The sequence below is a fragment of the Paenibacillus sp. FSL L8-0494 genome (assembly GCF_038003695.1).
Lineage (GTDB): Bacteria > Bacillota > Bacilli > Paenibacillales > Paenibacillaceae > Paenibacillus_AQ > Paenibacillus_AQ odorifer.
Genome location: NZ_JBBOPQ010000001.1, coordinates 3,861,163 through 3,918,833, shown reverse-complemented (window position 1 = coordinate 3,918,833; position 57,671 = coordinate 3,861,163). Strand labels below are relative to the sequence as shown.

51 protein-coding genes and 1 other annotated feature (2 of these 52 only partly in view) are annotated in these 57,671 nt (G+C 43.7%); of the genes, 41 read left to right on the top strand and 10 right to left on the bottom strand.

The genetic code is table 11. The features are described from left to right. The 3 genes from NYE35_RS17850 to NYE35_RS17840 form a co-directional block, all read left to right on the top strand. On the top strand, window positions 1-680 hold the final stretch of the coding sequence (locus tag NYE35_RS17850) for an ABC-F family ATP-binding cassette domain-containing protein (protein WP_036687697.1). 874 nt of this gene lie to the left of the window's left edge; the window shows 680 of its 1,554 coding nt (coding positions 875-1,554); its start codon lies off the left edge, out of view; its stop codon occupies window positions 678-680. A 73-nt stretch (window positions 681-753) separates the two neighbouring features. Continuing rightward, window positions 754-1,794, top strand: a complete 1,041-nt coding sequence (locus tag NYE35_RS17845) for a ThiF family adenylyltransferase (protein ID WP_341121809.1) — start codon at window positions 754-756, stop codon at window positions 1,792-1,794. Between the two features lie 116 nt (window positions 1,795-1,910). Further along, window positions 1,911-2,630 (top strand): winged helix-turn-helix domain-containing protein, encoded by a 720-nt coding sequence (locus tag NYE35_RS17840; RefSeq protein WP_076296515.1) that lies wholly within the window; start codon window positions 1,911-1,913, stop codon window positions 2,628-2,630. A gap of 45 nt (window positions 2,631-2,675) precedes the next feature. Here the strand turns inward: NYE35_RS17840 and NYE35_RS17835 are convergent, their stop codons facing one another. Then, on the bottom strand, window positions 2,676-3,176 hold the full coding sequence (locus NYE35_RS17835) for a C40 family peptidase (RefSeq protein WP_036687694.1): 501 nt from the start codon (window positions 3,174-3,176) through the stop codon (window positions 2,676-2,678). Window positions 3,177-3,471: 295 nt separating this feature from the next. Then, window positions 3,472-4,113: a thiamine diphosphokinase gene (locus NYE35_RS17830; RefSeq protein WP_036687693.1), complete on the bottom strand. Its 642-nt coding sequence runs from the start codon at window positions 4,111-4,113 to the stop codon at window positions 3,472-3,474. 165 nt (window positions 4,114-4,278) lie between these two features. On the opposite strand from NYE35_RS17830, the gene NYE35_RS17825 reads away from it, so the two are divergent. Continuing rightward, a complete protein-coding gene (locus tag NYE35_RS17825) occupies window positions 4,279-4,743 on the top strand; it encodes a low molecular weight protein-tyrosine-phosphatase (RefSeq protein ID WP_036687823.1) in 465 nt (154 codons plus the stop codon). Window positions 4,744-4,881: 138 nt separating this feature from the next. On the opposite strand, the gene NYE35_RS17820 is transcribed toward NYE35_RS17825, so the two are convergent. After that, a complete protein-coding gene (locus NYE35_RS17820) occupies window positions 4,882-5,613 on the bottom strand; it encodes an alpha/beta hydrolase (protein WP_036687691.1) in 732 nt (243 codons plus the stop codon). Window positions 5,614-5,878: 265 nt separating this feature from the next. Here NYE35_RS17820 and pdhA point away from each other — a divergent pair, with 265 nt between their 5' ends. From pdhA to NYE35_RS17775, 9 genes are all read left to right on the top strand, one after another. Beyond that, the gene (pdhA, locus tag NYE35_RS17815) at window positions 5,879-6,946 is read left to right on the top strand and encodes a pyruvate dehydrogenase (acetyl-transferring) E1 component subunit alpha (RefSeq protein WP_036687689.1); all 1,068 of its coding nucleotides are present in this window, start codon (window positions 5,879-5,881) and stop codon (window positions 6,944-6,946) included. Between the two features lie 15 nt (window positions 6,947-6,961). Then, window positions 6,962-7,939, top strand: a complete 978-nt coding sequence (locus NYE35_RS17810) for an alpha-ketoacid dehydrogenase subunit beta (RefSeq protein ID WP_038571553.1) — start codon at window positions 6,962-6,964, stop codon at window positions 7,937-7,939. Between the two features lie 106 nt (window positions 7,940-8,045). Continuing rightward, entirely contained in the window at window positions 8,046-9,692 is a 1,647-nt protein-coding gene (locus NYE35_RS17805; RefSeq protein WP_076098770.1) for a 2-oxo acid dehydrogenase subunit E2, read from the top strand. A 2-nt stretch (window positions 9,693-9,694) separates the two neighbouring features. After that, entirely contained in the window at window positions 9,695-11,107 is a 1,413-nt protein-coding gene (gene lpdA / locus NYE35_RS17800; protein ID WP_036687684.1) for a dihydrolipoyl dehydrogenase, read from the top strand. Between the two features lie 151 nt (window positions 11,108-11,258). Further along, entirely contained in the window at window positions 11,259-12,233 is a 975-nt protein-coding gene (locus NYE35_RS17795) for an LD-carboxypeptidase (RefSeq protein ID WP_176462526.1), read from the top strand. A 141-nt stretch (window positions 12,234-12,374) separates the two neighbouring features. Continuing rightward, on the top strand, window positions 12,375-13,355 hold the full coding sequence (locus NYE35_RS17790) for a thymidylate synthase (RefSeq protein ID WP_036687680.1): 981 nt from the start codon (window positions 12,375-12,377) through the stop codon (window positions 13,353-13,355). A gap of 84 nt (window positions 13,356-13,439) precedes the next feature. Then, window positions 13,440-13,931 (top strand): dihydrofolate reductase, encoded by a 492-nt coding sequence (locus tag NYE35_RS17785; RefSeq protein WP_036687679.1) that lies wholly within the window; start codon window positions 13,440-13,442, stop codon window positions 13,929-13,931. A 235-nt stretch (window positions 13,932-14,166) separates the two neighbouring features. After that, window positions 14,167-15,654, top strand: coding sequence for a glutamate synthase subunit beta (locus tag NYE35_RS17780; protein WP_036687677.1), 1,488 nt, complete (start codon window positions 14,167-14,169; stop codon window positions 15,652-15,654). A 393-nt stretch (window positions 15,655-16,047) separates the two neighbouring features. After that, window positions 16,048-17,760 carry a proline--tRNA ligase gene (locus NYE35_RS17775; RefSeq protein ID WP_076273277.1) on the top strand — a complete coding sequence of 571 codons (1,713 nt, stop codon included), beginning with the start codon at window positions 16,048-16,050 and terminating at the stop codon, window positions 17,758-17,760. Between the two features lie 14 nt (window positions 17,761-17,774). Here NYE35_RS17775 and NYE35_RS17770 read toward each other — a convergent pair whose 3' ends face one another. Continuing rightward, the gene (locus tag NYE35_RS17770; protein WP_076098774.1) at window positions 17,775-18,638 is read right to left on the bottom strand and encodes a pentapeptide repeat-containing protein; all 864 of its coding nucleotides are present in this window, start codon (window positions 18,636-18,638) and stop codon (window positions 17,775-17,777) included. Window positions 18,639-18,802: 164 nt separating this feature from the next. Between NYE35_RS17770 and NYE35_RS17765 the strand changes: the two genes are divergently transcribed. From NYE35_RS17765 to NYE35_RS17700, 14 genes are all read left to right on the top strand, one after another. After that, window positions 18,803-21,058: a type IA DNA topoisomerase gene (locus NYE35_RS17765; RefSeq protein WP_341121806.1), complete on the top strand. Its 2,256-nt coding sequence runs from the start codon at window positions 18,803-18,805 to the stop codon at window positions 21,056-21,058. A gap of 506 nt (window positions 21,059-21,564) precedes the next feature. Then, window positions 21,565-22,053: a YfbM family protein gene (locus tag NYE35_RS17760; RefSeq protein WP_341121805.1), complete on the top strand. Its 489-nt coding sequence runs from the start codon at window positions 21,565-21,567 to the stop codon at window positions 22,051-22,053. 153 nt (window positions 22,054-22,206) lie between these two features. Next, window positions 22,207-22,662 (top strand): DinB family protein, encoded by a 456-nt coding sequence (locus tag NYE35_RS17755; protein WP_076274623.1) that lies wholly within the window; start codon window positions 22,207-22,209, stop codon window positions 22,660-22,662. A gap of 526 nt (window positions 22,663-23,188) precedes the next feature. Continuing rightward, window positions 23,189-24,181, top strand: coding sequence for a helix-turn-helix transcriptional regulator (locus NYE35_RS17750; protein ID WP_038571530.1), 993 nt, complete (start codon window positions 23,189-23,191; stop codon window positions 24,179-24,181). 181 nt (window positions 24,182-24,362) lie between these two features. Further along, window positions 24,363-24,597 (top strand) — a binding site (T-box leader). A gap of 130 nt (window positions 24,598-24,727) precedes the next feature. Further along, window positions 24,728-25,594, top strand: a complete 867-nt coding sequence (locus tag NYE35_RS17745; RefSeq protein ID WP_036687666.1) for a GNAT family N-acetyltransferase — start codon at window positions 24,728-24,730, stop codon at window positions 25,592-25,594. Window positions 25,595-25,644: 50 nt separating this feature from the next. Continuing rightward, on the top strand, window positions 25,645-25,827 hold the full coding sequence (locus NYE35_RS17740) for an HAD hydrolase-like protein (RefSeq protein WP_256715430.1): 183 nt from the start codon (window positions 25,645-25,647) through the stop codon (window positions 25,825-25,827). A gap of 134 nt (window positions 25,828-25,961) precedes the next feature. Then, entirely contained in the window at window positions 25,962-26,528 is a 567-nt protein-coding gene (locus tag NYE35_RS17735) for a MarR family winged helix-turn-helix transcriptional regulator (RefSeq protein ID WP_036687664.1), read from the top strand. 109 nt (window positions 26,529-26,637) lie between these two features. Further along, the gene (locus NYE35_RS17730; RefSeq protein WP_178420224.1) at window positions 26,638-27,141 is read left to right on the top strand and encodes a hypothetical protein; all 504 of its coding nucleotides are present in this window, start codon (window positions 26,638-26,640) and stop codon (window positions 27,139-27,141) included. Between the two features lie 2 nt (window positions 27,142-27,143). Next, window positions 27,144-28,010 (top strand): SDR family oxidoreductase, encoded by an 867-nt coding sequence (locus NYE35_RS17725; protein WP_341121804.1) that lies wholly within the window; start codon window positions 27,144-27,146, stop codon window positions 28,008-28,010. A gap of 541 nt (window positions 28,011-28,551) precedes the next feature. After that, window positions 28,552-30,693, top strand: coding sequence for a peptide ABC transporter substrate-binding protein (locus NYE35_RS17720; protein ID WP_052097081.1), 2,142 nt, complete (start codon window positions 28,552-28,554; stop codon window positions 30,691-30,693). Window positions 30,694-30,768: 75 nt separating this feature from the next. Then, window positions 30,769-31,731, top strand: a complete 963-nt coding sequence (locus tag NYE35_RS17715; protein ID WP_036687660.1) for an ABC transporter permease — start codon at window positions 30,769-30,771, stop codon at window positions 31,729-31,731. Window positions 31,732-31,767: 36 nt separating this feature from the next. Then, complete coding sequence (locus NYE35_RS17710; protein ID WP_080742512.1) at window positions 31,768-32,670, top strand: ABC transporter permease; 903 nt, start codon at window positions 31,768-31,770, stop codon at window positions 32,668-32,670. Window position 32,671: 1 nt separating this feature from the next. Beyond that, entirely contained in the window at window positions 32,672-33,658 is a 987-nt protein-coding gene (locus tag NYE35_RS17705; protein WP_036687658.1) for an ABC transporter ATP-binding protein, read from the top strand. Continuing rightward, entirely contained in the window at window positions 33,648-34,604 is a 957-nt protein-coding gene (locus NYE35_RS17700; RefSeq protein ID WP_076098781.1) for an ABC transporter ATP-binding protein, read from the top strand. Before NYE35_RS17705 ends, NYE35_RS17700 begins: the two co-directional genes overlap by 11 nt. 142 nt (window positions 34,605-34,746) lie before the next feature. On the opposite strand, the gene NYE35_RS17695 is transcribed toward NYE35_RS17700, so the two are convergent. The 3 genes from NYE35_RS17695 to NYE35_RS17685 all read right to left on the bottom strand — a co-directional run bounded on the left by NYE35_RS17695 (window position 34,747) and on the right by NYE35_RS17685 (window position 37,264). Continuing rightward, entirely contained in the window at window positions 34,747-35,454 is a 708-nt protein-coding gene (locus NYE35_RS17695; RefSeq protein WP_036687653.1) for a DsbA family protein, read from the bottom strand. Between the two features lie 109 nt (window positions 35,455-35,563). Continuing rightward, on the bottom strand, window positions 35,564-36,310 hold the full coding sequence (locus tag NYE35_RS17690; RefSeq protein WP_076296520.1) for an HAD family hydrolase: 747 nt from the start codon (window positions 36,308-36,310) through the stop codon (window positions 35,564-35,566). Window positions 36,311-36,346: 36 nt separating this feature from the next. Continuing rightward, the gene (locus NYE35_RS17685) at window positions 36,347-37,264 is read right to left on the bottom strand and encodes an ArsR/SmtB family transcription factor (protein ID WP_076213494.1); all 918 of its coding nucleotides are present in this window, start codon (window positions 37,262-37,264) and stop codon (window positions 36,347-36,349) included. A 178-nt stretch (window positions 37,265-37,442) separates the two neighbouring features. Here NYE35_RS17685 and NYE35_RS17680 point away from each other — a divergent pair, with 178 nt between their 5' ends. The 6 genes from NYE35_RS17680 to NYE35_RS17655 all read left to right on the top strand — a co-directional run bounded on the left by NYE35_RS17680 (window position 37,443) and on the right by NYE35_RS17655 (window position 43,929). Then, a complete protein-coding gene (locus NYE35_RS17680; RefSeq protein WP_370510606.1) occupies window positions 37,443-38,579 on the top strand; it encodes an MFS transporter in 1,137 nt (378 codons plus the stop codon). Between the two features lie 90 nt (window positions 38,580-38,669). Further along, window positions 38,670-39,395 (top strand): phosphonate ABC transporter ATP-binding protein, encoded by a 726-nt coding sequence (locus NYE35_RS17675; RefSeq protein ID WP_036687647.1) that lies wholly within the window; start codon window positions 38,670-38,672, stop codon window positions 39,393-39,395. Window positions 39,396-39,429: 34 nt separating this feature from the next. Beyond that, on the top strand, window positions 39,430-40,710 hold the full coding sequence (locus NYE35_RS17670) for a hypothetical protein (RefSeq protein WP_235219555.1): 1,281 nt from the start codon (window positions 39,430-39,432) through the stop codon (window positions 40,708-40,710). Further along, entirely contained in the window at window positions 40,703-41,401 is a 699-nt protein-coding gene (locus tag NYE35_RS17665; RefSeq protein WP_036687642.1) for a response regulator transcription factor, read from the top strand. Before NYE35_RS17670 ends, NYE35_RS17665 begins: the two co-directional genes overlap by 8 nt. After that, the gene (locus tag NYE35_RS17660) at window positions 41,398-42,864 is read left to right on the top strand and encodes a HAMP domain-containing sensor histidine kinase (protein ID WP_051491526.1); all 1,467 of its coding nucleotides are present in this window, start codon (window positions 41,398-41,400) and stop codon (window positions 42,862-42,864) included. Before NYE35_RS17665 ends, NYE35_RS17660 begins: the two co-directional genes overlap by 4 nt. A 6-nt stretch (window positions 42,865-42,870) precedes the next feature. Then, the gene (locus NYE35_RS17655) at window positions 42,871-43,929 is read left to right on the top strand and encodes a GNAT family N-acetyltransferase (protein WP_051491525.1); all 1,059 of its coding nucleotides are present in this window, start codon (window positions 42,871-42,873) and stop codon (window positions 43,927-43,929) included. A gap of 100 nt (window positions 43,930-44,029) precedes the next feature. Here NYE35_RS17655 and NYE35_RS17650 read toward each other — a convergent pair whose 3' ends face one another. Then, window positions 44,030-45,253 (bottom strand): glucose-1-phosphate adenylyltransferase, encoded by a 1,224-nt coding sequence (locus tag NYE35_RS17650; protein WP_036687640.1) that lies wholly within the window; start codon window positions 45,251-45,253, stop codon window positions 44,030-44,032. 216 nt (window positions 45,254-45,469) lie between these two features. Here NYE35_RS17650 and glgB point away from each other — a divergent pair, with 216 nt between their 5' ends. From glgB to NYE35_RS17625, 6 genes are all read left to right on the top strand, one after another. Continuing rightward, window positions 45,470-47,407: a 1,4-alpha-glucan branching protein GlgB gene (gene glgB, locus NYE35_RS17645; protein ID WP_341121803.1), complete on the top strand. Its 1,938-nt coding sequence runs from the start codon at window positions 45,470-45,472 to the stop codon at window positions 47,405-47,407. Between the two features lie 47 nt (window positions 47,408-47,454). Further along, window positions 47,455-48,879 (top strand): glycogen synthase GlgA, encoded by a 1,425-nt coding sequence (gene glgA / locus NYE35_RS17640; protein ID WP_036687636.1) that lies wholly within the window; start codon window positions 47,455-47,457, stop codon window positions 48,877-48,879. A gap of 327 nt (window positions 48,880-49,206) precedes the next feature. Continuing rightward, entirely contained in the window at window positions 49,207-50,025 is an 819-nt protein-coding gene (locus NYE35_RS31455; protein ID WP_036687634.1) for a transporter substrate-binding domain-containing protein, read from the top strand. Between the two features lie 105 nt (window positions 50,026-50,130). Next, window positions 50,131-50,796, top strand: coding sequence for an amino acid ABC transporter permease (locus tag NYE35_RS31450; RefSeq protein ID WP_235219554.1), 666 nt, complete (start codon window positions 50,131-50,133; stop codon window positions 50,794-50,796). Beyond that, the gene (locus NYE35_RS17630; protein ID WP_036687633.1) at window positions 50,783-51,505 is read left to right on the top strand and encodes an amino acid ABC transporter ATP-binding protein; all 723 of its coding nucleotides are present in this window, start codon (window positions 50,783-50,785) and stop codon (window positions 51,503-51,505) included. Before NYE35_RS31450 ends, NYE35_RS17630 begins: the two co-directional genes overlap by 14 nt. Window positions 51,506-51,666: 161 nt before the next feature. Continuing rightward, complete coding sequence (locus NYE35_RS17625; protein WP_341121802.1) at window positions 51,667-53,196, top strand: Ppx/GppA phosphatase family protein; 1,530 nt, start codon at window positions 51,667-51,669, stop codon at window positions 53,194-53,196. On the opposite strand, the gene ppk1 is transcribed toward NYE35_RS17625, so the two are convergent. Then, the gene (ppk1, locus tag NYE35_RS17620; RefSeq protein WP_036687629.1) at window positions 53,144-55,258 is read right to left on the bottom strand and encodes a polyphosphate kinase 1; all 2,115 of its coding nucleotides are present in this window, start codon (window positions 55,256-55,258) and stop codon (window positions 53,144-53,146) included. The genes NYE35_RS17625 and ppk1 overlap by 53 nt on opposite strands. Window positions 55,259-55,658: 400 nt before the next feature. On the opposite strand from ppk1, the gene NYE35_RS17615 reads away from it, so the two are divergent. Beyond that, window positions 55,659-56,315, top strand: coding sequence for a 3D domain-containing protein (locus tag NYE35_RS17615; protein ID WP_038571518.1), 657 nt, complete (start codon window positions 55,659-55,661; stop codon window positions 56,313-56,315). Between the two features lie 100 nt (window positions 56,316-56,415). Here the strand turns inward: NYE35_RS17615 and NYE35_RS17610 are convergent, their stop codons facing one another. Continuing rightward, a complete protein-coding gene (locus tag NYE35_RS17610; protein ID WP_036687626.1) occupies window positions 56,416-57,297 on the bottom strand; it encodes a polysaccharide deacetylase family protein in 882 nt (293 codons plus the stop codon). Window positions 57,298-57,484: 187 nt separating this feature from the next. Here NYE35_RS17610 and NYE35_RS17605 point away from each other — a divergent pair, with 187 nt between their 5' ends. After that, window positions 57,485-57,671: the beginning of an NADH:flavin oxidoreductase/NADH oxidase gene (locus NYE35_RS17605; protein WP_341121801.1), read on the top strand. It continues 848 nt past the right edge of the window; 187 of the gene's 1,035 nt are visible here — the first part of the coding sequence; it begins with the start codon at window positions 57,485-57,487; its stop codon lies off the right edge, out of view.

Below are 57,671 nucleotides of genomic sequence, written 5' to 3'. Positions count from 1 at the left end.
GTGAGAAGCAGCTTGATCGTATGGACCGAATTGATCGTCCTGAAGAAGCTGCTAAGCCGACCTTTAAGTTTAAAGAGAGCCGGGCAAGCGGCAAAACCGTCTTCGAAGGAATTGATTTTGAGATTGGTTATGATCGTCCGCTGCTGCCACAGCTAAATATGGTCATTGAACGTGGGGAGAAGATTGCTATTGTTGGCTGCAATGGTGTAGGTAAATCTACACTGCTGAAGACTATTCTGGGAGTGATCCCAACATACAGCGGCAAAACCTATCTTGGGGATTATCTGAACCCTGCATATTTCCAACAAGAAGTGAAAGCAGCTAGTCTTACGCCTATTGAGGATGTCTGGAATGAATTCTCCAGTTTAACTCAGAACGAAGTTCGTGGGCATCTGGCTCGCTGTGGTCTAAAAAATGAACATATTACACGTCCGCTTAGTATGCTGAGCGGTGGGGAGCAAGCGAAGGTGCGTCTTTGTAAGCTTTTGATGCGTGAAAGCAACTGGGTACTGTTCGATGAACCTACCAATCACCTTGACGTTATTGCTAAAGCAGAGCTGAAGCGCGCTTTGCAAGAATATAAAGGCACAGTCCTGCTTGTATCCCATGAACCTGATTTCTATGAAGATTGGGTTACGAAAATTTGGGATGTTGAGCAGTGGTCAGCTGTACAAGTATAGAATAATCATAAATCCGGAGAATAGCAGACATCCTGCTGTTCTCCGCTTTTTGGATATGGGGAGGAGATAATGTATGTTTCATTACGCCGGGCGAGAAGATCGATACTCACGACAGATACGTTTCGCGCCATTTGGTACTGAAGGACAGCAAGGGCTCGCAAAATCAAAAGTGCTTGTGGTTGGTGCGGGTGCGTTAGGTACAGGGATTGCAGAGACATTGGTCCGTTGTGGTGTTGGGCATGTCCTTATCGTTGATCGCGATTATGTAGAGTGGAGTAACCTGCAGCGGCAACAGCTGTATACCGAGATGGATGCACAGGAGCGAGCTCCGAAAGCCATAGCAGCCCAGAACAGACTGCAGCAGATTAATTCTGAGGTTGTCATAGAAGCGCATGTTATGGATGTGCGGAAGGAAGAACTGGAAGGACTCATCTCAGGGGTGGATCTGATTATGGATGGGACCGATAATTTCGATACACGTCTCATCATTAATGATATTGCCCAAAAGAATAATATCCCTTGGATTTATGGAGCTTGTGTAGGAAGCTATGGAATTACATATACGATTTTGCCTGGAGAAACGCCATGTCTTCATTGTCTTTTAGGTACAGTCCCACTAGGGGGAGATACCTGTGATACAGCGGGTATTCTTCCACAGGCCGTGCAATTGGTTACTGCAAATGCTACAGCTGAGGCGTTAAAGCTTCTCGGTAACCGTAAGGACCAATTAAGAAATAAACTGCTCACTTTCGATGTATGGCGTAATGAACATCAAGAAATTGGAGTGAAAAGTGCCAAAAAGGAGAATTGCCCTTCTTGTGGGACTCATCCGATCTACCCTTATCTAACAGCCTTGAATACGGAACGAAGTGATGTGCTTTGTGGTAGGGATACCGTACAAATCCGCCCTGCCCGGCCGCAGAACCTTAACCTGCAGGAAACAGCCAGCCGCTTGTCTCGTTTAGGAGACGGTGAGGTAGAGAGCAATCCTTATCTAATTTCCTTTAAAGAAGGTCCTTACCGGATGGTGATCTTCGCAGATGGCCGGGCATTGATTCATGGGACGAAGGATATTGCCGCCGCCCGTAGCTTTTATCATCGATATTTCGGTTAAAAAGCAAGATAAACTGATCTTCAGACCATTTCCTAGGAATGGTCTCTTTGCTTTCCGGGGATTCTATATCTATTAATGGGATGCTGATGCATGTCTGATGGATACGGGGGATCTTTGTGAGTGAGCAACTGATATGGTATATGTCTGAGGGAAACGAAAGAGGAGAAGAAGAGCGAATCGCTATAGAAAAAGTGTTTAATGATATCGGTCTGCAAATAACAAAAAGCGAAGATCCCGAAGATCTTCGCTTATCCATTTCTGAAGTAGAACCGGTATTGCTGCTTGCTGATTTAGGCGAGGTGGGAACATGGGAAGGATGGAAAATCATTTCCGCAGTAAGAGATGAGGGAATGATTCTTCCGGTCATGGTGATTTCCGAAGAGTTATCGGGTAACGGAGCGGTTGCGGCCTTTTTAGCCGGGGGGAATGATTTTATGTCAAAACCACTACATACCGGTGAATTCAAATGTAGAATTCTAAATTTATTAACCCTCACGGGTCGGCGTCGAAATTTAAAACATCTGTTAAAGGTGGATGGTTTAATGCTCGATCCCAGCCGCAGGCTGGTCACCCGTGAAGGGATCGAGCTTAAGATGACGCATAAAGAATTCGATCTTCTATATTATCTCGCTGCGAATCGAGGGATTATATGTTCCCGCGAGGAAATACTCAAACAAGTATGGGGATATCAATTCCATGCAGATACCAATGTTGTAGATGTATACATCAGGCATATCCGCTTAAAGATTGATAAAGGGTACCGGAACAAGTTAATTCACACTGTTCGCGGAACAGGATATGTAATGAGGGTGCCCGAAGGCAGCACCACATCCTGAGACTTATTCTCTTTTATAGAAAAGACTCTACTATAGAGCTGTTGTTTACAGTACGCGGCGAGCCTTTAGATAAGTCTTTTTCCATGTACCAGAATTAAGATCAGAAACCGTAACACCTGGTTTACCGTAAGTGTGCAGAATTTTACCGTTTCCGGCGTAAACAGCTACGTGAGTTACATTTTTACCAGTTGCTCTGCTGCCGCTAGAGAAGAATACAAGATCGCCCACACGAAGGTTTGCTTTGGAAACAGAAGTTCCTACTTTTGATTGAGCTGCAGCTGTACGGGGTAATGATACATTATACTTTTTAAAGATATGTTTCATAAATGAAGAGCAATCAAAAACCTTAGTAGTAGAAGTAGATGCTCCGAATTTGTATGGAGTTCCCATATAGTTTTTCCCGAAATTGACAACGCTTTGTCCTTTGGACACCGTAGCGGCTTCGACTTTAGTTGCGCCTACGCCTGTTGCCATCATTGTTCCTAAGCCCATCGTAGTAACCATTCCTATGACAATCGCTTTTTTTATCCATTGTTGTTTATTCATGTTGTAAGTACCTCCAAAGTTAGTATATCAATCTGTCTTGCTGTGTCTTGTCTTGCTTGCCTGATTCGTAGTATAGCAGGTTATCTATGTCATAAAATTTGGTAGAGCAGCAATAAAGTGAGGCTGGGCCTGGGTTGTAAACGTTTTATTAAAAATTCATTAAAAGTTACAAAAAATTAATAACTTGATATTTTGGACAATAAAATAAGCCGTAAACCCCTTGATATATAAGGGATTTATCGGCTTTTTGATTTTAAAACAAAAGTTACAAGGATGTTTCTATATCACTATGTATTTAGTCTTTGCTCTGGATAATCAGCAATAATCCACTACGTATTCTAACTGTTCCAGTGGAGGAAATCAGTTTGTTGCTTACACCTAGAGATTGGCCTAGCTTTAAAGTGGCGTCATTCAAAGGATATTGAAATCCTTCTAATGTAATCCCTGTTACTTCAGGAGTTAATGGAAGCAAAGATACATAGGTGTAGCCCAAATCTTCAATGACTGTTTGGGATCCGGTAAGTGTCACATAGTTATTAGAATCCATGACGTAGCAATTGATTTGACGTTGCAGAGCCCTTGTCATCATTTGAATGCTGGCTAAGGAGTGGTCAATTCGAGTGCCTGTAACTCCTAATAGTAAAATAGAATCAGGTTGCTGATTCATCGCAATATCGAGCGCCATCTCACTGTCGGTTAAATCCTTGTTTACGGCATCACAAGTGATGGTTTTTTTACTTTTGGATTGAATATCCTGAAAAGCTTCAGGCGATACAGAATCAAAATCACCTACTGCAATATCTGGTATATATCCATGTGAGATTAGGAATAATGCACCCCGGTCCGCACCGATAATAAAATCTTCTTCATCTAATAGAGCGAAATAATCCGGAGATAGTTCTCCACCGGCAAAAATAACGACACGTTTGGATGGCATAACATCCATTCCTCCTCTAAAACTCTAGTTGGTTATCCTGTCCCAGTATAATGCAGATTGAAAAGTTGCACAATTGACCAAGACAACGCTAAAATGATAGTGTGCGATTTTTTATGTGCATAAATTCATATTTACTTATGTTTTAACAATTGGGAGGTGAATAAAATCGTAAACGTGCTATTTGTATGTCTGGGTAATATTTGTCGCTCACCAATGGCGGAGGCAGTTCTGCGCCATAAGATTGATGAACAAGAGCTTTCACATAAGATTCTGGTTGACAGTGCGGGAACTGGAGATTGGCATATTGGTAAGGAACCGCATGAAGGGACTAGACGTATACTTGATCAAAACATGATTAGTTATGCAAATATGGCAGCGCGTTTGGTCAGTAGCGAGGATTTTCAGAAGTTTGATTATATCGTTTGTATGGACAAGTCTAATGGAGAGAATGTTCGAAAGGTTCCTGGTGGGGAAGAGGCTAAGCTTTTGTTCTTCATGGATTTATTGCCTGAGGAAGAATTGAGAGAAGTGCCAGACCCTTATTTTACAGGGAATTTTGAGCAGGTATATGATTTAATCAATGCAGGCTGTGACGTTTTGCTTGAAATGGTGATAAGAGAAAAGCTGTAACCCGGTTGGGTTCCAGCCCTCTCTGATTAGTATTAAAGTAAATTAAGGAAATTCGCTGGATTAAACTGTAAGCGCAAACACGGCTGAAATCTACATACGTTCTTTAGATGTTCATTTTTTGCTTCTATCAATAAGGCATTATGTGTTTAAAAAATAGAGTAGAGATTCAGGGAGTTCCTTTTGCCAAAAGCCCCAGAGATGACGACCGTCTTTCTCACGGTAGGATACGGTAGCTCCACGTGCTTCAAGCAACGCTTTTGTTTCTCTGTTCATCTGAACAAAATCATAGGTCCCTGTATCAGTCTGGTAATCTGTTTCCTGCAGTCCGACGACCATATTAATGTTAAGCCAGGCGAGATCTTCTTCTTTTGCCAGCATGGCTTGTGATTCGGGATAGAATGCACCGGATAGGCTGATGATACGTGTGAAGATAGCTGGATAAGCAAGTGCGAGATGGAGGGAGACGCTGCCTCCAAGGGAATCGCCGGCTAAGATTCGTTCTTCGGGTGTACGGCGTACGGGATAATTTTTTTCAATGAAGGGAATAATCTCTTCGGAAAAGCAAGATAGGTACTGCTTGAATCGGCTGCCGAACGGAGCGTATTCTTGAGTCCGAACAGCGACGTTAACTTCTACACCGACGATAATGAAGGGCTCGACATCTTCTTCTATAATAAGTTGTCCAGCAAGTGTAGCAATGCGTCCAAAGTTGAAAAATTCTTCTCCGTCTTGGCAGTACACCACGGGGTAACTGAGAACTTCATTGTAGCCTGGGGGCAGATAGATACGTAATTTACGTTCCTCCTGCAGATGTTCACTCCAAAGCGTTTCTTTTACAATTGTGCGTTTCAGAAAAACAGAATCGCTCATCGTTGTCACGTCACCTTTCTTGTCGAATTTTGCAATACACACAGGGTTACGCTAAAATTATTAAATGTGTAACTGTGTTATTAATCATTTACTTGTTGGAAAAGTGTTAAACTGTTATATTAAATTATCTCACCTGTTATACATACAAAATTTAAAGAAATATAAATTTTATAAGTATTTCTTTGACGAAAGTAACTAAACAGGTGTATAATAATATTATAACAGAGGCAGCTGATATTCAAATTTTTTTATTGAGGTGAAGATAATGAGTAAAGTTCCTTATGAAGTGTATACAGAGGACGTCGAGGCTCTATCGGTACTTTCCCCGGATGGAGAAATTATCAATAAGGATAAGATGCCAGATTTAACTGACGATCAACTGAAAGAAATTATGTATCGTATGGTATTTACCCGTACTTGGGATGATCGTGCAGTAAACCTTGGCCGTCAAGGTCGTCTTGGTTTCTACGCACCGGTATCCGGTCAAGAAGCTACCATGATTGGTAGTGAGTTCGCTTTGGAGAAAGAAGACTTCTTATGCCCAGGCTACCGTGATATTCCGCAGCTAGTATGGCACGGACTTCCATTGTACCAAGCTTTCTTATATTCCCGTGGTCACCAACATGGTGGAGCTATTCCTGATGGTGTTAATGTATTGATGCCACAAATTATCATTGGTGCGCAAATCCTGCACGCTACTGGTATTGCTATGGGCTTCAAATTGAAAAAACAAAAGAGTGTTGCAATTACTTACACTGGTGATGGCGGTTCTTCAGAAGGTGACTTCTACGAAGGCTTGAACTTTGCTGGTCGTTTTAAACTGCCTGTAATCTTCTTTGTTCAAAACAATGGTTACGCGATTACGACTCCGTTCGCTAAACAAACGGCTTCCAAATCGATCGCTCACAAAGCGGTTGCAGCTGGTATTCCAGGGATTAAGGTTGACGGTATGGACATCTTTGCAGTAATCAGTGCTGTACGCGATGCTGCTGAACGTGCACGCAACGGCGAAGGTGCTACATTGATCGAAGCTGTAACTTACCGTTTCCGTCCACACTCCCTTTCTGACGATGCAAGTAAATATCGTTCGAAAGAAGAAGAAGGACAGTGGAGTGAAAAGGATCCAATCGCCCGTCTTGCCAAGTATTTGGAGAAGAAAGGTCTTTGGACTGAAGAAGATACACTGCGCGTGAAAGATGAAGCGAAAGCTACTGTTAACGAGCAGATCAAAAAAGCTGAACAAACCGAAAAAATGACAATACCTGGCTTGATCGACAGCATGTTCGAAGTAACACCTAAACATCTGGAAGAGCAAAAAGCCGATTTTGAATAAGGGGGATATCAGGCAATGGCACAAATGAATATGAAAGAAGCGATCCGCGACGCGATGCGCGTTGAACTGAATCGTGACCCTAACGTTCTTATCTTCGGAGAGGATGTTGGTAATGTAGGTGGCGTTTTCCGTGTAACAGAAGGTCTGCAAAAGGAATTTGGCGAAGATCGTATTTTTGATACACCACTAGCTGAGTCCGCTATCGGCGGTCTGGCATTTGGTCTTGGTGTACAAGGCTTCCGCCCAATTGCAGAAATTCAATTCGTAGGTTTTATCTTTGAAGCTCTGGATCAGATCGTTGTTCAAGCGGCACGTCTGCGCTGGCGTTCTGGCGGTAAATATAATGCTCCAGTAGTATTCCGTACTCCTTTTGGTGGCGGAGTTAAGGCTGCTGAGCTTCATACTGACTCACTCGAAGGTTTGATTGCACAAAGCCCAGGGATTAAAGTTGTAATTCCTTCAAACCCATATGATGCTAAGGGACTTTTAATCGCGTCTATCCGCGACAATGACCCTGTATTCTTCATGGAGCACTTGAACCTTTATCATGCATTCCGTGCTGAAGTGCCAGAAGGTGAATATACAGTTGAACTTGGTAAAGCGAACGTAGTACGTGAAGGTTCTGACGTTTCGATCATTACTTACGGGCTGATGGTACATACAGCTACCAAAGCAGCCGAGCAACTCGAAAAAGAAGGCGTTAATGTTGAAATTATCGACCTTCGTACTGTAAGTCCGATCGACATCGACACTATTGTAGCGTCTGTGAAGAAGACTAACCGTGCTATCGTGGTGCAAGAAGCACAAAAGAGTGCGGGTGTAGCTGCTGAAGTTATCGCACAAATCAATGAAAAAGCTCTACTGCACTTAGAAGCTCCTGTGCTTCGTATCGCAGGTCCTGACACTGTATATCCATTTGCACAAATTGAAGATACATGGCTTCCAAACCCTGCGCGTATTATTGCAGGCGTGAAGAAAGTTTTGGAATTCTAAATATTTTTACGAGAAACAGTTGTCATCCATATGGATGACAACGTTGTTTCATCTTATAAAGTTTAAATCATAAGGTTAGTCCCAATTTCACGAGGAGGTTTTCAAAGTGGCAAAGTTTGAATACCGATTTCCTGAACTAGGTGAAGGTCTGCATGAAGGTGAAATCATCAAAATGCATATCAAAGCCGGTGACAAGGTAACGGATGATGATATCGTAATGGAAGTTCAAAATGACAAGGCGGTAGTTGAGGTGCCTTGCCCAGTAAACGGTACTGTATTGGAAGTTCTGACTAAAGACGGTCAAGTATGCCGTGTCGGTGAAGTAGTGGCTATTATCGAAGCAGAAGGTGACGTGCCTGATCAAGAGGGTGCTGCTACTGAAGCTCCTGCTGCTCAAGCGCCAGCTGCACCAGCTGCTCCAGCATCTAACAAAGCATCGAATTTTGAATATCGCTTCCCTGAGTTGGGTGAAGGTCTGCATGAAGGTGAAATCATCAAAATGCATATCAAAGCCGGTGACAAGGTAACGGATGATGACATCATCATGGAAGTTCAAAATGACAAGGCGGTAGTTGAGGTTCCATGTCCAGTGAATGGTACTGTATTGGAAGTTCTGACTAAAGATGGCCAAGTTTGCCGCGTAGGCGAAGTTGTTGCTATTATCGCTGCTGAAGGCGACGTTCCTGAACAAGAAGGTCATGCATCTGCTGAAGCTGATGCAGCAAAAGGAAGTGCAAACACTACTTCTTCCCCTGCAGCAACAAGCCCTGCTGATGCTAAAGAAGGCGGATCTGCAAGTGTAACACCAGCTCCTGACCGCGATGTATTGGCTACACCAAGCGTTCGCAAATTTGCTCGTGAGCAAAAAGTGGATATTTCCAAAGTGAACGGAACTGGAAAAGGTGGCAAAATCACTCGTGAAGACGTAGAAGCCTTCTTGAAAGGTGGTTCTACACCTGCGGCTCCTGCAGCAGCAGCGGCGTCTGAAGCTCCTAAGGCTGCTAAGACCGAAGCTAAAGCAGCACCTGCAGCAGCTAGCGGTAACGTTAGTCTTGAAGAAGAACGTGTACCATTCAAGGGTATTCGTAAGGCGATCTCCAACGCAATGGTTAAATCGGCTTACACTGCTCCGCACGTAACCATCATGGATGAAGTAGATGTTACTGAACTGGTAGCATTCCGTACGCGTATGAAACCTATTGCTGAGAAAAAAGGCGTTAAGGTTACTTACCTTCCATTCATCGTTAAGGCTCTTGTTGCAGCTTCCCGTCAATTCCCAGCACTTAATGCTATGATTGATGAAGAAGCAGGCGAAATTGTCTACAAGAAATACTACAATATCGGTATCGCTACTGATACACCAAACGGTTTGATCGTTCCAGTTATCAAAGACGCTGACCGTAAGAGCATTTGGATGATCGCTAGCAGCATCACTGACTTGGCTGTTCGTGGCCGTGACGGTAAATTGTCTGCTAACGAAATGAAGGGCAGCACGATCTCCATCAGTAACATCGGTTCTGCTGGCGGTATGTTCTTTACTCCAATCATCAACTTCCCTGAAGTGGCTATCCTCGGAACTGGCCGTATCAGTGAAAAAGCAGTTGTGAAAAATGGTGAAATCGTAGTTGCTCCAGTAATGGCGTTGTCACTCAGCTTTGACCACCGTATTATCGATGGTGCGACTGCTCAAAACTTTATGAACTACATTAAATCGCTGCTCAATAATCCTGAGCTGCTGGTTATGGAGGTATAATTATGGTAGTAGGAGACGCTTCACTAGATATTGATACATTGGTCATTGGTGCAGGTCCTGGTGGGTATGTGGCGGCAATTCGTGCCGCCCAGCTCGGCCAAAAAGTCCTCATCGTGGATAAATCGGAACTCGGCGGTGTATGTTTGAACCGTGGATGTATTCCTTCTAAAGCCTTGATCGCTGCTGCACATCAATTTGAATCTGCACAGCATGGTGAAGTTTTCGGCGTTACAGCTGAGAATGTTAAAGTGGATTTTGCCAAAACTCAAGAGTTCAAGAACAGCGTAGTTAAAAAAATGACTAGCGGTGTGACTAGCTTGATGAAGGGCAACAAAATTGAAGTATTTAACGGCGAGTGCATGTTTATCAGCGACACAGAAGCACGTGTGTTCAATGATCATGAATCTCCACGTTACCGCTTCAAACACTGCATCATTGCTACAGGTTCCCGTCCAATTGAACTTAAACCTTTCCCATTCGGCGGACGTATTCTGTCTTCGACTGAAGCTCTGGAACTTCCAGAAATTCCGAAGAGCATGATCGTAATCGGTGGTGGATACATCGGTGCCGAGCTTGGTCAAATGTACTCTAAATTTGGCACTAAAGTAACAATCATCGAAGGTCTGGATACTGTACTTCCAGGCTTCGATAAAGATATGACTCGTCTTGTTGCGAAAAACATGGCTAAAACTGGCATCGAAATTGTAACTAACGCTAAAGCTGAAAGTGCTGTTCAGAACGACAAAGAAGTAACCGTGAAATACTCTGTTGGTGGCGAGTCCAAAGAAGTTACAGCAGATTACTTGCTTGTTACTGTAGGTCGTCGTCCTAACACTGACGGTGAACTTGGTCTGGACCTGATCGGTCTTGAGCTCGACGAGCGCGGATTGATCAAAGTTGATCACCAAGGACGCACAAGCATTCCTACCATCTTCGCTATCGGCGATGTTGTTCCAGGTCTTGCTTTGGCTCACAAGGCTTCTTACGAAGGTAAAATCGCTGCAGAAGCAATCGCAGGACTTACATCTGTTGTTGACTACAAAGTCATCCCAGCTGTTGTATTTACAGATCCTGAGTGCTCAAGCGTTGGTTTGACTGAGAAAGAAGCAAAAGACAAAGGCTACAAAGTGAAAAGCGGCAAATTCCCATTCGCAGGAAATGGTCGCGCAGTATCTTTGAACAGCCCAGAGGGCTTCATCAAAATTGTTGCTAACTCCGAGAACAATTTGGTACTGGGAGCTCAAATCGTTGGTATCGAAGCATCCAACTTGATCGCTGAACTTGGTTTAGCAATCGAAATGGGCGCAACGCTTGAAGATATCGCCTTGACTATTCACGCGCATCCAACCCTTGGCGAAATCGTCATGGAAGCTGCTGAATTGGTTGAAGGTCACCCAATTCATGTAATGAAATAATTTTTCTCCAAAATTGCTCTAGCAGGCAACAGAAAGGCGGACGCAAATGCGTTCCGCCTTTTTTTGTGTTTTCCACTTTTTTGAAAAGAGATATACTGGAAGGAAGAGTAATTACCTAATCTGTAATTCATGAATGTAGGGAGGTTCAATGATGAGAGCTGATAAATTAAAGCCTGGAGATGAGCTGCGTATTATCTCTCCTTCCAGAAGTTTGTCATTAATCGATGCTCAGCAAAGAAAAATTGCCAAAGAGCAGCTTGAACGGTTAGGTTTTCGGATATCCATTTCAACAAATTCTTTTGAGACGGATGATTTTGTATCCTCTTCTATTGATTCGAGAATTGAGGATTTGCACGAAGCCTTTTTAGACCCCAAAGTGAAAGGAATATTAACGACCATTGGAGGCTTCAATAGTAACCAGCTGCTGCGTTATATAGATTATTCAATCATTGCGGGGAATCCAAAGCGTTTATGTGGTTATTCGGATATTACTGCACTAAGTAATGCGATTTATGCTCAAACAGGATTAGTTACATACTCCGGGCCGCATTTTTCCACATTTGCGATGCTCTACGATAATGAATATACCATCGAATATTTCCGCAGGCTGATGATGGACAATAAAGAAATTCTCGTGCAGCCTTCCAAGCATTGGAGTGATGATGAGTGGTATCTGGATCAGGAAAACCGGATATTTATTAAAAATGAAGGTCCATTCATTATCAATGATGGGGAAGCGAAAGGAACGATTATTGGTGGCAATTTATGCACTTTAAATCTTTTGCAGGGAACAGAGTATATGCCTAGTTTAAAGAATTCTATTTTGTTCATCGAGGATGATTATGAGTCAGCACCTGCAACCTTTGATCGAGATCTGCAATCCCTAATTCATCAGCCTGAGTTTGAAGAGGTTAAAGGGTTGGTGATCGGCAGATTCCAAAAAGAATCGCGTATGTCAAAGAAGCTGCTAACTACAATTATCCGCTCGAAAGAAGAATTATCTGATATTCCTGTGATCGCAGACGTGGACTTTGGACATACATCGCCGATGATTACCTTTCCTGTGGGTGGACAAGCAAACGTTCGTGCTTATGGGGCCAGAGTGGAGCTTAGGATAGCGGAGTAGAGATACACTTGCTGAACCAATCTTTTATAATTGAATATGTAACCCGATTATTAAATATATTTAAAAATTATCTTACCTTCTACAAAATTCGGATTTTTCAGATATAATATATGAGGTGTAATATTACGGAGGTGCAGTACATTGACGAATGAGTTAGAACAAACCTATTTGAATTTTTTACGATATATTTTAGATCATGGTGTAAAAAAAGAAGATCGTACAGGAACTGGTACAATTAGTGTTTTTGGTTATCAAATGCGATTTGATTTATCAAAAGGGTTCCCGCTGTTTACAACAAAACGTACACCGTTTCGCTTAATTGCAAGTGAGTTATTGTGGTTTATTAAAGGCGATACCAACATTCGTTATTTATTGAAAAATAATAATCATATTTGGGATGAATGGGCTTTTAAAAGATGGGTTGAATCAGACGAATATGTTGGCCCAGATATGACAGACTTCGGGAATCGTTGTTTAGTTGATGAAGATTTTAATCAAGTGTATCAAGCAGAGATGAAATCATTCTGTGATCGTGTCTTAGAAGATGATGAGTTTGCTGCGAAATATGGTGAGCTAGGGAATGTTTACGGTAAACAATGGCGGAATTGGACATCTTCTACTGGTGAATCAATTGACCAATTACAAGACGTTATTCATCAGATCAAAACAAATCCTGATTCTCGGCGTTTAATCGTGAGCGCATGGAACCCGGAAGATGTTATAAATGCCGGAACAAAAGGAAGTAAAGCTGCGTTACCGCCCTGCCACGTTATGTTCCAGTTCTATGTTGCAAATGGTAAACTAAGCTGCCACTTGCTGCAACGCAGTGCTGACTCCTTTCTCGGGGCAAACTTCAATATTCCATCTTACTCATTACTTACGCATTTAATTGCATATGAATGTGGTCTAGAAGTAGGTGAGTTTGTATACAGCATTAGTGATGCGCATATCTATTCAAACCATGTTGAGCAAGTGAAAGAGCAATTATCAAGAGAATTAAGAGCATTGCCTACCCTGGTTATTAATTCACAGAAGAAATCAATTTTTGATATTGAACTGGAAGATCTGGTCATTGAGGGGTACAATCCGCATCCTTCGATAAAAGCGCCGATCGCAGTATAACGTAATTGTTATAAATTAAGATTCGCAAATATAATTTCTGGCAGCGTAGTTTTTTAATTTAGTATGAAGGAAGGAGGGAACTTCATGAGTATTAGCTTAATATGGGCAATGGGTGCCAATCATGTCATAGGAAAAGATAACGATATGCCTTGGCATTTACCGCTGGATTTTGCTTATTTCAAAGCAGAAACATTGGGCAAAAGAATGCTAATGGGCCGCAAAACATGGGATTCGCTCGGAGGCAAGCCCTTGAAGGGCAGAACGAGCCTAATTCTAACTAGGGATACTGATTATTCAGCTGAAGGTGCAGTGGTTCTACACACGCTTGAAGAGGCTCTCAGCGAGGGTAGAAAAGAAGATGAGCTGATGGTGATCGGTGGTGCAGAAATTTATCGCTTGATGCTGCCGTATGCTGACAAGCTAATGTTGACGCAGATCGATCAGGATTTTGAAGGAGATACCCGGTTTCCTGAGATTGACTGGAGGATGTGGAAAGAGGTCTCCAATATCAAGGGAATTCGTGATGAGAAGAATCCGTATGATTACCGTTTCCTTGTTTATGAACGTACGGAATAGCAATAAAACGTTTTCTCTGACATAACATGTGAAATAGTACAAATAATCAGTAGATTTATCCATTACTGTGCAAAAGTGATGAATGTTACTATAATTAAAATTAGAAATGATTATGTATAGGTATAGAATAGAATGTGCAGGTACTTCATTGCGTTGCTGACAACCATACGAAGCCGCAATATGCTACAATGTACTATACTTCAACACGAAGAGAACGGATGGGGGAAACGTAAACATGTCTACACCTACAGGTTTTATGGAGTATAAACGGCAGCTCCCAGGTGATCGGGATCCTGAGCAGCGGGTAAAGGACTGGGAAGAATTCCACCATCATTTATCCGAGGACGAGCTTCGGACACAGGGCGCACGCTGTATGGATTGCGGAACCCCCTATTGCCATACAGGTATTGATATGGCTGGCGGGACCTCAGGTTGTCCAGTACACAATTTAATTCCGGAGTGGAATAACTTGGTGTATCGTGGACTCTGGAAAGAAGCACTGGAACGTCTGCATAAGACAAACAACTTTCCTGAATTCACAGGCAGTATTTGTCCCGCCCCATGTGAAGGCTCTTGCACAGTGGGTCTGATCGGACAGCCGGTAACCATCAAAACAATTGAACTTGCGATCGTTGATAAGGGTTTTGAAGAGGGCTGGGTTGTACCTAATCCTCCTGAGAAACGGACTGGCAAAAAAATTGCAATTGTAGGCTCTGGACCTGCTGGACTTGCCGCGGCAGCACAGCTTAACAAGGCTGGACACACTGTAACTGTATTTGAGCGCAGTGACCGCATTGGCGGACTGCTGACATATGGAATACCTACTATGAAGCTTGATAAAAAAGTTGTACAACGTCGTGTAGATTTGCTGGCTGCTGAAGGAATTAACTTCGTGGTGAACACTGAGATCGGTAAAGACATTCCGGCTCAGCAGCTTGTTGATGAATATGATGCGGTTGTTCTGTGTGGTGGAGCTACTAAAGCACGCCGTTTCAACATTGAAGGCAGTGAGCTTAAGGGCGTTATGTATGCCATGGATTATTTAAATGGAACGATCAAGAGTTACTTGAATTCGAATCTGGAGGATGGTAACTATGTATCCGCTGAAGGTAAAGATGTAATCGTCTTGGGTGGAGGGGATACAGGTTCTGACTGTGTTGCCACAGCACTTCGTCATGGCTGCGGCAGTATCACTCAATTTGGTACACATGAAAAAGCGCCTCTGCAACGGGATCCGATTGCTAATCCTTGGCCGCAATTTCCGAATGTGTACAGCTTGGATTATGCGCAAGAAGAGGCGAAAGCTATTTTTGGTGATGATCCGCGTGAATTCTCAATCATGACCACTAAATTTGTTGGGGATGAAGAGGGGAACTTGAAGGAGCTTCATACCGTGCAGATCCGCCGGATCGTGGATGAGACAGGTCGTAAAATCTATCAGCCCGTTCCTGGAACAGAAGCTGTATATCCTGCTCAACTCGCTCTTATCGCTATTGGTTTCGATGGACCAGAGCAAGATATTGTTGAGGAGCTTAAACTGGAGACCGATCGTCGTACCAATGTGAAAGCACGTTACGGCAAGTTCAACACGAATGTGGATAAGGTGTTTGCTGCTGGCGATATGCGTCGTGGTCAAAGTTTGGTGGTCTGGGCCATCAACGAAGGTCGCGAAGCTGCACGTGAAGTGGATAAATATCTGATGGGCTCAAGCGTTCTTGTCTAGGCTTTAATTTAAGAAGCCGTTTCAAAAGCAGTTTACCTGCTGGAGAAGCGGCTTTTTTTTGGAGCCGACGCTTGACGGAAATATTATTTTCATATAGATTTAATACAATATTTAAATGACAAAAGCATTGACCAAGGACTTACGATCCTAGAAGCGTTAGAACAGAGAGGGAACTCACCGGCTGAAAGGTTCCTCAAATACGTGTGGATGGTATCCTGCCTGGGTAGCTGCAGCGTACAACCGCTGCCGGAATCGGCCGTTATTCGATCGAGGATCGCCATGTAGACTATGTATGGGTTGGCGGTTAAATAAGGGTGGTATCACGACACATTCGTCCCTGACGAATGTGTCTTTTTGCGTTTAGAGCGTTCATTTTTTAGGGAGGGTACAAATATGCGTCAAAGTAATCTTTTATTAACAACTCTGCGTGAGGCACCTACAGAGGCGGAGACAAGCAGTCATCAGCTACTGCTGCGTGCGGGATATATTCGCCAATTAGCAGCGGGTGTGTACACTTATTTACCGCTTGGAAGACGTGTTTTACGGAAAATAGAAGCGATTGTGCGGAATGAGATGGATTTCTCTGGGGCTCAGGAGGTATTGATGCCATCTATGCAGCCTGCGGAGCTCTGGAAAGAATCAGGCCGATATGAGGTATACGGTAAGGAGTTGATGACGCTTCGGGATCGTCATGAGCGGGAATTCATACTAGGTCCTACACATGAGGAAGTAGTAACCACACTCGTACGGAATGAGATCAGCTCTTATCGTAAGCTTCCTATTACCGTATATCAGATTCAGACCAAGTTCCGTGATGAACGCCGACCACGTTTTGGACTGCTGAGAGGCAGAGAGTTTTTGATGAAGGATGCTTACTCTTTTGATACAAACATGGAAGGTCTCGATAAATCATATATCCAAATGTTCGAGGCTTATCACCGGATATTTGAGCGATGTGGATTGAAATTCCGTGCTGTCCATGCGGATTCCGGTGCGATTGGAGGCGAGGGCGGCAGTCATGAATTTATGGCGCTGGCTGAGATTGGGGAGGATACGATTGCTGCATGCTCCGTTTGTGATTATGCGGCCAATCTGGAACAGGCAGAGTCCGTGCGGCCTGCAAAAAATGAAGTTGTCATGCAAGTACCGGAGATAGAGAAGTTCCTCACTCCTGATTTGCGCACAATTGAGCGACTAGAGCAGGAGCTAGATATCCGGCCAGAGCAGATTATTAAAACATTAATCTATGAAGGTGACGGACAGATTTTTGCTGTTCTGGTCCGGGGAGATCATGAAGTCAATGAAATTAAGGTAAGTAAATATTTAGGAATGAATGAGATTAAGCTTGCTGACTACGAGGCAGTGAAATCCTTAGCCGGTGTAGAGAGTGGATTTGTAGGACCTGTGGGTTTAACGCTGACTGTCCTAGTGGATGCAGCAGTAGCAGATATGACCCAAGGGATTACAGGGGCGGGAGAAAAAGATTATCACTTCCGTAACGTAGTACCAGGTAGAGATTTTGCGCTTGAGCATGTGGGGGATCTACGGAATGTAGCAGAAGGTGAAGTTTGTCCGCATTGTTTGGAGGGTGTTTTGCATTTTCATCAAGGGATTGAAGTGGGTCATGTTTTCAAATTAGGTACTAAATACAGTGAAAAGCTAGGCGCTTCTTACTTAGATTCTTCAGGCAAAAGTCAACCTATGATTATGGGCTGTTACGGAATTGGTATCTCACGGCTTTTATCCGCTATTGCTGAACAGCATCATGATGAGGATGGATTAATGTGGCCAGCAGCATTGGCACCTTATCAGGTTCATATCTTGATAATGGCCGTCAAGGATAGTGAGCAGCGGACGGTTGCAGAAGGTCTCTATGATCAACTAACCAAGTTTGGCATTGAGACGCTGATCGATGATAGGGATGAACGCGCTGGCGTGAAATTTAAAGATTCAAGCTTGATCGGGATACCTTTATCAATAGTTGTTGGCAAGGAAGCATCTCAGGGAAGAGTAGAGTATCTGGAACGAAACACAGCGGAGAAAGAAGTCTTAGAAATTATGGAAGCTGTGTCTCGGATCAAAAAATTCTATTCACCGCTGATATAAATGATCTTTTTAATCTAATGAGAGTGCCAATGATCAGGGCACAAGAGTGCTGCTGGTAATTTCGTGAGAGTATTGCCTTTTGCCGCATTGATCTGTGCCTGGGTGAGAAAGAGAGCTTCTGCTAAATTAGCACCTTTGAGGTCAGTATCGCGAAAGTCTGCTCCAATAAGGTCTGCACCTCTGAGATCAGCATCCCTAAGGTCTGCGGCTATTAAATAGGCTCCTCTCAAGTTGGCACCTCTAAGATCAGCTCCTTTGAGCTTTGCTCCCATAAGGTCGGCACCTCGACTGAAATTCTTCGTGGATTTTTTTAGTTTACGACGAGCGTCAGTTCTTACAATTTCACTGACCTGCAACAGTAACATATTGATTTTTGCTCGATGAGCGGAAACATCCACCTTTATAAGAGCTTCAGGATTGAGTAAGGTGAGCTGTTCTGTTTCATCGAGAGCTGTTTGCAGCTCAGTATGGATTGTACGGGTTATTTCTAGGTTCAAAGATTCATGTAAATACCAAAGCAGCTCGTGCAAATGCCACATAATCGGAAATACCTCGAACATCTGCTTCGCAGTTTTCGGCTTTTTCCTCCAGTCTTCTCCAGCATAAGTGACTTGAGAAATCTTTTGCCCAGCTCCAAAACAGTCATAGACCGTACAACCACGGTAGCCTAATTCTCTTAGCTCTGTATGTACACCACAGCGAAAGTCCGACTGTAGATTGTGACACGGCTGTCCAGCGTCTTTGTCTCTAGCGAAATCTACGGAAGCAGCAAAAGGTAATGCGGCACAACATAAGCCGAAGCACTGCTCACAATCCGCCTTCAGGGCAGAGAGGCTTCGATCAGAAAAAGGTTCTGTAAATCTGTGATTCTCATACAAGGTTTGTTTCCCTCCGATACATGAATACGCTTATACCAACTTATTTTAAAACAAACGAAAGACTATGAAAAGTCCGGTCGATTAAAAAAAACCGAGGTTAATGTTATAATAGAGTACTGGACCTATTTTGGACTTAAGAACGAGAAGGTAAGGAGCGAATGTTTTTGAAGACACTTATTATTGCGGAGAAACCGGACATGGGGCGGAATATCGCCGCCGCAATAGAACCAAAGGCTAAAAATTACCGTTCCTATCTTGAAGGGGAGCAGTACATTATTACATGGGCAATAGGGCATCTAATAGGATTGGCTGAGCCGGATGCATATGATGTAAAATACAAAAAATGGAATATTAATGATCTTCCCATTATTCCGGACCAATTCAAGCTGGTTCCTAATGCGCGGACCATTGATCAGCTGAAGGTAATCGGAGAGCTGGCTAAACGAAGCGATCTGCTAGTAAATTCTTGTGACGCCGGGCGAGAAGGCCAGCATATATTTTCGCTCATTCAGCGGCATTTGAAGCTTGAACATCCTGTGAAACGGCTGTGGATTTCCGATTTGACACCAGAGACAATCCGCAAAGGATTTCAAGAGCTAAAGGATGGGGCGGAGTACGAGAATCTAACAAAAGCGGCAAAAGCGCGCAGTGAAGCCGATTGGCTAATCGGTATGAACGGATCACGTGCATTTACTACGAAACATAATGTGCTGCTGTCGGTGGGGAGAGTTCAGACCCCAGTACTTGCACTTATTTATGATCGCCAGAAGACGATTGAGGCGTTCTCATCTCTTAAGTTTTTTGAGGTAGAGGGCCATTTTACACAAAATGAAATGACTTATAAAGGTATGTGGCAGGGTGACCGGCTCACTGATGGTGAGAAGGCGGAGGCGCTGGCTGCCAAGGTCAAAGGAAAACCGGGACGAATTGACTCTTATGAGGTTAAGGAAACGAAAGAGTATCCGAATAAACTGTATGATTTGACGCTGTTGCAGCGGGAGGCGAATGGGAAGTACGCTTTTTCCGCTAAAAAAACACTCGATATCGCACAAGCGTTATATGAAAAGCATAAGGTGATTTCCTATCCGCGGACAAATTCTAACTATGTTACAGAACAGAATATTCCGGAGATGCATAAGACTTTATCTGCGCTCCAAGGGACGGCTTATGATGAATGGGTGAAAGGCGCGAATCGTAATCTCGTTCATAAAGGAAATAAATTTATCTGCAATCCCTCGAAGGTCGAGGATCACCATGCGATTTTGCCTACATATCGAAAAGCAACAGGGCTTAGTGCGGATGAGGGAAAGCTGTATGATTTGATTGTGCGGCGCTTTTTATCACAGTTCTATCCGGCTGCGGAATATAAAGTGCATACGGTTATGACTGATGTAGAGGACGAAAAGTTCAAAACTACTGTTAAGGAATTATTAAGTCTCGGCTGGAAGGTCATTTACGCGGACCAGAAAAAAGACAAAGCAAAGTCGTCCAAGGGAAAAAACAAGGATGATGAGGAAGACGAAGAGATTGAAGTGAATGAACCGTTCGCAATCGCTCCGGCAGACGAGGTGATCTGTAGTGACGCTATCGTTAAAGAGAAAGATACACAGCCGCCAAAACACTATACGGAAGGCACGCTGCTTAGAGCAATGGAAAGTGCCGGAAAGCAGATTGAGGACGAAGAGCTTCGGGATGCTATGAAGGATTCAGGGCTAGGTACTCCAGCCACCCGTGCTGCAACTATTGAACGGCTTAAGAATGTCGGATACATTGAAATGCAAGGTAAAAAAATCGCCATCACGCAAAAAGGACGAACGGCTATTGAACTGATACGTGGAGCGGGCATCGAGCTGTTGACTTCACCTGAAATGACCGGCCAGTGGGAACGTCGCTTGAACGAGATATCCAGAGGAACGGCGTCGGACGGACAATTTATGGAGAATGTAAAAAGATTTGCCTGCATGATCGTGGACAAGGTTCGTGTGCAGTCTCGGGCGTCCAAAACTTCTTTTGAAGGGGAAACTCCATCTGTGAATACAGGGGCTAAAGGTCGGAGTGGTGGAGGTACATCTCGTAAAACCAGCGATAAACCTGCCGCGCCAAGAAAACGTAAACCAGCTAATGAAGAGGAATCAGCAAATTCCGGTCCGAAAATTATCGGAAACTGCCCGCGTCCTGGCTGTGGCGGGATGATTTTTATGGGTAAAAAAGGCTACGGCTGCTCTCATTACAAAGAAGGTTGCAAGTTCGTGATCTGGAAAGAAAACCACGGACGTACCCTTACAGATACTCAAGTAAAGGCATTGATAGAAAAAGGCCGTACGGGAAAGCTGAAGCTTACGAGCGAAGACGGAACCCTGCTGGAAGGCAAACTTGTGCTCAATAATATGGATACGGGTCAATTAACAGTGGAGTCATAGTCTAACTGGAAGCTTGAATGGATCATGGATGATTACAGCGAATTTGCACGTACAAAGCCGCTATCGGACACAGTTGATCTTAAGCGCGGGAATACGTCCTTTTTGGACTGCTATCGGACCCCATAGTCGTTATGGGCGTAAAGGGCTATAGATGCACCGCTTGCGGGAGAATACAGCACTGGAGTCCGCAAACTTGCTCCAACGGCTATAAATTCGCCAATAGCTTCAGCTGGGTCCGTAGTCATGACTATTAGTCGGACTCGCCGTATAGAGGATATGGTTTCAGTGTCGGCTGTGGGTGACCATATCTTTTACACATAAAATTAATTAGTTAAAGAGTGTAGGACGCACCTATTTTAAACGGGATGTAGTAACTTGTGTGCACAAGATATTATGATTACGTAGGGGGCTGATCTTCACTCTTTTTTCATCCTGCGGGATAAATCCAATGTTACATTTTGATTGGGCAGTATAGTCACTACTAGAATGGAAGGAAGGATGACTACATGGGAATGCGTGGATATTACTTTGCTATGTCTGACAACCTGGTGCAGCAAATCGTTGCAGGCGACATAGCATTGAAGAGCTTGAAAATAGACGATTATCCCGGACTGGACATTGATAGATCCTGGGAGGCGATACACTACTTGCTTTGTGGAGCTATTTCCGATGGAGATGCCCCTCTTGGCTATGTTGTTCCGCTGACGTCAGACAAAGGCATCGATTTTGGCTCATTCGGGGCGTTTTCCTTACGCGCTGAGCAAGTTGCAGAAGTGCTTCAGGCTATTTCTGAGCTGGATGAAGCGCAGCTCCGCTTGCGGTATAATTTCCCGGCCATGGTCAAGGAAGAGGTGTATCCTCTTGAACCTGATATTGTTTCAGACGAGGATGAGGACGCGTTCTTTGCCTACATGCTTCAACATTTTAACGAAATTCGGCGTTTTTACAGCCAAACTGTAGCCGAGGGCAAAGGTCTCATCTTTTATATTTTCTGATTCTAACCAAAAGGCGATACACGTCTCCTGATTCCAATGAGCGCGATAAAAAAACCTTGGACTGCTGAAGATTATGACGATTAGAGAAATAAATGACCAATGCGGGAAACAGTAGGTTCAAGTAATCGATGAGACGAAGAGGGGGAAACGGAAATGAAAACGATCAAGTGCATGATGGACCACCTGTACTGGGCGGACGCACGAATCTTGGAAGCGCTCGAGGAGAGTGAGATGAAGAACAATGACCTTCTGAAGCTGGTTCGGCATGTCGCGGTTGCGGAACGAGTCTGGCTGTCCCGATTGCAGGGCAAGGGCAGTGCGCAATATTCGTTGTGGGAGGAAGCGGAAGACCTGACGGCGATCCGAACGATGTTCGAAGAAAACGCCGAGCAATATCGTGTGTATATCGAAGGGCTGGAGGAATTTGATTTGGACGTGATGATCGACTATGCGAGCCAGAGCGGAGTCCCGTTCCGAACGTCCGTCCGTGACATCCTGTCGCAGGTCATTTTACATGGGCAATATCACCGGGGACAGATCAACCGGGCACTGCGGATCGAATTGGCAGAGCCTGTCCAAGTCGATTACATCACGTTCGCGAGACTCTAACAGGGCCTAATCATCACCATTACCCGGAATGAGATGGGCATTGAACTTCTCCGAAATGATTTAGTATACTCACGCAGGCTCATGAATTCGTAGGATTTTACCTTTAGCTAAATGTGAGATAAGAAGGAAATTGAGGAGGCGGTGGCTTGGAACAACTGTAAGGGCATGTGATTTTCACTCCCATGTCTCAACGGGTCCGAGCCCTTTTGTTTAATGCCTCCCGATACTCCGTGCTTCTTGTCCATCCTGCGAATGCATGACACGCTTAAGCTGCTTGCGGAAATACTTTGACATAACGATAGGGTTATACACCGACCACTAAGTGCAAAGAGGAAATCTGATGAGATTCCGAAATAGTAGGACCAAAACGTTTGAATTGTCATTGAATGATAACGTTGATATTTTCCAGGGCGATTTAAGGAACAAATATATCCTCTCCTCTCTTTTCCGCAAGTAGAATCAAGCAATGCAAATTCCATTACTCTACAATGACTATAGAGTGGTTGAAACGAGGTGAACAGACCATTTGTACGAGTGGCACAAGCAAATCCAAATAATCGTTAATGAAATTGACGAGTGTATTAAGAATCGTAACAGTGAAGCAATAACGCTACGATTTCTTTCTCACAAGTTAGGTTATTCCGAATTTCATACTACGAGAAAATTTAAGGAAATATCGGGAATGCAATTTAGGGATTATCTACGGCATAGAAAATTAGCCTTCGCACTAAAAGAGGTTCGGGATAGTGAAAAGAGCATTTTGGATATTGCTTTTGATTATGGTTTTTCATCACATGAAGCTTTTACCAGGGCTTTCAAGGGAACATATGGTGTAACTCCAAGTGAATACCGGAAAAGGCCTATGCCTGTCGCCCTTCGTACAAAAATAAACTCTTTCGACCGCTACTTTTTCGGATTTGGAGAGATTGGTATGATGAAATCTACAGATGATCTTGACATTTATTTTGTAACCATTCCCACTCACAAATTTTTGCACATTAAAAACTATGAGAGTAATGGGTATTGGGATTTTTGGCAAAAGCAAAGCCTTATTACAGGACAGGACTGCGAAACTATTTGCGGCTTACTCGATAGTATCAAGGGCAAATTGGATGACGATGGTGGGAGTGAATCTAACGGTGGCAGCGGTCAGATTATGGCTTACATTAATGACCCGGATGGCAGACTCTGCGATTGGGGTATTCCACGTACAGAGTGTTTTGGTGTACGTCTTCCTCTTGATTATAAAGGTGAAGTACCTCCACAAATGCTTATGATTGATGTTCTCGAAGCCGAGTATATTGTTTTTGAACATGGGCCATTCAATTATGAACAGGAAAATCGTAGTGTAGAGGAAAAGATGGAAAGGGCAATGGCAGCTTTTAATTTTGCAGACACTGGTTACTGCTTTGATACTTCCCCTGGGAGAATCCATTACGTTTATCACGATCCGGAGCGGTTTTTGAAGTATATCAGGCCAGTAGTGAAGTTGACCTCCAAGCTAATCGAAACAGATTAAGCAGGTGCTATGTGTTGATGAAGAAAATAAGCAGACTGTAGTGTAGTCTCCGCAATCATATAGTCGGATGATTAGTTGGATTATCTGCTTTAGAAGCAATATAAGTTTAGAGATCCCTATTGTTGTTTGAGTTATTGACAGAATATTCCTATTATCTTATATTAAACTTAATTAATAATTACCAAATGCGATGAAGAGGACAATTAGATCTGGAAACGCCGTTCAGAGAACTGCCGGTTGGTGCGAGGCAGCGGATATCCGAATCAAAAAATCACCTCAGAGCTGTCCCCCGAATTATAGTAGATGGGACCGGGATTCTACCGTTACAAAGAAGCATCGTTGTTGGACGATGGCTAAGAGGGCGTTTATTATAAACGTCAATCAGGGTGGTAACGCGGAGCAACTCCGTCCCTAATGGGATGGGGTTTTTTGCGTCTTCATTAATTAATTATTAAATTGGCAGGCGAAAAATCAACAAACTGTAAGAAGAACGATTAGTTCGAAAAATCTGGAAAAACGTTGAGCAGATGAAAGGGTGATATTGCAATGCAATTCAAGTTGTATACGGATGTGCATGAGTTTTACAATGATACCTATGGTATGCTGATGCGTCATGAAGCACAAAATTTGATTCCTCTTGGCAATATCATAATTGGGCATGAAGGAAAAGACAAAACAGACTGGCGTGACCCTGTAAATTGGCTTATGGTAACTATTTCAGATTCTAGGGGCATACAACTTACCGCCATAATGACACCGCCACACAATATTACGCTTTATGCAACAGACAACATAATAAACCCAGAAGCTATAAACTGTCTGATAGATGGGCTGAAAGACCGTGAAATTCCAGGTGTGATGACCGAAAAAACCTTGGCAGAGTATTTTGCCAAAGAATATACCTTGCGCAAGGGAATATCCTTTAAAACAATGATGAGCCAACGTATATATGAACTTACTGCAGTAAATCCAGACATTCAAAAGGTTGGTATCGTTCGATTGCTAGATGAAAAGGATATTCACTTTTTCCCATACTGGGCTGAAGCATTTTATGCAGCGGGGAATTATGGTAAAACAGAAATGTCCATCCCGCAAGATGCAGACCCTTACCTCTACCGAATAGCATCGAAGAAACTCTATATTTTAGAGGACAACGGGATACCCGTATCTATGGCAGGATATACAAGGGAAATGCAGACGGCAATTGGCGTGGCATTTGTTTATACCCCTCCATATGAGCGCGGAAAGGGTTACGCTACTTCAATTGTGGCGCAAATAAGCCAACTTGCATTGGATAAAGGGTTTATTAAGTGCGTCTTATATACGGACTTAGCAAATCCCACATCTAATAGCATCTATCAAAAGATAGGCTATATGCCAATTTGTGATTCGCTTCAGTTAAAATTTGAATAGTAGAATGATGCGGACAGAACTTCTACTACTTTAGAAAATAAGAGCACAATATTCACTATACGACGGCGCGTTTTGGTGATGTAGGTTCAACAGATATGCTTGCAGCTGCAGCTGTAGGTGCCAAAAGAATTCTCGTAGAGACAGGATGGAGTAAGCAGTCTCTGGAAAATTATCGTCACACATGGTATGAGCTAGCATCAACAGATTTTGTTGCAAAGGACCTCTTGAATTGAAGAGCTTGAAGGTCGATTGATCGAGCTTTGGGAGAAATATAGAGTTACAACCAGATCCAACTGTATAACTCCAGGGTTGACGAGTTATAAAAAAATGAGTTGACACAAAAGTAGTTAGGGACCATACTACATATATGAACAACAATAATAAAAAAATAAACGACATTGAGGCTATTCCCTCGCTTGTACAATCCAAGCGTCAGATTGATCGTTATAACCTAGACATAGACGCACAGGCTATACTCGTCGCGTCTAGGCTAATGGCAGCGGGAGCCATGCTTGGACACGCCTCTGAGATTCATTTCTCTAGATTCGGTTTATCAACAGGGCGTTATCGTTTATTGGCAGATCTTGAAGATAACGAAGGAGAAGAGTTGCCTTCGCAATTAGCGGAGCATCTAGGCGTTACACGTGCTACAGTGACTGGTCTTATCGACATTCTTGAACGAGATGGGCTAGTATCTCGGCGATTAAGCTCAGACGATGGCCGTCAGAAATCAGTCGTTTTAACGGAAGAAGGAGCGAAGAAGCTCCGTGAAATGGCTCCTGAGCATTTCGCTCGGTTGGAAGCGATGGTGGGGTTGCTCAACATCGAAGAACGCAGCGTATTTCTCGACTTGCTGGGTCGAGTTACACAGGGCATTTCAGCACTTACGGGCGAATTAGGCTCGAAACCAAAGGGAAACATCAGTAATGAGTAGAATTGGGCTAGTGAAGCTAGCCTTTTTTTACTCTTATATAGTTAGGTGCCTAATTATAATTTACTGAAATCAATCGTTGAACTATTTCAAAGAAGAAGGGAGCAACTAAATGAACCAGATGAAATACCCGAATCAGACAGAAGATGTTTACAGCATCAAGGCTGTTGGTTCCAAGAAAAAGACTTTTGTACTATGGCGTGAAGTTGTAATGGCCTATGCTGCTCCTGCCATTATGGCAGGTATCGGGGGATTGGTTACTGTAGATAGGGGGCTTCAAATAGCGGCGTTGACTACTATTGGCGGTGCATCGGCCTTGATGGCCTTGATGATTGGACTTTTGTTGCACAGCCGAGTGGGCCGTTTGCGATGGGTCATCGGTGCACCTCACTTGATTGTGGTAGGATTATTCGCAATGGCCGGGTCCTCATTTGGGCTATACGCTGCATGGATGACATCTGTTGTAGTAGAAATTATGTATCCGAGTAATCACTTGGCCTGGGTAAATCGTGTCTGGATCGATTTCCCGTTGTCTGGATTCATAGCGAGCACGATAGTGACATGGCGGTGGCGACTTGCTGTCACAACTAATTTTTCATCCAAAAGGAGAAGATAAAAATGATAGTTATTATGGGAGCAACAGGTACGATTGGAAGTGCGCTTTTGGAACGTTTGGTTGATCTTGGTGTACCTGTCAGGGCGCTGAGCAGAGAGCCAGAGAAGTTGCGTGATCAAATCGGAGAGAAAGGCCGATCGACTACTGAGGTCGCAAGGGTAGATGCTTCCGATCCTGAATCGCTGCGACGCGTGTTTACAGGTGCTAGCCAGCTCTTCCTTGCCATGTCCAACAGTCCAAGACAAATCGAATTGGAAACCTCAATCATTCAGATTGCCACCGAATCTGGAATCAAACACATCGTAAAAATATCCAGTCCAGCCTTTGAGCAGAGCTCTCCAGTGGCAGTGGCGGGCTGGCATCAAGTAATTGAGAACACGTTGAGGGAATCGGGTATCACCCATACCGTATTGCGCCCTTATGCGTTCATGCAAAATTTAATGCGCTTTGCACCAACGATCACAACCCAAAATGTTTTCTTCGGCTCTATGGGCGTTTCAACGTGTAACTTTATTGACTGTCGCGATATTGCAGACGTTGCCGCAGAAGCTCTGACCAACGACAAGGTATCAGGCCATATATATACGCTTACTGGTTCGGAGATTTTCAGTTATCCCCAGATCGCGAGTCGACTATCTGCCCTGCTTAATCGGCCGATAAGTTACATCAACATGGAACCTCAAGTACTACTCCGTAATCTTATTGAGCATGGGAATCTGCCTCCTTGGCTCGCGAACCACGTTGTGGAAATTCAAACCATGTCTAGGATGGTGCCAGAAAGTCCAAATGACACTGTGAAGCGTTTGCTCGGCAGAGATCCACGCACACTAGACGCCTTTCTACATGAGTGTGTAGATAATTTCCGGTAGAGGCGGAGTCCACCTATTCTGATTTTGTATCGATAGCAGTATTTTATTCCGATTCCCATATCTCAATGGTTCAGAGTGTATCCCAAAGGTCATAAAATGACTGCTGGGATACACTCTTTTTATTATGTTCTATGGAACTCATAGAACTTGTTCTTCTATAGCGTTTATAACAGCATTACAAGAAATAAGCTAAAATTCGTCAATAAGTTAGTGTTATTTACGAAATAACACTAAAAAAGCTAATAAAATATTAACGAAAAATTCATATTCAACAAATAAGTTATATTAATTATAACGAGTTATGCTAACTAACGTAACATTTTTTCTTGACAATCTTTGTGGAAAATTTTAGAATGTAAGCGATTACTCTTAGTTTTCTAAGTGAAATTCAAAAGAAGACATTCGAAAGTTCACAAACAAACATCTGAGTTTAAATTTAGGGGGGCAAAACATGAGAAGGTGAAGGATAACATCATAGATAACAAAAAATAAAATGTTATTTTTTAGATTCATGACTATGTACGAGGGGGTTCACTTGAGGATGAAAAAAAAGAACGCGTTCTTAGCTCTACTTCTGTCATTTTCTTTGTTATCTGTGACTGCTTGCAGTAATTCCTCTAATAGTGCCAATGAGAACGGTAAAAATGCTGCAGGCAATAGCAATACTTCGGTAAAAGCAACCAGTGATGTGGGTCAAACGGCAGTTAAGAATGAAGGTGCTGCTGATCTTGAAATTAAGGCGGGAAGTTCGGTAACCGTTTTCAATCCAAAGATCCCGACGCTTGATCCTACACAATGGCAAGGACAAATTCTGGTAGGGCAAGGAACTTTGCTCGAAGGGCTTTATGGCTACAATCAGGATAATGAAATCGTTCCGAAAATTGCGACAGGTTATACCGTCTCCGACGACAAAAAAACTTGGACATTTACCCTCCGTAAAGATGCCAAATGGTCTAACGGCGATCCTGTGACCGCCCATGATTTTTATTTTTCTTATATGTATCAATTGGATCCAGCTAACACAACCGCACAACTTTGGCTAAGCGTGCTTAATTTTGTGAAGAACGGATATGCATACCATGCCGGATCTGTAAGTAAAGAAGAAGTTGGTCTAAAAGTAGTTGATGATTACACTCTGGAAATTACGACCACGCTGCCTCACGCGATTCTGGGTGATATGGTTCTTTCCGGGTCGATGCCTATGAATCCTAAAGCGGTCGAAGCGAACCCTGGTAAGTGGTTTGAACCGGGGAATTTTGTGAGCAATGGCCCTTACATGGTTAAATCTTTTACACCAAACGGTGAACTCGTCATGGTGAGCAATCCGAATTATGTAGGTGCAGCTGGCCAGCTTAATCACGGCAATGTAGAGACCATCCATGTTCTTCCGGCAACAACCGTGCCGGTGGAGGATTATATGTCCGGCCATGCGGATGTTGTTCTAATCCAAAGCGCGTCTGATTTACAATACGTGAAGAAAACGGATGAGCTAAAGTCCCAGTTGTATACTGCAGCGACTTATGCGATCAAATATTTGCTCTGGAGCAACCCGACAACGGAATCTCCATATGACAAAAAAGAGGTGCGCCAGGCTATCGCCAAAGCGATCCAACGTAAACCGATCGTAGAATCGGTGCTGAACGGCATGGGCGGGGCGACCAATATCTTTGCTTCACCAGGTTGGCCAACGGAAAAACTGGAGCAAGGACTTCCGGAAGATCTCGAGGCAGCCAAACAATTATTGAAGGATGCCGGTTATGAAGGCGGTAAAGGTCTGCCAACCTTATCGCTGTATGTTGGGGTCAAGCAAGTAGATGCTCAGGGTGAGCAAATCGCTTTGGCGTTAGGTCAATTACTGCAACAAAATCTTGGTATCAAAACAGAGCTAGTTCAGCTCAATGAGGCGCAGTTTAACGCTTATCAGTACAGCGGACCTCAGGGCGATGCAAAACCAGGCTTTATTCTGGCGTCGGGCGCAACAAACTGGAGTGAACCAGGAAGTTTGGACATGGGTGCAACGCAGCAACTATATTCCATAGGAACGCTGGATGCTCCATTAGAAGCTACGAAACAATTCGTGGATTGGACCAAGGAAACTTATTATAAACCGGCCATTAAAAAATATGGAGATCCGGACAATAAGAACGCCGGTGTGGAATGGAGCGACTGGGCAGCATTAGAAAAAGCTGCCAAAGAGGATATCGCCTTTTTGGATAAATGGACAGCAGAGCAACCGGCGGATTGGCAGCCTTATCTGAAACAACCGGGGCTTCCAACGGCCGCTGAACAATGGCAACAGATTGTAGATCTTTGGAAAAATGCTAAAAATAACGATGAAAAACATGCCGCCTTTGTAACCGCTTGGACCTTCGTAGCACCAAACGCGCCAGGTGGCAAGTTGAATCAAAATGCACTTGATGTACAGGTATACTACAACGGTTATCAATCCGATACCTTAAGAGATTTGAGAATGTGGCAAGCGCAATTCGTAAATGCGCTGACCGTCGAAGACGCTGCTCCTATCGCGGCTAAGGTAGTTAATAACCTGCTAGAAGAAGCTTATGCTATTCCGTTGTATTATCAACAGCAATACTTCTTGGTAAAACCCGGCATTACAGGAGTGCAATCAAATCCTTGGGCATGGGGCAACTTCTATGGGCTGCATCTTTTATCTGTAGAATAATCCTAAATGGGTTGAATAATTACCAATCGCGGGCGCCAATTATGGTGCCCGTGAATCGGTAAAGGAGGGTCGAATTTGACCATATTGAAATTTATTTCAAAGCGCATTTTACAAATCATTATCACTTTAATTTTGGTCATTTCAGTCAGCTATACCATGATGTATTATTCACCTGGCGGTTTCATGAATACGAATACCATGGCTACGGCACTGGCTCCGCTGCAAGGGCAAAACCCTGTTCTCTATCAGCAAGTCATGGACCAATTTCAAAGCCGGTATGGTTTAAATTTACCGCTGTGGCAGCAAATCATGAAGTATATATGGCATCAATTAACCTTTGATTTCGGTAATTCGATGCAGAATCCGTCTTTGCAAATTGCGACTCAACTGAAGCAGGCTTTGCCGATCAGTACACTTTTGGCATTTGGTTCTGTTGTTCTTTCGGTAATTATCGGGGTTCCGCTTGGCATTATTGCAGCACTCAAACGTAACACTTGGATCGATTATGTTGTAAGCACCATCTCATTGACGGGTCAGGCCATTCCGGCATTTGTTCTCGCGGTGATTATGGTTTTGTTATTTGGTGTTGTGTTTCAAGGGATTCTGCCTGTAACGGGATGGGGTCACTGGAGGCAAGCAATTTTGCCGATTATTTGTTTATCTGCGGCAAATGTCGGTGTTGTGGCCAGATATATGCGGGGCAGTCTGATCGAAACCATGAGGTCGGATTTTATGCGGACCGCAAAAGCTAAGGGCGTCAAATATTGGCCGATGATTTTTAAGCATGGTGTCAAAAATTCGCTGACAGCGATGATAACCGTCATCGGACCTCAATTTGCTTTTACAGTGATGGGCACGATCTGGGTGGAGCAAATTTTCGCCATTCCAGCGCTTGGTCAGGTGATGCAGACGGCATTTACCAGTTTCGACTATCCGCTCGCCATCACATCTGTATTTCTGCTGGGATCCATGATTATGATTATGAATTTACTTGTTGACATTATTTATGCCTTTATTGATCCGCGTGTCAGATTATAAGCGGCACAGACTATACGAACCTAGGAGGGGGAGCAATTGGCTGGCACAGTTGCAGCAACTCAATCGGATGTAGCTTTGAAGAGAAAAAAGAATCTTCAGAGATCCCAGTTTTATCAAGGTTGGAAGCGATTTAAAAGACATCGTCTTGCCGTTATTGGTTTGGTCTGGGTTGTCCTTTTTTTGATCGCGGGGATTATCGGACCTTGGGTGGCTCCGTATGATTATCGCACGGGAGATTTTTTGGCCATCAATCAAGGGCCGACATGGCAGCATATTTTTGGCACGGATAATGTGGGGCATGACATGTTCAGCCAGATCTTGTTCAGTGTTCGAAGCGCTTTGATTATTGCCTTTGGCGCGACTTTGGTCAGCTTCATCATCGGGATCATATTGGGCTTATGGGCCGGATTGCGCGGCGGAATTGCCGATATGATTATTATGCGTGCTGTGGATTTCATGATGACCTTGCCGGGATTTTTGTTCGCCTTGATATTAGTCATTATGCTGGGACGTGGGTATTTATCTTTGATTCTAGCGATTGGGATTCCGGGCTGGGCGGGGTATGCGCGCTTGATCCGAAGTCTGGTCCTGAGTATGCGGGACGGGGAGATGGTGGAAGCGGCAAGAGCGTTAGGCGCATCTCAGGCGCATATTGCTAGAAGGTATATGTTGCCGAATGTTATCGGCAGTATGGGTGTCTCTCTTGCCTTCGGGATTCCCGGTGATCTCATCCAGATTGCAGGCTTAAGTATTTTTGGCATGGGGCTTCGGCCGCCAATCCCTTCATTTGGGAGTATGATTGCTCAAGCCAGTGAGAATATTCTCGGCTTTCCGTGGCTGCTGTATTTTCCGGCAGGTATCTTTGCAATAACCTTGCTTTCGTTTCTGTTTGTAGCAGACGGTCTCCAGGAAGCATTCAGTCCGAAAGGAGGCAATTAATATGGGTGAACCGCTACTTTCTATTGATGACCTTCATGTGAAGTTCTCCCGCAGTGAAGATGAAGTTTATGCCGTAAACGGCGTTAGTTTTTCAATCAATGAAAATGAATCCTTGGGGATTGTTGGTGAAAGTGGCTCCGGCAAGTCCGTTACATTGATGTCATCAATTGGGCTCATTCGCGAAAATGGAAAAATAACATCGGGGACAGCTCAGTTTAATGGTAAGGACTTACTTAAAATGCGTCCCAAACAATTAGAAGATATTCGTGGACGTGACATCGGCGTTGTTTTTCAAGATCCGATGACCAGTTTGAACCCGATCATGCGTATCGGGGATCAAATAATGGAAGCCATGCTGACGCATCAATATGCAAACCGGAAGGAAGCTTTTGACCGAACTATTCAGCTCTTGCATGAAATGGGGATTCCGGATCCCAAATCACGGTTTAAAAGTTATCCTCACGAATTTTCCGGGGGAATGCGCCAACGAATCATGATTGCTATTGCTTTGGCATGTGAACCGCAATTATTGATTGCCGATGAGCCAACAACCGCACTTGATGTCACAGTGCAGATGCAGATTCTTGCACTATTGCAGGAATTGCGCAGAAAACATGGGATGAGCGTAGTGATGGTAACGCATGATTTTGGCCTTGCGACCAACTTTTGTGACAAAATCATCGTGATGTACGGGGGCCAAATCATGGAGAAAGCCACTACGGACAAGTTCATAAGTGAGGCGGCGCATCCCTATTCACTTGGATTGAAACGCTCCATTATCGAAGTGGGCCACAAGGGAAAAGAAATAATGCCTATTCCAAAGACGGCAAAGACACTTACACAGACATTGACCGGCTGCCCATTTGCCGATCGTTGCTTCTATACAACTGAGCGGTGTCAGAATGAGGTTCCCAAGCTTCGAGATTTTAGCACCGATCATCAGATCGCCTGCCATCATGCTGAGGAGGTCGCTTCCTATGCCCAATAATCCGCTCTTGCGCGTAGAGAATGTCTCAAAAACTTTTCGGGTACAAGGAAAAAAGCTGCATGCCATCGAGAATGTTTCTTTTACTCTGGAAGCAGGGAAAACATTGGGGCTTGTTGGGGAAAGTGGCTCAGGAAAATCAACCTTGGGGAGAATGGTTTTGCGTCTACTCGAATCTGACAAAGGAAAAATATTTTTTGAGGACGTTGAACTATCAAAGGCAAATAAAGAGAAGCTGCGGGCGATGCGCCGTGATATGCAAATTATTTTCCAGGATCCCAAGGCGAGCCTTAGCCCGAGAATGACGGTAGGAGACGCTATTGAAGATGCAATGGCTATCCACAAAATTGGAACTAAAGTAAGCCGGCATGAGCGTGTGCTCGAACTTCTTGAGCGGGTCGGTTTGCCTTCTGAAGTCCAATACGCTTATCCGCATGAACTGTCAGGTGGACAGTTGCAGCGGGTTGGAATTGCCAGAGCGTTGTCACTGAATCCCAAATTGCTTATTTGTGATGAACCGGTGTCCGCATTGGATGTATCTATTCAGGTTCAAGTCATTCAACTACTAAAGGATTTGCAGAAGGAATTTAACCTGACTTATATCTTTATTTCGCATAATTTGGCAGTAGTGGAGTATTTGAGTGATGATATCGCGGTTCTTTATTTAGGAGAGGTGGTTGAGCAGGCTCCGGCGGATGAATTGTTCAAGAAACCTACGCATCCTTACACGCAGGTTTTGCTAAATTCGATTTTGAAGATTCCGGATAGTGTGGAGCAGAAGCAGCAGATGGTATCGATTCAAGGCGAGGTGCCATCACCGCTCAATCCACCAAGTGGCTGCACTTTTCATCCGCGGTGTTCTTTTGCCTCGGATGTATGTATGGCTGTCAAGCCTGAACGGAAAATCGTGTCAGAAGGCCATAGTGCCGTGTGTCATTTGGTAGAATAAGCAGTGGCTTAATTAAGTAATCAGCAGATGACTTCTGTATATCACAGAAGTCATCTTTTTTAATTCATAGACACAAAAAAGCCCTGTAAGAAGGTCGCTTTTTTCAAAGTGAACAGCTTATAGGGCACAAGTTAAAGGCTGCTTACTGCTTGTCAATCGCTGCTGCTAACCCTTCATAGGAAGAATCCTGAAGCAGCACTCCGTTCACCATAAATTTAGGAGTACCGTTCACTCCGTAGGAACCAGCGATCTTAAAGTCTTCTTTTACATCGAACATGTAGGTATGATTCTTGAGATCTGTTTCAAATTGAGCGTAATCAATGCCCTCGATGTTATTCTTAACGAATTTTAGAATGAATTTCTGAGTGGCCCAAATTTCGCTCTCATCGCCTTGATTAGCGTACAGCTTATGAAGGTATTCCCAGAACTTCTCGTTACTTTGTTTGTAGATGGCTTCGCCGGCGCTAGCAGCAAGATAAGAGTCCCGGTCCAAAAATGCAAAGTTCATGAAGAAAAGTTCCACTTTTCCGGTATCCACGTAGTCTTTAATAAAAGTATCCAGATACTTTTCAGTCCACATTTTGCAGGCGGGACATTTGAAATCTGCGAATTCGATAACTTTAACTTTGGCATCAGGACTTCCAAGATGAGGTTGCTTCTCATATTTCAGCCCATCAACAACAATGCTTCCCTTTACGTCGGTGTAGTTGGGTAGATCTGCTGTATCATCAGTCTTATTGCTTAAGATGAAAACAATTACAGCGAGAAGGATTACAACAACGACACCTAATATCATGGGAAGCAAAGGTCTTTTGGTCTGAGATTGTTTAGCTGACACTTTCTTATTCATATCTCACCTCCTAGATAATATAGGAATACTATAAAAATAGTATAATCATCCAGTAGGTAGTGTAGATATGTCATTTGTAACAATGCTACGCAACGTTGTAGCTAGATTATTAGTTTTTGTATATAGCGGCTGAGCGAATGACAGGAGGCACCTCGTGGATGGACGAAATAGTCATTACGGCTTGCTGCATCTCCTGCTCCAGCTCGATAAGGTTATAGCTCCATTCATTTTGTTGCTTCAGGTAGATACTGTTAATGCCTGCGGTAACTGCGGGAAGTACATCTGTACGTAACGAGTTGCCAATCATCCAGGTACGTTTGCGGTCAAAGCTTTGGGTAGCCAAAATATTTTCAAGTGCCTCAACATTTTTATGCTTCCGAATATAGATACGATCGTCAAAATAAGCATCCAGCTTCATTTGTTCAATTTTACGTTGCTGAATGGTGTCGTCCCCGCCAGTATACAAGAATAAATGGTGACCCTCTTGCTTCAGCGTATCGAGTGTTTCAACCATGCCAGGGTAAGCTTCAATTTCTTGGTCATAGACACTTAGGCCGAGCTTGTGTAATTGCTGCTCTTGAAAGCGATCTGTCGGACGGTTATATTTGCCGCAGAAATAACGGTAGGTGGCGATTAAGGATTTGGGAAAGTTGTCGCTGGCCAGGCCACTCGTGTTGACGGTATCAACATCAATTTCTATTTGCTTGCTGCGTAATTCACTGGTGCTTGGGCCAAATTCATTAAACCAATCAGTCATGAGCTCGAAATATTGCCCTAAAATTAAATCGAAATATTTGTTGCAGTGAACCAGCGTATCATCTAGATCGAAAATTACCTGTTGAGTTGTGTATTTCATATCTCTCACTCCTTGGATCTGTATCTGTATAGTGTTCTATAGGTGAATATAAGATTCTAGAAACATTTGAAGCTCAGAAGCGCCGTCTGGACGGATACTGAAGCGCTCATCTTGTTCCCCACGAAGATGGATACGGAGTAAACCAGCTACGCGTAGGATCATTAGGTGATGCATAAGCATTTCTCTGGATTGATTTAAATCGGACTGCATCTCCCATAAAGATTTGGGTTCATGGGCGACATACCGAAGCAATCGGAGTCTGGTTGGATCCGACAGCGCCTTGGTCATGCGCAATAGCACCATCGGTGGCTCATTTTCATCTTCCAATGGCACATCTACAGGATACTGTACAATCACCATAGTTTTGTAGAAGCAGTAGGTGTTAATTGGTCGATTATGAACGGTAGGCAATAATACTATAGTCTTAAGATCCCGTATATCCTCGAAAACTACACCACCAGATGCATATTCAATTAAAGAAATAGGGTCCATTTTGCTTTCCAGCATTTTTTTCTCGGAGGCATCTTCAATTAATAACGGTAAAATCTTGTGTTCTACATGACGAAAATATTGCTCATACCAGAGTCTTAGAAGCGGACTATAGCTGCTCTTGATCCGGGAAGCTTCATCTATGGTGAAATCATGAATTAACGGTGCGATCTGCTGATAACACTCTTTTATAGAAGCTGAATCCAGATCATCCAGAAAATGCAGCACTGACGTTGCGGGCCCTCGGCTGTAAACCCAAGCATATAACACATCATAATCCGTAAATGGCCACTCCGCAGCTTGCATGAGAGCTGTTACTTTATGAGGAGTAATGCGATCTTCCACATCACTTACCCAGTGGGGACCGAGGTCCAAATTGGAGATCCATTTTCTAGTTACATATATCATAAAACTGTCCAGCAGTTCATAAACCGGCGATACGTCGATTTTTAATTCGTAATCCATGTAACATGCACCCCCAGAAATCCGTAACTTCTACATATTATCTCTTGTTTTGAAGAGGGTTGTCCACTATAATGTTCGGTGTTTGCCAATTGGCGTTACATTACATCATTGTTTTTATTATAGGGGGATATCATCCGTGTCAGACCGGCTTAAAGTATCTATACGAAGTAATAGCAAAATGACTTTCATGATTCTTATTACAGCTACTATAGCCGCGGGGCTTAGCCAAGGGCTGTTGCTGCCCATTCTATCCATTCTTTTGGAGCAAAAAGGAGTCTCCTCGTCACTGAACGGACTGAATGCTGCTGCCCTATACATAGGATCATTTGGGATGACCTTGATTGCTGAGCGTGTTCTTGGAGCGGTTGGATTTAAAAAATTGATAGCAGGTGGGATTAGTTTAGTCTTAGTAAGCTTGCTAATGTTTCCTTTTTTTACTGGTATCAAGGTATGGTTTGTATTGCGTCTGCTTGTGGGTGTGGGCGATGCTGCGATTAATTACGGGGCCCAGCTTTGGGTTCTGCTCATGACACCTGCCGAGCATCGCGGACGTAATCTTTCACTATATGGCATGTCCTATGGTCTGGGCTTTAGCTTAGGGCCACTTGGGATAAGTCTGCTGCGTTATGGACAGGCCGTGCCTTTTATTGTTCTCGCATTTCTATTTTTGTTAGTCTTAATTCTTGTGACTACAATTCTGCCGGATTCCCGGCCAGATAAAGCGGAGAGTGGTGAAAGTCAGGTTCGCCGTTTCGGTCGTTGTTACAGCTTAGCCTGGTTCGCTTTAATTCCAGCCCTTTTATATGGCTTTATGGAAGCCAGCTTAAATAGCAGCTTTCCGGTATATGGTCTGCGTATCGGTTACAGCACAGATCAAATTGCAGCGTTATTGCCTTTTGCGGGGATCGGAGGACTGCTTTTGCAGTTTCCATTAGGTCTGTGGAGCGACCGGTTTGGCCGCAAGCGGGTACTGATTATTGCCGGGATCGGAGGCGGGATCGCCTTCACTATGTTGCCGCTGGCAGGTGACCATTTTACGTTGACAATGGTGCTTCTGATGATCGCAGGAGGACTAGTGGGCTCCTTTTTCTCATTAGGGCTAAGTCTGGCCGCGGATATTTTGCCACGACATCTACTGCCTGCTGCCAATGTGGTTGCTTCTTTCCATTTTAGTATTGGCAGTATTATTGGGCCCGGCATTGGTGGTTTGTTGCTGCAAGTGGGCTTAAGCGGCGGTATTTTTGCCCTGATGGGTGGTTTATATATCGTGTTCGGCTTGCTTGGGTTATTATTCTCGCCACAACCTAGAAATTGAGGTAAGATAAGAACGAGTGCTCGCATGGAAATTGAACTCACATTCAGAGTACACTATAGATTATAGATGAAGACAGGGAGAGGCTGAACTATGATCACAGTTGAACACTTAGCCAAGGCAGTTGGGGAAGATAAAAATCCGGTCCTGCAGGATATAGGATTTCAATTAGAGCCGGGTGAGCTCGTAGCCATACTTGGAGCGAGTGGGAGCGGTAAGACCACTTTATTACGCTGTTTAGCGCTGCGAGAGAAGTGGGACAGAGGGAATTTTAGAGTGGACGGTACGGATATTATGGCGAGTGCCTTTTCCGGAAAAAGAAAAATTCGCCGGGAGTGGGCTTACCTGGAGCAGAATGCTGAGCTCAATCCTAACCGCACAGCGCTGAAAAACGTGCTGATCGGCCAGTCCGCACAGACGCCAATGTGGCGTATGGTTACAGGGATGGTTCGTTCAGATGATTATATGGGTGCGATGGATGAATTAGATGCCCTTGGACTTCTAGATAAAGCGAAGATGAAGACTAGCCAGCTAAGCGGTGGTGAACGTCAGCGTGTAGCGATTGCTAGAGCATTAACTCATGGTGCCAAAGTAATTCTAGCGGATGAACCGGTTACGGGTCTTGATCCCAAATCGGCAGAGAGTGTATTGGAAACTTTGCGCAGACTATGTAAAGAGACGGGGCTTACCGTAGTGACGGTGCTGCCTATTGAACTGGCTGAACGTTTCGCTTCACGTATATGGGTACTAGAAGATGGACGAATTAAGCATGATATAAAGGGACGTAGATTAACGTCTCAGGAACGCGCGAATTTATAAAGTTCGGACACGGATAAGGAAAAGAGTGATGAGGTTGAGTATAAAAAGTCTTAGGTGCCTGGCAGCTGCAACACTGTCGTTATCCGTACTTTCGGGTTGTACTTTCATCAGTGATCCCGTTTCGAAGATGAAAGCTCCGCAGCTGTCTGCTGACAAAGCAACACTTATGGCTGCTATTAATTCACATATTCCAGCGGGTACGGAGTTGATCCGTCCGGTTAATGATGAGAGCTCAATTTTCACAGAGGATCTCAATAACGATGGAATTATGGAGTCGTTGGTGTTCTATAGAACGCCAAGCGAAGCTGTAGAGATTCACGGGATGATCTTAGAGAAGCAAGGAGATGCCTGGGTCAAAAAGCTTGTTTTTGATGGGGATGGAACTATGCTGGAGTCCGTCGATCTGAAAGATATGACAGGTGACGGGAAGCTGAATATCATTACAGGTTATTCACGTGGGGAAGAAAAAGGCCTCGTCGTGTATAGCTATTCCAGTGGATCATTAGAAGAAGTGCTTTCACTTCCTTACACCAAATATATGATTGATGATCTTAACAAGGATGGAATTGAAGACATCACCGTTGTTTATTTTAAAAGAAATGAATTTGCAACCATTTCGATCTATCAGTACAATGATGGCTTTAAGGTGCTCGATAAGATCGAGGATATCGATCCGTATTTTTTTAATTATTACAATATTGTCGCAGGAAAGATTGCCAAAGATAAAGAAGGAATCGTATTGGACGCTTCGGTGGATTTCCAATCCGCCTACAGTTTAATTGTTCTTATGGAGCATAACAAGCTGCGCGTGGTTTTGCCAGGTGATACGAGGACTTACAAAGATCGTCTGATTGCAAGCGAAGATATTGATCATGATGGCATTATTGAAGTTGGATTGCTTGAAGCGCCAAAAGGATGGGAGTATTTCGACCCCGCAGATATTCCTTATTTCACCTCCTATTATAAATGGGATGGAAAAGATGGCCTAACCTTTGCAGTCCAGCTATATCGTGATCCATCGGATCGCTTTACTATTAATTTTGATCCAGAGCTGCATGGAAAGGTAAGTATTGACACGAAATCTGTTCTGGATAAAAACCTTAAGTTCATCATGACCGACACCGGAGAGACGTTTGCTGAGGTTTCCTTCTTTTCTCCTTCGGAATGGGATAAGGCTAAGAATGAAGGCTGGGAGCTGCTTGGGCGGGATTCAGATAAAGTCATCGGCTACCGTGGTGAGCTAGAACAAAGTACAACAAAAGAAGGAAGCAATAAGATTGCCTCCCCTATTGAAAGGAAGGGAATAGATGAGTAAAGTTCTGATATTGGAAGATGAAGAGTCCATTCGCAGTTTCATAGTCATTAATTTGAAGCGTAATGGGTTCGAAGTACTGGAGGCTGCTGACGGAAATGAAGCATTGCATAAATTAACCACTATACCTGATATTGATATTGCGTTATTGGATGTTATGGTTCCCGGCATTGATGGATTTGAAGTTTGTAGACGGATTAGGGAGACTAATGAACGCTTGGGAATTATTTTTCTTACCGCCAAGGTTCAGGAGCAGGATAAAGTTTACGCTTTGTCCGTAGGTGCAGATGATCATGTTAGTAAGCCATTTAGCCCAACGGAGCTAATTGCGCGTATTCAATCTTTGCTGCGCCGAGTAAATGTGCATCGTGAACAGTCGGCCAAGGTTTCTTTTCATTCGGGGCCTTTCAGCTTGGATCTTATTACCAAACAATTCAAACGTGATAATGTAGCCATTGAACTGACGCCTACGGAGTTCTCTCTGATTCAATTCTTTCTTGAAAAAGAAAACACTCCACTTAGCCGCGATCTTCTGTTGGATCATGTGTGGGGCAAGGAGTATATGGGTGATCCCAAAATTGTAGATGTAAATATCCGGCGCTTACGCCAGAAGATTGAGAACAATCCTTCGGAACCGGAATTTTTGCAGACTGTATGGGGGCACGGATATAGATGGAAAGGCCAAGGACAATGATTAAGAAGGGGATGCGCAGACAGATTGTTCTGCACTACATTCTTGTAGTTTTTTTGGCGCTTCTCCTCGTAGAAGTTATCTTCCTGCTGGCCATCAGAACATATTATTATGACAGTGTATACAGCAAGATTAAAAATCACATTTCTGTTTCAGAGTCGTTTTTTCAAAAGAACATGATACCAAGCGATAATAGCATCTATCTGCTACAAGAAGTACTGGAGAGGTTCTCATTGAGCAAGACGGAGCTGGAAATCTTATCGCTAAATGGGGATATCATCACTAGTTCCACTGGCTTTCAGCCGGATCGGACCATTACGACCAGTGATGTACCAGAAGCCGTTGGCGGCAGCGTTGGACGCTGGGTAGGGCGTCAGGCAGGCACGAATGAGAGCGTAATGGCGGTTTCCAAAATGCTGCAGATTCATGGACAGGATAAGTATGTCCTAAGGTATATTACTTCACTAGAAGAAATCAATAATGATTTGCTTAATCTTACCTTATTGTCTACTGCTATTGCTGCAGCTGTTATGGCTGTAGTTGTTGGGTTTAGCTTCGGACTGGCCAATTCGATTGTGAAGCCGCTGAATAATATTACGGCAGTTTCAGCGCAGATGGCCAAGGGGAGATTCAACGTACGGATTAAGGGAGACTATAAATTTGAGATTGGTGATTTGGCTTCAACGCTGAATTATATGGCTCAGGAAATTGTGCGCAGCAATCAGATTAAGGATGATTTTATCTCGTCCATTTCTCACGAGCTGCGGACACCTCTTACAAGTATCAAGGGCTGGAGCGAAACCTTGGTTTCCGGCGGGTATGATCCGGAGGAGACAAAACTTGGAGTCAGCATCATCTCCAAAGAAAGTGAACGTCTGATTGGGCTGGTGGAGGAAATTCTCGACTTTTCTAAGCTGCAGCAGAACCAAATGAAGCTGTCGATTGGGGTTGTAGATGTAAAGGTACTGCTACAAGAGACGATACTGAATGTTTGGGCTAAAGCGGAAAAGAAACGAATTCATCTGCTGCTGGAATGTGAAGACGCGATCTTTGTTAAAGGGGATGCCAATCGATTAAAACAGGTATTCTTGAACTTGGTAGACAATGCAGTGAAATTCTCACATGAAGATTCCAGTATTGAATTGTCAGCAAAGAGGCTGTCTGCTACAGAAACAGCGATTATGGTACGAGATAGCGGGATAGGGATTAGTGAAGCGCATATCTCGAGAGTTAAGGACCGTTTCTTTCAAGTGGATGCACTTAATGGAGGAACAGGCTTGGGGTTAGCGATCTCACAGCAGATTGTAGAACTTCATAATGGGACACTTGATATGGCAAGTGAGCTTGGAAAGGGAACGGAAGTAACCGTCATCTTGCCTCTTACTGAACCACAGCCGGAAGTTAACTCAGATGAGGTAACTCAAATTACAGCTACCTTTCCTGAATTAGATGATTGGGAGACGTGACCTGAGATGGGGATAACGAAGAATTCGATCCGTATAGTTCGTGGAGAGCCTGATCGGGTTAACGACATCTTGAGGCTGTTGCAAGAAGCGGCAGGATGGATGGAGCGTAACGGGATTAACCAATGGACACCCGGACAATTTAATGAGACCGATATTGCAGGATATTTCGCTGACAGACATGTTTATTTAGCCCTTGACGATGGGGCTGTAGTTGGCATGTTCACGTTGCAATTCAGTGATCCGCAGTACTGGGGCAGTAAAAATGATGAGTCCTACGCTTATTTGCACCGATTGGCTGTGAAAGACTCCCACCGCGGCCGAGGACTTGGACAGCAAATGCTTAAATATGCAGTAGTGCTAGCCAAAGATCTAGGCTGTAAGAGTCTTAGGTTTGACACTGTGGCACATAACATTAAGCTCAATCGTTATTATCAGAGCATGGGTTTTCACTACATGGGCACTAACGATATGGGAAATGGTCGTTTAGTGAACTTATATGAACATTTTGAGGAGAGTGCTGAGTCAGACCGTCTGATCCTCAGGTTTATATCAGAATCTGATTTTGAACACTTAAAGCGCTGGAGTGTTTCTCCAGAGTATCTGAAGCAGTGGGCAGGACCTTCGCTTACTTATCCTTTAGACGATGAGCAGCTTGTTAAATACTTAACGGATGCTAATCATCCAGGCTTATCCGATCGCCTTATCTTCTGTGCAATTCAGGAAGCTACGCAGCAGGTAGTGGGCCATATTAGCTTTTCAGCCATTGACCGGGTTAATCGTTCTGCACGTATCGGGAGGGTAGTAGTGGACCCTGAGTTTCAAGGTAGAGGCATTGGTAAACGGGTGATGCAAGAAATGCTTCGAATTGGATTTGAAGGTCTGGACCTGCATCGTCTGTCTCTAGGCGCTTTCGATTTCAATACAGCTGCCCTGAAAGCTTATGAAGCTGTTGGCTTTAAGCGGGAGGGTGTTCAACGTGAGTCCGCTTTATTCGGAGAGCATTATGTAGATTGTGTGGAAATGAGCATATTAGACAGAGAATGGACGGCTAGCCGTAATTCATAAGATCATTAATTCTTTACAACCGAAGGGGCTGTTGCTCTGGTCATGATCGACCAGGACAACAGCCCCTTTTTATATAAAGTATTTTTCTATATAATGGTTGTTATGAAGGAAGAACTTCACGCAAACGTCCTGTCTTCTCATACACATCCTGAAACAGACGGGAAGGTTGGTTTCGGACCGCCGGCTTGGCAGCCACAGTCTCATGTGGTCCAACGACAACGATATTATTTATGCTTCCCTTGATGACTGCGCCATCCTTAATGATCGCCCCTTCACCAATAATGGCATTCTCAATCAATACTCCACGACCAATGCGAGCTCCAGGCATAATAACACTTTGTTTGATCTGGCTCATCTTACCGATTTCTACCCCATTAAAGACTACAGAACGTTGTAGACTACCTTCTTGGGAGCAGGATTCATTCACGAGAGAGTCCGTTGACGGGATCTGTACACGTGGTTTATGAACTGCAAGCTTAGTCCGGCGAACCCGACTATACATAGGCCAATGAGTCTTGTCTAACTTCATGCCATTGTCTTTTTGCAGAAGGTCCATATGTGCTTCCCAGAGACTGCCGACTGTACCTACATCTCTCCAGTAACCCTTGAAACGGTAAGCGAATAAATCATCATTCTGATCCAGCATGGTAGGAATAACGTCTTTACCAAAGTCATGGCTGGAATTAGGATTAGCTGCATCCCGCAACAAGTGCTCCTTCAGATAAGCCCACTCGAACAGGTAGATACCCATTGAAGCAAGATTACTTTTTGGTACTTTAGGTTTTTCCGCAAATTCGGAAATTTTCAGATCATCGTTTACGTTCATTACTCCAAAACGACTAGCCTCATCCCAAGGAACCTCCATTACGGAGATAGTTGCTTTTGCTCCTTTTTCAATATGATAATTCAGCATCTTACGGTAATTCATATGGTAAATATGATCACCGGATAGAATGAGCACATGTTCTGGGTTGCGGCTATCAATAAAGTCAATGTTTTTATAAATCGCATCAGCAGTTCCTGTATAACTGTCTCTGCCTTCAACACCTGAAGGAAGCAATGTGACACCTTTATCCTTTTGACTAACTAAGCCCCAAGGCTCACCTTCACCGATATGATTATGCAAAGAGTCAGCTTCGTATTGTGTCAGAACACCTACTGTATCAATGTTCGAATTTACACAGTTACTTAGCGGGAAATCAATAATTTTATACTGTCCACCGAAAGGGACTGCAGGCTTAGCCATACTGGAAGTCAAGGGAGCCAATCTGCGGCCTTCCCCTCCTGCCAATAACATGGCGATACAATCTTTTTTGTTGTTCATTTGTTATCCCTCCCATTATTTTGTCAATGCTTGTAATATAAACTTACGACAAGCGCTTGAAACGACATAGGTGAAATATATTGCTTTGTAAACAGAAAAATTACAATTAATATTTCTTTATCAGAAAATCTTTTCTTTTAACATCAAAACATTTTCAAAATGGTAATATTCGGGTAAGGTAATAGGTACAAGCACATTGAAAAAGGTGGTGTAGAATTGGCTGAAAAAGCAAAAATCGAGACCCTTCCGTCAGCTGCTGATATCTATCTGTTCCATGAGGGCACCAATTATCGCAGCTATTCTATGCTGGGTGCACACACTGCCGCTGAAGAAGGCGTTACCGGTGTGCGCTTTACCGTGTGGGCTCCTCATGCGACATATGTAGGACTAGCTGGTGATCATAATGATTGGGACGGAACACAGGGCGTGGACTCGTTATATAAGATACCCGATTCAGGATTTTGGAGTCGTTTTTTTCCGGGAATACAGCCGGGAACTTTTTACAAATACAGGATTCTTGCCTCAGATGGATCAAGTTTCCTAAAAGCGGATCCTTTTGCTTTCAAAGCCGAGGTTCGACCGGCAACGGCTTCGGTAGTAGCAGAACTGGATGGCTACCGATGGGGAGATGCAGCATGGCGTCGGAAAAGCAAAGCGCCTTATCAACAACCAATGAACATTTATGAAATGCACTTCGGTACCTGGCGTCAAAAAGAAGATGGAGAGTTCTACACCTATCGGGAAATGAGCGAGCTCTTAATTCCTTATTTGGTGGAGATGAACTATACACACGTGGAATTTATGCCGCTGGCAGAACATCCATACGATCTATCCTGGGGTTATCAAGGGACGGGGTATTTTGCGGCAACCAGCCGTTATGGCGAACCCCATGAGTTGATGTATTTGATCGATCAGCTGCATCAGGCAGGTATCGGTGTGATTTTAGATTGGGTTCCAGCTCACTTTGCCAAAGACGCACACGGATTACGTATGTTTGATGGAGCGCCACTTTATGAATATGCCGATCCAATGTTAGCTGAAAAACCAGGCTGGGGGACACTTTCGTTTGATTTCAGTAAGCCGGAGATTTCTTCTTTTCTTATTTCTAATGCGCTGTTTTGGTTTGAGTATTATCATATCGACGGAATGCGTGTAGATGCGGTTACCAGTATGCTTCGATTAGATTTCGAAAAACGGGATCATCAATATCGGCGGAATGTTAACGGTGGATTGGAGAATCTGGAAGCCATCAAATTTATCCAGAATCTGAACAAGGCTATCTTTCATTATTTCCCAAAAGCATTGATGATGGCGGAGGAATCCAGTGCTTGGCCGGGGGTTACTGCACCAGTGCATGAAGGAGGCCTTGGCTTCAATTACAAATGGAATATGGGTTGGATGAATGATACGCTAGGCTACATAGAACATGATTTTGGTGGGCGCCCTTATCATCATAATTTACTTACGTTCCCAATATGTTATGCTTATGCCGAAAATTACGCATTGCCGCTATCGCATGACGAGGTTGTCCACGGCAAGAAGTCTTTGTTAGACAAAATGCCGGGTGCTTATGAACAGAAGTTTGCAGGGCTCAGACAGCTGCTGGGATATCAGATCTCACATCCCGGTAAAAAGCTTCTGTTTATGGGTGGAGAGTTCGGTCAGTTTATCGAATGGAAGGATCAGGAGCAGCTGGACTGGCTGCTGTTGGATTATGAGAGCCATCGTCGGATGCTTGCCTACACGGCTGCACTTAATAAACTGTACCGCTCCGAAAAAGCGCTGTGGGAGCTGGATCATGCTCAAGAAGGTTATCAGTGGATTGATGCAGATGACAATGATCAAAGTGTGATTTCGTATATACGACGAGGGAAGAAACCAGGAGATATGCTGCTTATTGTCATCAATTTCCAACCGGTAGAACGGCACAATTATCGTATAGGCGTGCCACGGGCTGGGACATATGAAGAGTTCTTTAGCTCCGAAAATGTAGAGTACGGCGGTTCCGGATTGCACAATGTCCCTCAAAAGAGCGTTAAGCTGGAATGGCACAATCAGGTGAACAGCATAGAGCTGACTCTTCCGCCCCTTAGCTTCCTGGTGTTTAAAAAAACGTCACGAATGGGTAAGAATAAAGAGGCAAAAGAGTTATAGATCTAAGTACGAATAGAGAATCCGTACAGTTTAAGGGGGAAATAATCATGAAAGTTTTATTTGCCGCAGCTGAAGCCCATCCTTTTGTCAAAACGGGTGGTTTGGCCGATGTCATTGGAGCACTACCTAAAGCGCTGAAGGCTGCCGGGGTAGATGTACGAGTGATTTTGCCTAAATATCGTGGGATTCCTGACAAGTTCACCGCTCAAATGGAGCATTTAACGGAAGTGTATGTCCCAATTGGCTGGCGAAAACAATACTGTGGAATTGAACGCATTATCTATGAGGGTATCCCCGTTTATTTTATCGACAATGAGTATTATTTTGGGCGTGATGGAATTTATGGTTATATGGACGATGGTGAACGGTTTGCGTTCTATAATCGTGCAGTACTGGAGTGTCTGCCGGCCATTGATTTCCAGCCTGATGTTCTGCATTGCCATGATTGGCACGCGGCCGTAATTCCAATGCTCCTACAGGGGCATTATCGTCACAATCCATTTTACAGTGAAATGCGGAGTGTATTTACAATACATAACCTGTTGTATCAGGGAGTATTTCCTTATGAAGTACTTGGAGAGCTGTTAGGTCTGGATAGCAGTTATTTTGGTAGTGTGGAGTACTATGGTAATGTGAATTTCTTAAAAGGCGGGATTGTATTCAGTGATCGGGTCACGACCGTTAGTCCGACCTATTCAGAAGAAATTCGCACACCTTATTATGGTTACGGCTTGGATGGTTTATTGAACGCACGGTCAGATGTTTTAAGTGGTATTGTGAATGGCATTGATACTAAAAGTTATAATCCAGCGACAGATTCCAGCCTTGTCACCCGTTATCGTTCCAATTTAACCAAGAAGACGGAGAACAAAGTAGCCTTGCAGGAAGAGCTGGGATTACCAGTAGATGCTAATATCCCAATGGTAGCTATGGTCACGCGTCTTGTGGACTCCAAAGGCTTAGATCTGCTTACCCGAGTGCTGGATGAGCTGCTATATCACGATGATATTCAATTTGTGCTGCTTGGAACTGGTGATGAATCCTACGAGCGTTGGTTCAAGGAAGCAGCATGGCGTTATCCGACAAAGCTGTCTTCACAGATCCTATTTAATGATGCACTCTCACGTAAAATATATGCTGCCAGCGATATCTTCCTTATGCCGTCCAAGTTTGAGCCATGTGGCATCAGTCAGCTGCTCGCTTTGCGCTATGGTAGTATACCCGTTGTACGTGAGACAGGTGGCCTCAATGATACTGTGCACGCTTATAATGAAGAAACCGGTGAAGGCAATGGCTTTACGTTCAGCAATTATAATGCTCACGATATGATGTTTACGCTGCGCCGGGCACTTTCTTTTTACAAGCAGCCTGAACATTGGAAAAAGATCACAAAAAATGCATTCGCGGGAGATTATAGCTGGAATGTATCCGCTCAACAGTACATGGACATCTATGATGATATAACAAGATAAAGTTTAACAAATTCTGTAATGGGTTAATAAGGGATTGCACCCGGGAGTATGGTAAATACTCTGGGAGCAGTCCTTTTTTTATGACAGAAGGGAATGAATAATCGAATGATTTAGCTAGTATAGGGGATAGTAAAAATGTATAAATCTTGCTTCATCGTGAATAAAAACGGTTTTTTAGTTGTGTATTATAGAATTACCCTCATAGAAATCCATTAAAAGGAAGTTATTGTCACAATTATGCCTTTGCATATTCATGCGTTCTGATTTATAATAAGTCAGTCATTGGGTCAACTTAGATTTTTTCATATGAATAGGGGAGATATAGAAATGAACAAATGGGGTAAACTTAGTTTAGGAATGGTATTAGCGGTAGGTCTGCTCTCAGGCTGCGGTCAAAATAAAAATGATAATGATACCGCTGCTAGTGGTAATGCAAATTCCGGTGCAGTTACTAAAAAGCTGATTATGGGAACAAGTGCAGATTTTCCTCCGTACGAATTCCATAAAGTAGTGGACGGAAAAGATACCATCGTAGGTTTCGATATCGACATCGCTAAAGAAATTGCTGCTGACATGGGCGCTGAGCTTGAAGTTAAGGATCTGCCTTTTGATTCACTGCTTAACGAATTGTCCAGTGGACGTGTAGATATGGTGATTTCCGGTCTTAGCCCGACTGAAGAACGCAAAAAAGCGGTTGAACTCTCAGATATTTATTACAAAGCAGAGCAAGCTATTGTAGTGCGCGAAGCAGATAAAGATAAATACGCTACTATGGACGCGGTGAAGGGCACCAAAATTGGTGTACAGACAGGCTCTATTCAAGAAGAAATCGCCAAAGAGATTGAAGGCGCAAAGATCACTTCTCTTGGTAAAATCTCCGAGATCGTTCTGCAATTGCAATCTAACCGTATCGATACAGCAATTATTGAAGGACCTGTAGCCAAATCTTTTGTTAAGAATTTAGCGGGTCTTGTAATTACCGATGCTAAGCCTGAAGTAGAAGATGATGGATACGCAATTGGTATTAAAAAAGGCAATACAGAGCTTCTAGATAAAGTAAATGCAACACTTAAACGTCTAGAATCAGAAGGTAAGATTGATGAATATGTAGCGGCAGCCAGTGAGCTTGCTGAAAGCACGAAGTAAGGAATGGATATTGTTTTAGGTCTGCTGAAGTAAATTGTATGTGTATTACAGAAAATAGCGGAACTTTGCTATTTTCTATTTTTTTGGAGATAGGGGGATAAGATATTGGATATTACTTTATTTAGAATGGCTTATGATTATCGTGATCTTTTCTTGACTGGATTACAATATACCTTGCTTCTTGCTGTTCTTGGTGTCTTTTTTGGCTTCATTCTTGGGATTATCGTCTCTCTACTACGGATGTCAAAATGGAGAGTGTTACGTTTCTTAGCCACTGCTTGGGTTGAATTTTTGCGGGGCACTCCAATGCTTGTGCAACTGTTTCTCATCCATTACGGGCTGGCGACGTTTGGGATTGAGTTTACTCCGATTCAGTCCGGGGCGATTACACTCTCCATTAACAGTTCTGCTTATCTGGCAGAAATATTTCGCGCCGGAATTCAGGGTGTCGATCGTGGACAAACGGAGGCCGCACGTTCACTTGGAATGAAACAAGGGATGACAATGCGTCATATTGTACTTCCTCAGGCACTTAAAAGTGTACTTCCGGCAATCGGTAATGAATTCATTACCATTATCAAGGAATCATCAATTATTTCATTTATCGGAGTAACGGATTTGATGTTTCAAGCTCGTACGGTTACAACGATTTCGTATGATGGTATGACACCACTCGTGATTGCTGCCTTTATGTATTTTGTTCTAACGTTTACGCTTTCCAAGATCCTAGGTAGACTCGAAAGGAGGCTGAATACCGATGATCGCCGTTAAGAACCTGCAGAAGCATTATGGAAAGCTGGAGATTCTCAAGGGAATCGATTTGGAGATTAAAAAGGGTGAGGTTGTCGTTGTAATCGGGCCCAGTGGTTCGGGAAAAAGTACCTTTCTGCGTTGCTTGAATCTATTGGAGCAGCCTACAGGTGGAGAGATCACTTTTGAAGGGGAATCGATCACCTCAAAGAAGCATGATATCAATGCAACGCGTGAGAAGATGGGGATGGTTTTTCAACAGTTCAACCTTTTTCCGCACAAAACCGTTCTGCAAAACATTACACTCGCACCGATTAAAGTAAGAAAACAGCAACAGGCTGTGGCCGATAAATTCGCAATGGAGCTCCTCAAGACTGTAGGGCTTGAAGATAAAAAGGATGTTTATCCAGCTCAATTGTCCGGTGGACAGAAGCAGCGGATTGCGATTGCTCGTGCATTAGCCATGCAGCCGCATGTGATGCTTTTTGATGAGCCTACCTCAGCGCTTGATCCGGAAATGGTAGGAGAGGTACTTGAGGTTATGAAAAAGCTTGCCGAAGACGGAATGACAATGGTTATTGTTACACATGAGATGGGCTTTGCCCGTGAAGTGGGTGACCGCATTCTGTTTATGGATGGCGGGGTAATCGTTGAACAGGGTACTCCTGAACAAGTATTTGGTAATCCTACACATGCTCGGACTAAGGATTTTTTAAGTAAAGTATTATAAAGAATTCGTCAAAACGGCCCTGGACAAGTATCCGGTGGCCGTTTTGTTATAGGGTCCTGAGGGTAATGTGGGGATATATCGCTGGGACTGAGTTCATTTATTTATGTAAACCATGTATAATAGATGGTCAGTCAATCAACAGGAAAAGGAGTACATACATAATGAGAGATGATCTACGCCGGATAGGCATTATTGATATTGGTTCGAACTCCATTCGTCTTGTAATTTATGATACAACGCGCGAAGGAGGCTATAAGATCATCAAGGAGTGTAAGTACTCCGCTCGCCTTAGTGAGAAGATTACGAAGGAGAATAGACTGGAACAAAAGGACATGGAAACGATTGTTCCGGTCTTGCGGCAGTTTAAGGAAATCTGCAATGCTTTTGCAGTGGAAACCATTCGGGCGGGTGCAACGGCAGCTATTCGTAATGCAGCTAACTCAAGCGAAATAATAAGCTTTTTGTCACAATCCTCTTCCATTCCGATTGAGGTGATCAGTGGCCACCAGGAGGCATATTATGGCTTCTTGGGTGTTATTAATGCCTTTAATGTAGAGGATGGTTATGTCATTGATATTGGTGGCGGGAGTACTGAAATCACTCTTTTTTGTCAGCGGCGTTATCAACATAGCATTTCTTTCCCGTTCGGGGCAGTAAATACCAATCTAATGTTTGGTCAAGGTGGGAATTGGAGCGATGAGCAGATTCACAAGCTGCAGACCTTTGTTCTGGGCAGGCTGGTTGAGCATGATTGGCTAAATGCCAAAGCTGGGCTTCCTTTATTCGGTTTAGGAGGGACGGTTCGTTCTTTGGGGAAGCTGGATCAGAAGACACGAGCATACTCATTGCCTAACTCCCACGGTTATACGATGACCAGTGAGACAATCGAGCACTTTATGAACACCCTACCTTCAATGCCTTACGAAAAACGTAAGGATTTAGATGGATTATCTAAGAGTCGGGCGGATATCATTGTATCCGGGTTGATTATTTTCCATACGGTGTATCAGTATATTGGGGCGAGTGAGGCGATAATCAGCGGGGAGGGACTCAGAGAAGGTTTGCTGCATGATCTGTTGGAGCCGGAGCAGCCAGTGCGTGATAGTGCTTTAGAATATAGCTTAAACACGATCATTCGCTTTGATATTCATACCTCTAAACGGTATTTAGATCATATCAACAAGCTAGCGCTCAGCCTGTTTGACGCATTTAAAGATGAATCGAATAGAGCAGAGCACGAGATGTTAATCTATGTGTCCATCATGCTGCATCGTACGGGAACGAATATTAACTATTACCAATCCAAACGACATACTTTGTATTGGTTGATGAATTCACCGATTCGTGGACTTACCCACCGTCAGCTTATTCTTTGCGCTATGATTGCCTCATACAGCACAAAAAGCCGGAAGCAGAAATTGTCCCAACAACATAAGGACATTTTGCTGCCATCCGACGAAGAGTGGATTCATAAGCTCGGATCGCTTGTCCAGCTTAGCATTGCGCTGGACAGCACGGAGATTGGAATTGTAAGCGGCCTGAAGGCCGATCTGCACGGCAATACGCTTCATCTGGACTTAGAGGGCGCATCGTCACTGCTAATTGGCCTAGAGGACATTGAGAACGCGATAAAAGCATTTAAGAATGCTTGGGCGGTGAAGGTAAAACTCGGCTTCCCTTCCAACGTGTAACATCCATTGCAGCAAACTGGCTCCGGAAAGGGGCCTTTTTGTCGTCTGGTTGTTCGTAATATCCATTAGCCTGCAAGAAGCTGGCTTTAACATTATCTTGTAGAGACAACTCTAGAATCTTGACGATCTGTTTACGGATGCCGCTGTCTCTGACAGGACACATCAGCTCAATCCGGCGGGTTAGGTTTCTAGTCATCCAGTCGGCACTGGATAAATACACCTCAGGTTTGCCGCCATTTTCGAAATAATAGATCCGGGAGTGCTCCAGAAAACGGTCTACGATACTGCGTACTGTAATGTTTTCACTTAAGCCCTCTATTCCCGGACGTAGGCAGCAAACCCCTCGCACGATTAAGTCAATGGAGACACCGGCTTGGGCTGCGCCATATAAATCGTCGATCACTTGCTGATTAGAGAGTGAGTTCATCTTGGCGATTATTCGTGCGGGTCTGCCTGCCCGCGCATGTTCAGCTTCACGCATCATTAGCTTTTGCAGGGATAAGCTCATATTCGTTGGCGCTACAATGAAGGAATGCCAGTCAAAATTAGCCGAATATCCAGTCATTTGATTAAACAGCTCGGAAGCATCCAGTCCGATATCGCTTTGGGCGGTGAATAGACTGAGATCCGTGTAAGCCTTGGCTGTACTGTCATTATAGTTTCCTGTGCCTACATGCACGTAACGACGCAGTTCAGGGCCTTCCTGGCGGACAATCAAGGTCACTTTGGCATGCGTTTTGAGTCCGATCAGACCATAAACGACATGACAGCCTGATTTTTCAAGCTGGCGTGCCCAAGCGATGTTCCGTTCCTCATCAAATCGGGCTTTTAACTCTACAACCACTGTAACTTGCTTGCCAGACTCCGCAGCATTGGCTAGTGCAGTGATAAGTGGAGAATTTCCGCTGACACGGTATAAGGTCATTTTAATAGCCATCACTTGCTCATCTTCTGAAGCTTGAATGATAAAGTCTGTCATCGCATCAAAAGACTCGTAAGGGTGGTAGACTAATACATCCCGTTCACGCAGCACCTCGAAGAAATCCTCGTTTTCTTGAAATTCAGCAGGGTAGACCGGCTCAATAGGTGGATAGTTCAAGTAACTAAAACCTTTTAAGCTTCCGGCAAAATTACGAAGAAAGCCCAGATCGAGCGGACCTTCTATTTCAAATACGAAGTCCTCCAGCTCAAATTCAGCTTGCAGCTGCTCAAGAGCATAGGGATGGATACCTTTTTGTACCTCCAGACGAGCAGGCACCCCGCGACGACGCTTGCGCAGCTCTTTTTCGATCTCTTCCAGCAGATCCTCGGCACCTTCCTCATCGATTGTAAGATCTGAGTTACGAGTCAAACGAAACTCACTAACCGCAACAGGTTCGTAACCGCTGAATAAGGTTTGAATGTGATGGCGGATCACATCTTCAATAAATACAAATTGTCTTTTCTTACTATTAGAGCGGTGTGGAAGAGGGATACATCTTGGCAGATTCGAAGGAATTTGCAGGATAGCAAAATAAGGCTCCTCTTCAAGGCCATTCTTACGAGTAAGAACAACAGCTAGGTAGATAAACTGGCTGTGCACGAGTGGAAACGGCCGGCTCTGATCAACAGCCATTGGCGTAAGTACAGGATAGATGATATCCCGGTAATACTGTTCTATGGACTGCTCTTGGGCATGGGTAAGATCCTTATAATCCACAAATACGATGCCTTCTTTATGCAAACTCCGCGAAATATCACGGAATGTCCGGTATTGATCGGCAATGATTTTGGTTACGCGTTTGATGAGGCGTTTATACAGCCCGGAAGGGGTGTAGCCTGTGAAATCTTTTTTAGTATAACCCGCCCGGATCTGATCTTGAATTCCCGCTACGCGAACGCTTATGAATTCATCCAGATTGCTCGAGACGATTGCCAGAAATCTGGCACGTTCCATTAAAGGGTTATCAGGGTCCTGCGCCTCCTTGAGTACACGGCGGTTAAATTCGATCCAGCTCAAATCCCTATTGAGGTAAGCAGTGGCTGGACTGCTTTGGTTGTTTTTAATCTCTTCTGTATTCATGGGACCTCCAAATATGCTTCGATGTCTGTATCTCAAATCTATTTATCATATTCTATCATTTTACTATTGGATGAGGCACGAAATGTTAAATCTATGTAAAATCTCAAAGAATATTATTTAATTATTTTATATAATAGGATATGATTGTCGCTAATTAGTTAACATAATAAAAATTATGTTAACTTCTTAATGAATCAAAGACAATAATTAAACATGTTATTTCAGAATGGTAACAATTACATACGCATAGGTTACAAAATTGTGATATATTAAGTCCTGTCAGTTTTACAAAAGACAACAATACATCAGGACATCACACAAGATGTACATAAGTACAGGAAATGTACACGAGCGTATACGGAAGTCATACCGCTTACGCCCATCTAAAGAGGAGGCATTTATGAAGAACAAGTTCAGAACCATTAAAACCCTTGCTGCAGTTATGGGAATTAGTGCATTGCTGCACACCGCTCCTGCTTTTGCAGACAGCGTTCATATTGCAAAGGAAGGCAATACTTTCTATACTCTTTCTCAACAATACAATGTCGGTGTTAATGATCTAATGAAAGCTAATCCAAACGTTGCAGCTCTTAATATTTACGATGGACTTAAAATAACGATCCCTAGTAAAATGCAAGCAGAGTCTGTAGCTACGACAGAAACTCCAGTGCTTACCCCAAGCCTGAATGTTACTCCAGAATCAAAAACAGTTGAAGCATGGGGCAAGTCATTTAACTATGAGAAAACGATACAAGTTAAGGCTTCTGCTTATTCCTCAGCGGCTAGTGAGAATGGAGGCTGGGGTGCGGTTGATTATTTTGGAAACCCACTTAAGCTAGGAACCATTGCGGTTGATCCAAGTGTAATTCCTCTTGGAACAAAAGTGTTGGTTACCGGCCATTCACACTCAGGATTGCCTAAAGAAGCTTTTCTGGCTACTGCAACCGATATGGGAAGTGCCATTAAAGGTAACCGCATCGATATCTTTATTCCAGGCAGCCAAAGCTTTGTAGCGGATTTTGGTTATCAATATGTACAATTATACATTGTTAAATAGCTAGATAAAAATATAGAGATTTATACAGAGATATGGAATGGTTTTAAATAGGTTAAACAAGAAACGGAGGGAGTCCTTAGCGGCTGCCTCCGTTTCTTGTTTATTTATTTTTAGAGACCTGCAGCAATTGAGGAACGGTAACGAAAGAATAGCCACGTTTACGCATTATCGTGATTACCTCAGGTAAAGCCTGAATCGTTCCACTAAGATCACTACCCGGCCCACCTCCACCATGCTGAAGGATAATTGCTCCTTTTCCAGCATTAGCTAAGATGTTATTTCTAACTTGAGTTTTGGAAAGTCCCTTCCAGTCCAACGAATCCACATTCCAATTTACAAGCTTATAACCATGATTTTTTGCCCATCTCAACTGTTGCTCAGAGATATCTCCATAGGGTGGACGAATCAAGCGTGGTTTATATCCGGCTAAGGTTTGAATAATGTTCTCGGTCTCAATGATCTGTGATCTGAAATCATGCATCTTCAGCTTCACAAACTGAGGATGGTCATAAGAGTGATTTCCAATAGCATGTCCTTCTCTAATCATCCGCTTCACTAGAGCAGGATGTTTCTCAGCTCGGCTTCCTACCACGAAGAAGGTTGCTTTGACATGATATTTTTTAAGAACATCTAGCAATTGGGGTGTAAACCTTGGGTCAGGCACATCGTCAAAAGTTAAGGCGATGACTTTATTCCGAGGACCGCTGGTCTTAAAGGTCTCGGGATATTTGTGTAATAGCTGACTCAGAGACAAGCCCTTAGTGTTCTTATTGTTGCTGCTCGTTGAATTATTTGTAGTAGAAGTTCCCGCAGATATCGCCTTGTCTTCGTCAGTGGTCTGCGTACTTTTAATTTGATCCTGTGAGGACTTCTGATTCTGAGCTGGAGCTGAAGCAACCTCTGCTGAAGAGGTTGGAAATAGCAGGACAATGATTGATCCTAATACTACCAGCAGTTTCTGGACTCTCCGTTGATCATACATCCCCAAATGCCTCCTTTACTACCTGATCATCACCATATTCTTCATTGTTATCTCCATTGAAGGATGAATTTATGCCGTTTCTTCAAGGTCTCTGGTAAAGATTTCTTGCACACACTAATGCGTGTATACTAAATAGAACGGGATATTCCCGGGCCAATTATAGACAGGTGGAAGGATGGGGACAAGGATGTCAGAATTGTTTGCACCTTATGAATTGAAGGGTTTAACGCTGAAAAATCGTATTGTTATGCCACCTATGTGCCAGTATTCGGTGGATAAAGAGGATGGCATCCCCAATGATTGGCATTTTGTTCATTATGTAAGCCGTGCTATTGGAGGTACTGGTCTAATCATTGTCGAGATGACTGGAGTAC

Excerpts from the sequence above, each read along its gene's own strand:
- NYE35_RS17680 (WP_370510606.1), top strand. The coding sequence starts at position 37,443 with ATGACTTTCATGATTCTTATTACAGCTACTATAGCCGCGGGGCTTAGC.
- NYE35_RS17735 (WP_036687664.1), top strand. The coding sequence starts at position 25,962 with ATGAACAACAATAATAAAAAAATAAACGACATTGAGGCTATTCCCTCG.
- NYE35_RS17830 (WP_036687693.1), bottom strand. The coding sequence starts at position 4,113 with ATGCCATCCAAACGTGTCGTTATTTTTGCCGGTGGAGAACTATCTCCG.
- NYE35_RS17760 (WP_341121805.1), top strand. The coding sequence starts at position 21,565 with ATGGGAATGCGTGGATATTACTTTGCTATGTCTGACAACCTGGTGCAG.
- NYE35_RS31455 (WP_036687634.1), top strand. The coding sequence starts at position 49,207 with ATGAACAAATGGGGTAAACTTAGTTTAGGAATGGTATTAGCGGTAGGT.
- glgA (WP_036687636.1), top strand. The coding sequence starts at position 47,455 with ATGAAAGTTTTATTTGCCGCAGCTGAAGCCCATCCTTTTGTCAAAACG.
- NYE35_RS17630 (WP_036687633.1), top strand. The coding sequence starts at position 50,783 with ATGATCGCCGTTAAGAACCTGCAGAAGCATTATGGAAAGCTGGAGATT.
- NYE35_RS17845 (WP_341121809.1), top strand. The coding sequence starts at position 754 with ATGTTTCATTACGCCGGGCGAGAAGATCGATACTCACGACAGATACGT.
- NYE35_RS17820 (WP_036687691.1), bottom strand. The coding sequence starts at position 5,613 with ATGAGCGATTCTGTTTTTCTGAAACGCACAATTGTAAAAGAAACGCTT.
- NYE35_RS17810 (WP_038571553.1), top strand. The coding sequence starts at position 6,962 with ATGGCACAAATGAATATGAAAGAAGCGATCCGCGACGCGATGCGCGTT.
- lpdA (WP_036687684.1), top strand. The coding sequence starts at position 9,695 with ATGGTAGTAGGAGACGCTTCACTAGATATTGATACATTGGTCATTGGT.
- NYE35_RS17700 (WP_076098781.1), top strand. The coding sequence starts at position 33,648 with ATGCCCAATAATCCGCTCTTGCGCGTAGAGAATGTCTCAAAAACTTTT.
- NYE35_RS17780 (WP_036687677.1), top strand. The coding sequence starts at position 14,167 with ATGTCTACACCTACAGGTTTTATGGAGTATAAACGGCAGCTCCCAGGT.
- NYE35_RS17660 (WP_051491526.1), top strand. The coding sequence starts at position 41,398 with ATGATTAAGAAGGGGATGCGCAGACAGATTGTTCTGCACTACATTCTT.
- NYE35_RS17695 (WP_036687653.1), bottom strand. The coding sequence starts at position 35,454 with ATGAATAAGAAAGTGTCAGCTAAACAATCTCAGACCAAAAGACCTTTG.
- NYE35_RS17690 (WP_076296520.1), bottom strand. The coding sequence starts at position 36,310 with ATGAAATACACAACTCAACAGGTAATTTTCGATCTAGATGATACGCTG.
- NYE35_RS17615 (WP_038571518.1), top strand. The coding sequence starts at position 55,659 with ATGAAGAACAAGTTCAGAACCATTAAAACCCTTGCTGCAGTTATGGGA.
- NYE35_RS17835 (WP_036687694.1), bottom strand. The coding sequence starts at position 3,176 with ATGAATAAACAACAATGGATAAAAAAAGCGATTGTCATAGGAATGGTT.
- NYE35_RS17625 (WP_341121802.1), top strand. The coding sequence starts at position 51,667 with ATGAGAGATGATCTACGCCGGATAGGCATTATTGATATTGGTTCGAAC.
- pdhA (WP_036687689.1), top strand. The coding sequence starts at position 5,879 with ATGAGTAAAGTTCCTTATGAAGTGTATACAGAGGACGTCGAGGCTCTA.
- NYE35_RS17610 (WP_036687626.1), bottom strand. The coding sequence starts at position 57,297 with ATGTATGATCAACGGAGAGTCCAGAAACTGCTGGTAGTATTAGGATCA.
- NYE35_RS17650 (WP_036687640.1), bottom strand. The coding sequence starts at position 45,253 with ATGAACAACAAAAAAGATTGTATCGCCATGTTATTGGCAGGAGGGGAA.
- NYE35_RS17745 (WP_036687666.1), top strand. The coding sequence starts at position 24,728 with ATGCAATTCAAGTTGTATACGGATGTGCATGAGTTTTACAATGATACC.
- NYE35_RS17775 (WP_076273277.1), top strand. The coding sequence starts at position 16,048 with ATGCGTCAAAGTAATCTTTTATTAACAACTCTGCGTGAGGCACCTACA.
- ppk1 (WP_036687629.1), bottom strand. The coding sequence starts at position 55,258 with ATGAATACAGAAGAGATTAAAAACAACCAAAGCAGTCCAGCCACTGCT.
- NYE35_RS17655 (WP_051491525.1), top strand. The coding sequence starts at position 42,871 with ATGGGGATAACGAAGAATTCGATCCGTATAGTTCGTGGAGAGCCTGAT.
- NYE35_RS17665 (WP_036687642.1), top strand. The coding sequence starts at position 40,703 with ATGAGTAAAGTTCTGATATTGGAAGATGAAGAGTCCATTCGCAGTTTC.
- NYE35_RS17755 (WP_076274623.1), top strand. The coding sequence starts at position 22,207 with ATGAAAACGATCAAGTGCATGATGGACCACCTGTACTGGGCGGACGCA.
- NYE35_RS17685 (WP_076213494.1), bottom strand. The coding sequence starts at position 37,264 with ATGGATTACGAATTAAAAATCGACGTATCGCCGGTTTATGAACTGCTG.
- NYE35_RS17725 (WP_341121804.1), top strand. The coding sequence starts at position 27,144 with ATGATAGTTATTATGGGAGCAACAGGTACGATTGGAAGTGCGCTTTTG.
- NYE35_RS17720 (WP_052097081.1), top strand. The coding sequence starts at position 28,552 with ATGAAAAAAAAGAACGCGTTCTTAGCTCTACTTCTGTCATTTTCTTTG.
- NYE35_RS17675 (WP_036687647.1), top strand. The coding sequence starts at position 38,670 with ATGATCACAGTTGAACACTTAGCCAAGGCAGTTGGGGAAGATAAAAAT.
- NYE35_RS17795 (WP_176462526.1), top strand. The coding sequence starts at position 11,259 with ATGAGAGCTGATAAATTAAAGCCTGGAGATGAGCTGCGTATTATCTCT.
- NYE35_RS17705 (WP_036687658.1), top strand. The coding sequence starts at position 32,672 with ATGGGTGAACCGCTACTTTCTATTGATGACCTTCATGTGAAGTTCTCC.
- NYE35_RS17730 (WP_178420224.1), top strand. The coding sequence starts at position 26,638 with ATGAACCAGATGAAATACCCGAATCAGACAGAAGATGTTTACAGCATC.
- NYE35_RS17785 (WP_036687679.1), top strand. The coding sequence starts at position 13,440 with ATGAGTATTAGCTTAATATGGGCAATGGGTGCCAATCATGTCATAGGA.